Genomic DNA, 56,189 nt, shown 5'->3' with positions numbered 1-56,189 from the left:
TCGATGATGGCTTCGAGCGCGCCGGGGTCCACCAGGCCCTTGCGCGTGAGCAGCGACTCGAGCGCCTGGACCCGCAGTGCCGGCTCCGGCGGTACGTGGCTGTGGTCGTGATCATGGTCGTGGTCGTGGCTCATGGGGCGATCCCGGGTTACCGTCATTACCATGACAATAACGCGCCTGAGCGTGGTGTCCATAACAGTGTTTCAGCGGCGGTAGACAGGCGAGGTGCAGGTGACGGGCTGGCTGCGAGTGACGGTGGTCGGTGTGCTGGCAGTGGCGGTGCCGGTGGGTGCCGTGCTGTGGAGTACCTGGATGCCGGGGAAGAGTGTCACCGAGCCCCTGGCGCCCCCCGATGGCGAGACGTCCGCGCTGGCGACGACGCTGGAAGCGGATGTGCGCTCGCTGGCGGAGGGGGTCGGCGAGCGCAACATGCGCACGGACGGTTCCATGGCGGCGACGGTGGACTGGCTGGAGCAGCGCCTCAGTGCAATGGGTGTGGCCCCGGATCGGCATGTCTACGTGCTGCAGGGCGGACGCTGGATGGGGGAGCGCGCCGTCAATGTGGTCGCCGAGGTGCCGGGCACGCGCTCCGCGGACGAGGTGGTGATCGTCGGTGCCCACTACGACACGGTGCCCGGCTCGCCCGGGGCCAACGACAACGCCTCCGGTGTTGCCGTGCTCCTGGCGCTGGCCGCCTGGGCCCGGGAGAACCCGCAGCCGCGCACGCTGCGCTTCATCGCCTTCGCCAATGAGGAGCAGCCCTTCCATCAGACCAGTGACATGGGCAGCGAGGCCTACGCGCGGGACGCGGCCGAGGCGGGTGAGGCGATTACCGCCATGATGGCGCTGGACGGGCTGGGGTACTACAGCAACGCGTCCGGGAGCCAGCACTATCCCTACGACTGGATCCGGTGGTTCTACCCGGACCATGGCAACTTCATCGGCTTCGTCTCCCGCACGCGCGATGCCAATCTCGTGCGGCGCGCCGTTGGCGCCTTCCGCGGTGAGGCCACCATTCCCTCCGAAGGCGCGGCGCTGCCCGCCGCCGTGCCGGGCATTGGCTGGTCGGATCACCGCCCGTTCTGGGATGCCGGGTATGCCGCGTTTCTGGTCACCGATACACTGCCGTTCCGGGATCCCCAATACCATCGCCCGGGCGATACGCCGGAGCGACTGGATTACGATCGTCTCGCCCGCGTGGCCATTGGCCTGCGCGGCGTCGTCGGGGCGCTCGCGACCCCGGGTGGGGAATAACGCGGGTAAAGCGCATGTTACCCAATGCCACCCCTTCACATGCGCATGAAATTCAGTACAATGCGCGATTCACCGAAGCAGCGGGTTTCCCGCATTCCGGACAGTTCTGAGGGATAGTCAATACATGGTTACCATTCGTCTGGCACGTGGCGGCGCCAAGAAGAGCCCCTTCTACTACGTGGTTGTCACCGACAGCCGTGAGGCGCGGGATGGTCGGTTCATCGAGCGTCTGGGCTTCTACAACCCCGTGGCCCGTGGTCAGGAAGCCGAGAATCCGCTGCGCCTGAACCTGGAGCGCGTGGATCACTGGATCGAGCAGGGTGCACGCCCGTCCGAGCGCGTGAACCAGCTGATCAAGAAGGCCCGCAAGGAGCAGCAGGTCAGCGCCTGAGCGGCTGCCTGGTCAAGGGGTGAGTCGCCGTGGCGGATGACGACGACACCCGGCTGATCGTCCTGGGGCGGGTCTCCGGGATTTTCGGCGTGAGTGGATGGGTGCGGATTTATTCCTATACCGATCCGCGCGAGAACATCCTGCAGTACAGTCATTGGCATCTTCCCTTCGATGGGGAGTGGCGCCGTCTCAAGGTTGAGGACGGGCGCCGCCAGGGCAAAGCGGTGGTGGCACGCCTGGAAGGGTGTGACGACCGGGATCAGGCGCGCGCCCTGATGGGCTGTAACATCGCGCTGCCCCGTGCGGAACTGCCGCCGCTGCAGGAAGGCGAGTATTACTGGTTCGACCTCCAGGGCCTGCGGGTTTACAACCGCGAGGGCGTCGACTTCGGTACCGTGTCGCACATGATGGCGACCGGGGCCAATGACGTGCTGGTTGTCCATGGAGAGCGTGAACGGCTGATCCCCCTGGTTCTGGATCAATTCGTTCACCGGGTCGATCTCGAAGCAGGCGTGATCGAGGTCGACTGGGATTCCGACTTCTGAGCGGCAGTGGCCGGAGGGAACATGCGCGTTGACGTCATCACGCTGTTCCCGCAACTGGTCGAGGCGGTTGCTCAGTACGGAGTCACCGGGCGCACGGCCGATCGTGGCCTGCTGCAGCTGGTGACCTGGGATCCGCGGGACGACGCCGTGGATCGCCACAGAACCGTTGATGACCGATCCTACGGCGGCGGTCCGGGGATGGTCATGAAAGTGGAGCCGCTGCGCACCACCATCCGTCGCGCGCGGCAGGACGGCCAGGCGCCGGCCCGCGTGATCCACCTGAGCCCCCAGGGGCGCCGGCTGGATCAGGCGAAAGTGGCGGAACTGGCATCGCGGGAGCGGATCATTCTGCTCTGCAGCCGTTACGAAGGCGTCGACGAGCGGTTGCTGGAAGCGGAAGTGGACGAGGAGCTCTCCATCGGAGATTTCGTCCTAAGTGGCGGTGAGTTGCCCGCCATGACCGTCATCGATGCGGTGAGCCGGCTGTTGCCCGGTGCACTGGGCCACGAGGACTCCGCGGCGGAGGACTCGTTTGCGGCGGGGGTGCTGGACTATCCGCACTACACCCGACCCGAAGACATTGATGGCCAGGGCGTGCCGCCGGTTCTTCTCGGCGGAGACCATCAGGCCATCGCCCGCTGGAGGCGGAAGCAGGCGCTGGGCCGGACGTGGTTGCGTCGGCCCGACCTGCTGGCGGGGCAGGAACTGGACGCGGACAGCCGCAGGCTGCTGCGGGAATTTATCGATGAATATCGAACCGACGACCGGAACAAGCCGGTCTGACACCGGCAGAGGATAACGGCATGACCAACATCATTGACGAGCTCAACAAGGAACAGATCGAGGCGCTGGGCCGCGATGTGCCTGAGTTTGCCCCGGGTGATACCGTGCTGGTGCAGGTGCGCGTCCGGGAAGGCAACCGCGAGCGGCTGCAGCCCTTCGAAGGCGTGGTCATTGCCAAGCGCAACCGCGGCCTGGATTCTGCGTTCACCGTGCGCAAGACCTCTCACGGCACGGGTGTGGAGCGTGTCTTCCAGACCTACAGCCCGCTGATCGAGAGCATCAAGGTCAAGCGTCGTGGTGATGTGCGCCGCGCCAAGCTGTACTACCTGCGCGAGCTCAGCGGCAAGGCCGCCCGCATCCGCGAGAAGGTCTGAGCGGCACCCGAAACGCCGCTTCGGATCGGAACGCCTCGAAGAACCCGCCGGCTGCATCTGCACCGGCGGGTTTTTGCGTGCCCGGCATTGACCAGAGAGCCGTCACGACCCCGTGCGAAGACGCGCCGTCAGCGCCCGCCGTGCCTGCTGGCCGGGCTCGCTGATCAGTGCCACCCCCACAGCCGCCAGCAGGATCCCGCCCCAGGCGGCAAGGGGCATCACCTCACCCAGTACCAGCCAGGCGATTACGGCCGACACCGGCGGAACCAGGAAGAACAGCGCCGAGACCCGCGATGCCAGACCCAGGCGCACCATTGCCAGGAGCAGCGTGACCGCTATCAGGGAGTTGCCGACCACCAGATAGGTGATCGCAATGAGGAACTCGCCGGTCCAGTCCACGCGCAGCGGCTCCAGCGCCCAGGCGATGGGCATCAGCACCAGAAAGCCGATGCCGCACTGAATGATGTTGGCACTCACCGGATGCTGCGCGACTCCGAAGCGTTTCTCGTACAGAGTCGCGGATGTCATGGCCAGCAGCGAACACACGGCAAACCCGACGCTGATCAGCGAGGTCGTCTCCACCGCCATGCGGGAGGTAATCACGATGCCGGCGCCCAGAAGGCCCAGGATCAGGCCTATCCAGCCCTGCAGGTTGACCCGCTCCCCCACCAGCGGCGCCGCCAGAAAGCCGACCACGATCGGGTGGAGGGAGGCGATCAGCGCCACGGCACCCGCCGACAGGCCGTACTCCAGCGCCATGTAAACGCCGCCGAAGAAGAACACCTGAATGCACAGGCCGACCACCGCCACATGCAGCCATTCAAGCGGTGTCTTCGGCAACGCCGGGCGCAACAGCAAGTACAGCGGCAGCAGCACCGCCACCACCAGCGCGTAGCGTAAGGCCAGCAGCGTCATTGGATCGGTGTGAGGCAGCGCCATGGCGGCGAAGACGAAGCCGCTGGCCCACATCAGCAGGAACACCACCGGGGCGCCTTTCAGCGCCTGCTCGAGAATCGCGCGGTTCATGGGCTGCCTGTCAGTCCCTTGGGTGCGTTGTACTGAATGGCGGGCCGGGCGCCCCTCGAATCGGTTATCATGCCTGTTCCGGAAACACCGTTATAACCCCTGGCCGCATAGATCGGTCCCATAACGACAAACGAGGAGAGACGCCCATGAGACGCACTCTCGGCCTGATTCTGTTCACTCTGGCCTGCATGCCTCTGGCCGCTGCGGCGGAGGACGGCGAGAAGCTCCGCGACTACCTGGAAGGGACCTGCGCCATGGCGGGTGCCGGCAAGGGCGCCCCGGACCATGACGACTGCATGGCCGAGGAGCGCGAATCGTTCGAGGATAACCTGGCGAGCATGCGCGAGCGGTTCGAAGCGGCGTGTGAAGACGCCTCCGGTGACGACCGCGCGGCGTGCATGCGCGAGCAGGGTGAACGGAAGGCGGATGAGTTCCGCGGTCACATCGACGCGGTTGAAGACGACACCCGCGCCCGTGGCGCCGAAGAACTGCACGAGCGCCTGTCGCAACTGTGCACCCAGGTGCTGCGCCAGTCGCCGGGCAGTGCGTCTCACGACTACTGTATTGCGCAGCATGCGATTCAGTACTCCTACTTCGCCGAAGCGGCCGTGGAAGCCCTGGAGCAGAACCCGGACCTGAGCGGCTACTGAGGCGCATGGTCGCCGGCGCCGGGATGGCGTGCACTGTGCTATCCCGGTGTTACCGCCGCATGCTGAACGCCTGTGGCCGGCCGTCGGGGTGCAGGGTCAGCAGCAGCACGAGCCCGTAGCAGACCGCCCCCGCCAGCAGCACTTCGCTGAGACCGACTGTCATGGCGATGACCACTGCGGTCACGGCGCCGAGCACCGAGAAGACCCCGTTGATCGCCCACATCCAGGGTACTGCGTCGCCATGGCGCTGGAGATCCAGGGAGCGCACCACGATGGGGAACGGAAAGCCCAGGGCGAAGGAGAGCGGCGCAATCAACACAGCGCTGGCGACGATCCGGCCGGAGAGGCCCAGGGGCATCAGCCAGTCGAGGAGCGCAGGCAACCACCACGCGAATGCCAGCGTGACAACCACCACGGCCGCTGCTGCCGCCGCTAGGGCGGCACCGAAGCGTGTGGGCGCGACCCGGCTGGATACCAGGCTCCCCAGCCCCATGAATACCAGCAGGGCGAACAGAAGCACCGCCAGCGACAGCACCGGATCGCCGAGGAACAGGGTCAGGCGCTGAACCAGCGACACCTCGACGAGCATGAAACCCAGCCCGATTGCCGCGAACAGCAGCACCTGCCGCGGCAATCGTCGCTTGCCGCCGGTCGGGTGGCGGAACCCGCGGGCAAGGGGTGGGAGCAGCACCAGGGCACCGGCTCCCAGCGCGGCCCAGAACAGCCACTGGATGGCCTCGGGCAGCTCCTGTTCGAAGTGGTAGAAAAAGGGACGATTGTCCGTTACCGCCGAGAGGTTGTGACCCTGTTCCTCGACCCGTGCCACGGCGTCGTCCAGCGACAATCCCCCGTGGGCCATGGCCTGCAACAGCGGGTTCATGGCCCCCTGCTGGCGCACGTGCGGCGCGAAACTGGCGTTCGTGGAGAAACCCACGTTGCCGGCCTGCCGGAGAATGCGCCGGGCCGTGGAGGGCGAAAACGGCTCGTCCGCCACCACGAACACGGGGTAGGGGAACGAGCCGAGAATGTAGATGTGCTCCATCGCCTCGGGCGTGTCCATGTCCCGGCCGGCCATGGCATCGAGGGTGATCCGCAGCAGTCGCAGAATGGCCAGCTCATCGTGGGTTACCACCACGAGCTGGCCGCCTTCGTTGAGGTGATCCAGGTACTCGCCCACCGCCTGTTCCGTCAGCAGGAAGTTCTCCGTCAGGGCGAAGCCCTCCCGGCTGCGGCTGGTGTTGGTGACCGGCAGGCTCATGAAGATGAGGTCGTAGGAATCATCGCTGCGTTTGATGAAGTGTCGGCCTTCGCCGTGGCGGACGTTGATATGGTCGAAATCGGTATAGAGACCGCCGTTGTAGGCCCCCTGGTCGCGGACGATGCCCAGGAGTTCCCGGTTGACCTCCACCGCCGTGATCGACTCGAATCCGGCCCGCGCGGCCAGGAGCACGTCCCGGCCGCCACCGGGGCCGATGATCAGCGCGTTGTCGCGCCGCTGCTCGTCCATGAACAGAAAGGGGAAGCGCCCGGGGAACTCCTGCTCCAGCGTTTCCACGGCATCGCCCGGGTTCGCCAGATCACCCGTAAAACGGTACATGGGCGTGCCTGCCGTGCCGTCGATGTACAGGTCGCGGTGGTGGTCGGTGCGGGCGTAGGTGATGAGGTCCGTGCGACCGAAGGCGCTCCAGCGGGTGTCGGTCACGGCTCCCTCGCGAGGGCCGTGAATGGCGTCGTGGATCTCCTTCTCCGGGTTGTTGCCCACGGGCAGATCCGTGCCGAGCGTGCCGGTTGCCTGCAGCAGCGTGAGCCCCAGGGTCGCGATCAGGGCCAGCCCGGAGGCGGTGAGCGCCAGCGCCCGGCCGCCTTCCGCGGCCCGCGCCAGCAATAGACTGCCGCCCGCCGCCAGGGCTGCCAGCGCGAAACTGCCGCCGATGCCGCCCCAGATATTCAGCGCGATCACCGCCACCACTGCACCGGCGGCGGCACCGACCAGGTCGGCACCGTAGAGCGGTCCGCTCATGGCGGCGTGGCGGCGGTAGAGCTCGGCGAAGAACAGGCCGGCGGCCAGAAACGGCAGGAAAATGACCGCAAAGAAGGCGAGCCCGTATTCGTGCATGCTGGACCGCTGTGCCAGGGCGAGCACCAGGCCGATGGCGATGGCGATCACCACGGCGGACGCGGCGCCGAACAGTGCCAGAAGTGCAGGCGCCGTGCGCGTCCCCACCCAGCGCCGGTGCAGGAGGTGGACCACGACCCCGCCCACCCCGAGCCCCAGGAGCGCCAGTGACACCACGGCGAACACGTAGTGATGGGAGAGGGCGACCGAAAGCACCCGGGTGAGTGTGATCTGCAGGCCGAGAAAGGCCAGCGAGATGAGGAACACCCCCGCGAGCAGGGTGGCAACCCTGCTCGCGGGGCGCTCCGCCACCGACGGCGTCGTCTGCGTCGTCTGCGTCGCCGTCATGGGGTTATCGGGCGACGAACTGCGGCAGCCAGGTAATGATCTCCGGGAAGAACGCCAGGATCACGATGGCCACCAGCTGCAGCAGCAGGAACGGGACGACGCCCCGGTAGATGTCGAACATGTGCACACCCCTGGGTACCGTGCCCTTCAGGTAGAACAGGGCGTACCCCACTGGCGGCGTGAGGAACGACGCCTGCAGGTTGACCGCGATCATCATGATCAGCCACAGCTCGTTGAACCCGAGCAGCGTGCCCAGAGGCAGGAAGATCGGGAACACGATCAGGATGATGCCGATCCAGTCGATGAGGAAGCCGAGGATGAATACCACCAGCATCATCATCGCAAAGGTGCCCCAGCGACCGAGCTGATCGTCCAGAATCAGCACCAGGTCCGTGACCACGTCGCGGCCGCCCACGGCGAAGAACACCTGAGTAAACAGCGTCGCGCCGACAATCACCGCCAGCACCATGCAGCTCGTGCGCGTGGTGCTCCAGGTCGCCTCGCCGACTGCCTTCAGATTGAAACGCCCGTAGAGCGCCATCAGCACCAGCGCGAGGAATGCACCGATGGCGGAGGCCTCGGTGGGGGTGGCGAAACCGAACCAGATGGAGCCCAGCACGCCGAAGATCAGCAGGATCGGCGGCACCATGTTGAGCAGGATCATGCCGGTGATCTGCAGGCCGGAGTAGCGGTCCAGCTCTTCCTTCGGCAGTGCCGGCCCCATGGCCGGCTGGAACCAGCAGCGGATCAGGATGTAGAAGAAATACAGGCCGGCGAGCAGCAGCCCCGGCAGCAGCCCGGCGGCGAACAGCCGCCCCACGGACTCACCGGACTGGTCGGCCATGATCACCAGCATGATGCTCGGCGGAATGATGATGCCAATGGTGCCGCCGGCAGCCACGGTGCCCGTGGCCAGGCGCTTGTCGTAGCCGTACTTGAGCATGGCCGGAATGGCCATCAGCGACATGCTCACCACGGTCGCGCCCATGACGCCGGTGACCGCGGCGAACACGGTGGAGAGCAGCACCACCGTCAACGCGATGGCGCCGTTGAGGCGGCCGAAGGCGTAGAGCAGCGACTGGAACAGCTTGTCGGCGATCCCCGAGCGCTCCAGTATCGATGCCATGAAGATGAACATCGGTATCGCCATCAACAGCGAGTTGGTGGCGGTGCTCCACATGCGGTTGGCGAACATGGGGAAGACGCGTTCGCCCAGTTCCCAGTAGCCGAATATGATCGCCAGCCCGGCCAGGACAAAGGCGATGGGCCCGCCGAGCAGGATGCCGATCAGCACCCCGAGGAACATGAGTAGGACGACGATTTCCGCTTCCATTAGTTCTTGTCCTCAAGCGTCTCGCCGCGGGTGAGGAACAGCACATTCTTGCTGACCAGCCCGAGCAGCTGAATGCCCAGCAGAATGATCCCGATGGGGATGACGGTCTTCGCCGGGTAGACGGGTGAGTTGAATGATGTGGGTGCGCGCTCGCCCGACGCCCACGAGCGGGCCGCGAAGTCGTAGGCCGTGGGAATCATCACGTACACGAATGCACCGACAAACACGATGTAGACGATGGTCTCCAGCGCCACCTGGACACGCTTCGGAAGAAACGCGGTGAATGCGTCCACCACCACGTGCTCCCGGTAGTAGAGCGTGTAGCCGAGGGCGAGAATGAAATGCGCGCAGAACAGGTAGACCAGGATTTCCTGGGTCCAGGCGTGGGGCGTGCCGATGATCCGCCGGGTGACCACCTCGAACAGGGCGATCCCCATCAGCACGAACAGAATCCAGCTGACCAGGTATTTCCCCAGGTAGTAGTTGATCCGGTCAATGAACCTCAAAAAGGCGATCAGGGCGTTCACTGTTGCCTCCGGCAAATAAGCGTCCGTGCGCCGGCCGGGGCCGGCGCACGGACAGTTACGCTAGGAATTGCAGCACGGCCAGATCAGTCGCGCACCGGGTGGTTCTCGTACGTGTCGCCCGGCTGCCAGAAGGCCTGGTCGCTGTTGCGCTCCTTGGCATCGCGAACGACCTCCATGGTCTCCTCGTACACGCCGTGCTCTTCGGCGATCTCCACCAGCCGCTCGTGGGTCTCTTCCAGGGTGTCCCAGGTGAAGCCGTGCATGAACGGCTGCTGATACTCGCGCCAGTCGGCCATGGTCACCAGGTAGTCGTACATGGAGACGGCCAGTTTGGCGTGATCCGGGTTGTCCTGGGCATCCTCGATCAGGCGTTCCTCGGTGAGCTCCAGCACCCGGTCCAGCACCTCGTCCTCGAGCCGGGTGATTTCCATCCCGGACTCCACGAACTTCTCGGTGTACTCACCGGCCGTTTCCTCGAAGTAAGTGTACGACCACATCATGGTCGTCATGGCCGCCTGCTTCATGACGAACTTGGTGAAGTCATCCAGCTGATCGTAGGACGACTGGTTGACCATCACGCCGGAGACCGGGCCCGGCTGGTGCCAGCCTGGTCCGACAACGTAGTCGGTGACTTCCTGCAGGCCCATGTTCCAGTCCACCTCGGGGACGGAGAACTCGGCGCCATCAAGCACGCCACGGTCCAGAGCCGCGTACACCTCACCACCCGGGGTGAACACCGCCGAAGCGCCCATGTCCTCGAGGATGCGCGACTGGTTGCGGCCGCACTGGCGGAGACGCAGGCCCTCGTAGTCCTCCGGGCTCCTGATGGGCACGTTGGTGCGTTGGCCGGCTTCCGGGGTGGCCACGTTGTGCGGGAACCACTTGATGCCGTACTGGCCGTAGATCTCGTTGGAGAGCTCGTAGCCGCCGTGCTGCCAGAACCAGTTCATGTAGTCGTTCGGGCTGAAGATCATCGGCACCGAGGTGACCAGCGAGAACGCCGTGTTGCGGCCTTCCCAGTAGCTCGGCCAGTCGGAGCCCATGTCGATGGAGCCTGCCTGGACGTCGTCGAACATGTCCGTGGACGACGAGAAGGTGCCGCCGTCGTAGTAGGCAATGTCCACGTGTTCGTAGGCGAGGGTGTTGACCAGGTTGACGTAGTACCTGTCCGGGCGCCAGAGCGTGATGGCGCTGGGCCAGGCCGTCTCGAAGATCAGTTCAGTGGGGGAGTCAGGGCGCTCCAGCTCCGCGTGGGCGGTATTGATGGTCGAGGAACCGAAATAGGTCGCCGCAGCGAGCGTGCCGGCCGCCGCAACGGACAGAGCGGTTGCCCCGTGCTTTGCCGAGAGATGACGAATCATCATGATTTCTCCTCCGATTCTTTTGAGTCGAGGCCGCATGCCAGCGCATGCATTAGATTGATTCCAATTAGTATTGCCTCAGAAACTACCGATTCTTCTGGTTATTTCCCTCCCTTGCGCCAACGTGTGTAGTAACAGAGTTACCACCCGGAACCAAGTATTGGGATTCACAATCTCGGTTCCACATGGACGATTTCGACCCGGGTGTACTCCACCGGGCAGGCCGACGGGCGCCGCGGGCGCCCGCCGGAACACGGTTCATTCCATGGTCGGCATGACGAAGGCCGAGTCCGCACGCACGCCCTTGGGCCAGCGCTGGGTGATCGTCTTCATCTTGGTGTAGAAGCGCACGCCGTCCGGTCCGTGCATGTGCAGCGGGCCGAACAGGGAACGCTTCCAGCCGCCGAAGCTGTGGAATGCCATGGGCACAGGGATCGGCACGTTGACGCCGACCATGCCCACCTGGATGTCCGTGCTGAACTGCCGGGCGGCGTCGCCATCACGGGTGAAGATGGCCGTACCGTTGCCGAACTCGTGTTTGTTGATGAGATCCACGGCGGTGTCGTAGTCGGGCACGCGCACCACACACAGCACCGGACCGAAGATCTCTTCCTTGTAGATGCGCATGTCCGGCTTCACGTGGTCGAACAGCGTGCCGCCCGTGAAGTAGCCGTTATTGCCCGGGAACTCACGTTTGCGGCCGTCGACGACTACGCTGGCGCCTTCCTTCTCGCCCAGATCGACGTAGCCGTTGACTTTGTCCATGTGCTCTTTGGTGACCAGTGGGCCCATCTCCAGGCCGGTCTCTTCGAGGCCGTTGCCCACGCGCAGGTTCTCCACGCGCGGCTTCAGGCGCTCCACCAGCGCGTCGGCCACCTCGTCGCCCACCGCCACGGCCACGGAAATGGCCATGCAGCGCTCGCCGGCGGAGCCGTAAGCCGCGCCCAGCAGCGCTTCCACGGCCTGGTCCATGTCGGCATCCGGCATGATGGCCATGTGGTTCTTGGCGCCACCGAGCGCCTGCACGCGCTTGCCGTGGGCACAGCCGGTGGAGTAGATGTACTCGGCGATGGGCGTGGAGCCCACGAAGCTCACCGCGGACACGTCCGGGTCGGTGAGCAGGGTGTCCACCGATTCCTTGTCGCCGTTGATCACGTTCAGTGCGCCGTCGGGCAGGCCGGCTTCCTTGAGCAGCTGCGCCAGGTACATGGGGACCGACGGGTCCTTCTCCGAGGGCTTGAGCACGAAGGTGTTGCCGCACACCAGCGCCATCGGGAACATCCACATGGGCACCATGGCCGGGAAGTTGAACGGCGTGATGCCGGCGCACACACCCACCGGCTGCATCATGCTGTAGCTGTCGACGCTGCCACCCACGTTGAGTGAGTGTTCGCCCTTGAGCAGGTGCGGAGCGCCACAGGCGAACTCGACGATCTCGAGGCCGCGGGTCAGCTCGCCGCGGGCGTCTTCGATCACCTTGCCGTGCTCGGCGGTGATCATCTGCGCGATGGTCTCGAAATGCTCTTCCACCAGCGCCTTGAAGCGGAACATCACCCGGGCGCGGTTGAGCGGCGTGACTGCCGACCATTTCGGCAGCGCGGCCTTGGCGGACTGAATGGCCTCGCGGGTGGTGGCCGCGTCGGCCAGGGCGACCCGGGCGGTGAGTTCGCCGGTCGCGGGGTTGGTGACATCAAGTGAACGATCGGACGGCTTGTCGACGGGCTTGCCGTCGATGTAATGCCCGATCTGCTGCGTGGATTCGGAAGTGCTTCTTACCTGGGACATGATCTCTCCTCCTGGGCCGATGGAGCTTGTTGACGTCGTGGTACGCTTTGCTCCAGGCCGTGACCGGTCGATGGAACGTCTGTATAGGTAACACGTTGCAGGTGCGAATAGGATTGACGAAATCGACGCCGTGCTGGACGATCTTGTCTGATGATTGACGTGATAGATGTCGAATGACCGGTCCGTCTGACTGGCCCCTTCCGCCGGAGGGCGTGCGCTTTCTCGTCCCCCGGTTTCTGCTGCAGCGCCTGCAGCGTCATGCGCTGACACAGGGGCTGTATCCCCGCGCCATGGGCTATTATCCCGACGCCCTCGGGCATCGCGTGGAGCGGCAGAGTCATGCGGATCACCTGCTGCTTTATTGTGCCGGGGGGCGCGGCATGCTGCGGGTCAACCGGCGGCAGTACCCGGTGGCGCGGGGCGATCTGATGATGTTGCCCCGAAACCTGCTGCACGCTTACGCCTCGTCGAGCCGCGAGCCGTGGACGCTGTACTGGGTGCATTTCGATGGCGCCGACGTGGACGGTTTCTGGGAGCACATGAACTTTCTCCCGGATCGGCCCGTGCGCCATATCGGCTCGGCGCCCAAGGTGATCGAGGACTTCGAGACGCTGCTGGAGGTGCGCAACACCGGTTTCCGGGAGGGGTTCTTCATTCATGCCGCCAACCACCTGCGGCAGATGCTCGGCATGTTCGGGCTGCTGATCTCCACCCATCTGCGGCGCAGCTCCGATGACGGATTCGACCTGGAGAGCATCCATGCGGTGATGCACGAGAAACTCCACAGTCACCTGGATCTGGCGACCCTGGCCGAGGTGGCGGGGATGTCCCGCCACGGGTTCTGCCGGCGCTACAAGGCGCAGACCGGGAATTCTCCGTACCAGCATTTTCTCCACCTCAAGATGGAGCGGGCCTGTTACCTGCTGGATATCACCGACAAGACGGTCGGTGATATCGCCGAAAGCCTCGGGTACGACGACGCCTACTATTTCTCGCGGCTGTTCCGCAAGGTCATGGGGCTGTCGCCGTCCCGCTACCGTGAGTCCAGGCACGGGTGAGGCGGCGCTTCAGCCGCGCCCGTCCCACGCCTGTTTATAGACCTCGACGATCTCGTCTGCCGTGGGCACGCGCGGGTTGTTGCCCGGTGAGCCCGACGCCAGCGCCTGCTCCGCCATGGTCGGCAGCACCTCGAAGTAGCGCGCCTCGTCGATGCCGTAGTCCCTGGGCGAGGGCACGTCCAGGTCCGTGTTGAGCTGGCGCAGCTCCTGCAGCAGCTTCTGACAGGCCGCCTCGTCGCTGTCGTCCGTGGTGGCAACGTCCATGAACCGGGCCGCGTTGGCGTAGCGGTCCGGCGCGGCCTCGATGGAGAACGCCGTGACCGCGGGCAGCAGCATGGCATTGGAGAGGCCATGCGGGACGTGAAAGAAGGCGCCAATGGGCCGGCTCATGCCGTGCACCATGCACACCGAGGCGTTGGAGAAGGCCATGCCACCGTGCAGGGCGGCCAGCATCATGGCCTCTCGCGCCTCGCGGTTGTCCGGCTGGTTGCAGGCGGTGCGCAGGTGCTTCGCGACCGCAGTCATGGTCATCTGCGCCATGCCGTCGGCGAACGGGTTGCGCTTGGCGCTGACGTAGGCCTCCAGAGCGTGGGTGAGCGTGTCCACCCCGGTGTCGGCGGTGAGCCGGCGCGGCATGGTCAGGGTGAGCTCGTAGTCCACCAGTGCGGCGATGGGGCAGAACGCGGCGCCCGGGCAGAGCATCTTCTCGTCGGTCTCTTCGTCGGTGATCACGGTAAACCGCGTCGCCTCGGAGCCCGTTCCGGCGGTGGTGGGAATGGCCACCAGGGGCAGCCCCTGGGTGTCGCTCATCACCGGCGCCTTGTAATCGCGCATGCGGCCCCCGTGCAGGGCCAGATGGGCGATGGCCTTGGCGCTGTCCATGGGGCTGCCGCCGCCCAGGGCCACCACGCCGTCGTGATCCCGCTGCTTGAGGGCGTCAACGCCCTGGTTCACGGACGCCACCGTGGGGTCCGGGACGGTGTCTGCGAACACGGCGTACTGGATTCCCGCTTCGTCCAGCACCCGGGTCACCTTCTCCAGGTAGCCGAACTTCACCATGTCCTGGTCGGTTACGATGAACGGGTGGTTGACGCCGAGCTGCTGCAGCACTGCGGCGAGCTCCTGGCTGGCTCCGGCGCCCACGCGCATCTGGCGTGGCAGGACGATGTTTGCGGCCATGGGGTTCTCCTCCCGTATTCGTATGGTGTACCGGGAAGGTTTAGCACGCAGTCAGTGTCCCGAACAGTCAGGAAGTTGTCTGCAAGCTAGACAAAATTGGCAGGTCTGTTGCGCGCGGGAAGCGAGGCCGCCCGTGGGGGCGGCCACTCGGGGGGTGTCAGGCGTTGCCGGCTTGCTCGAGCACGGCCTCGCTCTGTTCCGTGTCGGTGTCCTTGATGCCGATGAGGTAAAGGATGCCGTCGAGGCCGAGAGTGGAGAGGGATTGCCGCGCACTGCGCTTGACCAGCGGTTTGGCGCGGAAGGCGACACCGAGGCCGGCAAGGCGCAGCATGGGCAGATCGTTGGCGCCGTCGCCCACAGCGATGACCTGATCCAGCGTGAGCCCTTCGCGGTCGGCGATGTCCTGCAGTAGCTTGGCCTTGCGCTCACCGTCGACGATCGGCCCTACTACTTCGCCCGTGGCCTTGCCGTTGCGGATGCCCAACTCGTTGGCGTAGACGTAATCAACGCCCAGTTTCTCCTGCAGTTGTCGGCCGAAGTAACTGAACCCGCCGGAGACGATGGCGGTGGTGTAACCGAACGCCTTCAGCGTGCGGATCAGCCGCTCGGCGCCCTCGGTGAGCGTCAGCTCCCGCCCCACCTCCTCAAGCACCGATTCGTCCAGGCCTTCCAGCAGAGCGACCCGCTGGCGCAGGCTTTCGCGGAAGTCGATTTCGCCCTGCATGGCCGCCTCGGTGACCTTGCTCACCTGGTCACCGACGCCGGCTCTCTTGGCCAGTTCGTCGATCACTTCCTGCTGGATCAGGGTGGAGTCCATGTCGAACACCACCAGGCGGCGGTTGCGGCGGTAGACCGTGTCGGCCTGGAAGCTGATGTCCACGTCCATGTCCTGGGAGATGGACAGGAAATGCTGCTTCATGATGTCCAGGTCCAGCGGCTTGCCGCGCACGGTCAGCTCGATGCAGGCGCGGCCCAGGCCGTCGGCCTTGTACAGCGGCTCGCGGCGGGACAGCCGAACGATGTCCTCGATGTTCAGCCCGTTGTCGCTGATAACCTGGCTCACCTGCGCGATCTGCCCTGCGGTGATGCGCCGCCCGAGAAGCGTGAAGACGTAACGCGGCTCGTTCTCGCCCTGTACCCAGTCCTCGTACGCCTCCCGGGTGATGGGCGTGAAGCGCACGTGCATGCCCTGGCGGTGGATGTGGAACAGCACGTCCTTGAGCACGGGCGACAGGGCGTCCTGATCCGGCACCTCCACCAGAATCCCCAGCGAGAGGGTGTCGTGGATCATGGCCTGGCCGATGTCGAGAATGCCGACGTTGTACTCGGCCAGAATCTCCATCAGCGAGTGTGTGAGCCCGGGCTTGTCCTGGCCCGAGACGTTGATCAGCATGATTTCACTCATTCGCGTCCCCTGTGGTTCATGCAGGCAGCTCGAGTGTCATGGCGGCCGCGCACGCCGGCACGACCCGGGCATGGGCGTGGCCCAGCGCGGCACACCGGACAGCTCGGGAATGGACCGCATTGTAGGCCAAAAGGGCGCTATTGGATAATCGCGGCCCCGGGGCAGGTGTGTCAGCTCAGGCTGGCGTCGGCGATATCCAGCATGTCATCGGCGGCGCCCAGCCCTTCGAGCAGGCTCTCCAGGTACCACTCCAGCGCCGCGAGGGCGTCGGCCAGGGCGTTGAGCCGCTCGCTGTTGCCGGCATCGGATTCATCCAGTGCGGTCACCGCGGCGGCGCATCGGCTGACCAGGCTGGCCGGGCGCCGTTGCCCGAGCATCTCGAGCCCGCCGCGGACTTCCTCCAGCGGCTGCCTGGCGCTGGCGAGTTCGTCGCCTTCCTCGATATCGCCGTTGAAGAACTCCAGGCTCGCGCGGACCTGCGCCAGGTTGTTCAGGGATTCCGACAGCGCCTGCCGACTGGCGTCCTCGAGGCGGTCGCTGTGTTCGTCATCCGCCGCCTCGCCGGGCGTGGCGAGCCGGGCCGCGGCGGACTCGCTGGCGCTCAGGGTCTCGGCGCAGTGGCTCAGCGTATCGCGCAGGCGCCGGGCGTCCACGTCGTCGCCCAGGGACTGGAGGCGCGTGTGTTCCCGCTTGACCGCGGCCGCCGCCTCGGAGAGCCCCAGCAGGGTCAGCGTGTGACCCAGGCGGTGCAGGTGGGCGGCCAGCTCCTCGCGCTCCGTCTGCGTCACGCTACTGAGGCGGCTCAGCGTTTCGATGAACGCCTGGATCTGATCCATCTCTTCGCCCAGAGCGCGGGTGACGGCCTGCATCACGTCCACATCCGGTGCCGCAATGGCATCGCCTTCGCGCCGGATCTCCGTGCGCGGCGTGACGGCGCTGTCCAGGTTGAGGTCTTCGGCGATGGCGCGCAGCAGCGCGTTGTCGGAGCTGTCGCTGTTGAAGCTGTTCTGAGCGGTGTAATAAAGGAGTGCCTGGCGCACCATGGGCGGTGGCGCCTGGCCGGTCTGCGGCGGCGTGATGAGCAGCGTCTCGCGAATGTAGAGGTCCAGCCGCGAGATCATCAGGCGTACTGAGCCGTTGGCGCGCACCCCGTTGCGCTCCGCGTTCTCGGCAAGCAGGGCGGCCAGCGTGAGCCAGCGGCCGGCCGGTGTGTTACCGCAGGCCGCTGCAAGGCGCGAGAGCGCGCGGTGTACCTGCTTGTAGTGGACGGCGGCCTCCGGCGACTGGAACAGCCCCAGCAGCCCGGCCTGTAGCATGTGCCGCAGCCGGCGCGTGGTTTCGATGTCGGGCGTACCGGCCTCGCCCAGAGAGTCGGCGAGTGGGGTCAGTTGCAGCGACGCGCGCCCGAGGTCGGTGAAGTCGTATTCGGGAATCAGCACCGCGCGCCGCAGTCCGCGCAACCCGTTGATGGTCGGCAGCAGCGTGTCGGGCACTTCGCGCCCGGTGGCCCGAGCCCGGCCGATGTGACGGGGGAGGAGGAGCAGTGCGTAGAGCAGGGCGTCGATGGCATTCTGGCTGGAGATCGTGGTGTCCGTCTCCAGCGCCTCCATGAGGGCGATGCATTCGTCAACCAGCAGGCGGGCGCCATCGAGCTGCACCATGATGAGTGCCCCGCGCACTTCCTCCAGTGGCGGTTGGCAACGACCCCAGGGAGGCGTCTGCTCGTGGCCCCGTTCATGGGCGTCGACCAGTGCGATCACTGAATCGATTGTCTCCAGGGTAGCGTCCAGAGCGGAGTGCATGGGCCTGGCGAAGGATGCTGCTGCCATAATGACCGTCCGTTTCTTGGTTTTCTGGGCCGTCGCTCCATGGCGTCACTGCCCGCGCGGTGGCAGTATAACCGGGCCGAATGCTTCGTCGCGAGCATCGGGAAAGGAGGATTGTATGGACAAGCTCAACAAGCCCGATTCGGAGTGGCGCGCGCAGCTCACCCCGGAGCAGTATCGCGTGACCCGGGAGAAAGGGACCGAGCCGCCATTTTCCGGCGAGTACAACGCCATCAGCGGCGCCGGCGTATTCAAATGCTTGTGCTGCGGGCAGGCGCTGTTCGACAGCAGTACCAAGTATGATTCCGGCTCCGGCTGGCCGAGCTTCTGGGCGCCCGTGGACGGGGAGAACCTGGAGATCGAGGCGGATCACAGCCTCGGCATGCGGCGCGAGGAAGTGATGTGCAGCCGGTGCGGCGCCCACATGGGGCACGTGTTTCCGGACGGGCCGGAACCCACCGGGCTGCGCTACTGCATCAATTCAGTGGCACTGGATTTCGAGCCGGAGGAAGGGGCCGGGGCGTAACAAGGGGGCGCGTCGCGATGGTGGACCTGAAGGTCCACCCTACGCCGAACCCAGCACCCCCGTGGCACTCGCAGGGGGGCCATAATCGTAGGGTGGACGTTCACGTCCACCGGAGCCCCCATCCACCCACCAGGGCTTTGCCATCCGTAGGGTGGATCTTCAGATCCACCATCACGACTTTTGGCTAACAGTAAGAGGCCGGGGACTTTGCCAGTTGACCCCGCTGGCTATATAGTGATCGGTTCCCGATTATTTCTGGTGCCGAGCACGTCGCGACGGAATATAGAGCCATGATGAGTAGACAGAAAGGCAAGCATCACCCCCTGGCCGGAACCACCATGAGCGGGGCCGAAATGATCGTACAGGTCCTTGCCGACGAGGGCGTGGACACGATCTTCGGCTACAGCGGTGGCGCTATTTTGCCCACCTACGATGCGGTCTTTCGCTACAACGAGAACCACCGCCGCGACGAGTCCGACGACCCCATGAAACTGGTCGTGCCCGCCAACGAGCAGGGTGCCGGATTCATGGCCGCGGGTTATGCCCGCGCCAGCGGCAAGGTGGGCTGTTTCCTGGTCACCTCCGGCCCGGGCGCCACCAACACGGTCACGCCCATCCGTGACTGCATGGCCGACTCCACCCCGGTGGTGTGCATCACCGGCCAGGTGCCCACCGGCGCCATGGGGACGGACGCCTTCCAGGAGGCGCCCATCGTCAACATCATGGGCAACTGCGCCAAGCACGTCTTTCTGGTCACTCGCCCCGAAGAGCTGGAAGCGACCATCCGCACCGCCTTCGAGATCGCCCGCTCCGGCCGGCCCGGTCCGGTGGTGGTGGACGTGCCCAAGAACATGCAGAACTGGGTCGGCGAGTACGTGGGCTCCGGCCTGCTGGAGATGCGCGGCTACCGCCAGCGCATGGACTCCCTGCGTTCCGCCAAGCTCTCCGAGCGCAAATGCCGCCAGTTCTTCGACATGCTGGAGAAGTCCAGCCGGCCGCTGCTGTACGTGGGTGGCGGCGTGATCAACGGCAATGCCGCAGAAGAGCTGCGGGAGTTTGCGCGCACGTTCAACATCCCGGTGGTGAGCACACTCATGGGCCTGGGCGCCATGGACACCACTGACGATCTCTCCCTGCACATGCTCGGCATGCACGGCACGGCCTACGCCAACTACGCCGTGGAAGACTGCGATTTCCTCATCGCCGTAGGCGCCCGCTTCGACGACCGCGTGGCCGGCAAGGTGGACGAGTTCGCCCCTATGGCCGAACACATCGCCCATATCGACATCGATGCCGCCGAAATCGGCAAGGTGAAAGTGGTCGACTGGGCCCACGTGGGCGAAGCGGGCCGCAGCCTGAAGCAGCTTCTGACTCACGGGCGCGAGTCCGGCTTCGAACGGGACTTCGGGCCGTGGTTCAAGCACATTCAGAAGCTCAAGCGCAACCACCCCATGAACTATGATCGCGACAGCGACCTGATCCAGCCGCACTACGTAGTGGAGCTGCTCAACAAGGCCACGGGTGGCAACGCCATCATCTCCACAGGCGTCGGGCAGCACCAGATGTGGGCGGCCCAGTACTGTGACTTCCGGGAGCCCCGGTTGTGGCTCACCTCCGGCAGCATGGGCACCATGGGCTATGGCCTGCCCGCCGCCATCGGCGCCCAGTTCGCCTGCCCGGACAAGATCGTGGTGGACATCGACGGTGATGGCAGCATCCGCATGAACCTGGGCGAGATGGAGACTGTCACCAACTACAACCTGCCGGTGAAAGTGCTGCTACTGAACAACCTCGGCGACGGCATGGTGCGTCAGTGGCAGCGGCTGTACTTCAACGAGAACTTCTCCGGCAGCGACAAGACCCTGCATCGCAAGGACTTCATCAAGGCTGCCGAGTCGGATGGCTACGAGTTCGCCCGCCGCGTCATGAACAAGGGCGATCTGGAAGAGGCGCTGAAGGCGTTCGTGGACTACGACGGCCCCGCGTTCCTGGAAGTGATGATCGACAACAACGCCAGCGTCTACCCGATGGTCGGGCCCGGAATGGGCTACAGCCAGATGGTGACCGGCGAGTGGATTGCCGGCCGGGAGCTCAGTGGCCCGGAGCGCGAGGCAATCGATCCGGAGACGTCGCCGGAACTCTTCTGACGGCGCGCGCTTATTGCACGTACTCGTCGTCGGCGACGATGTTGTCTCCCCCGCGGGCGTCCCTGGTGGCGCCCGCGTTCGTTTCCTTTTCCTGGTCGGCGCGCTCCTGCTGCCGCGCAATCCAGTGATCGATCCGGTCGCAGATGTGTGACCAGAACCGGTCCGGCTCGCGCTCGTAATCCAGCCCCTCCAGTTCCGCCTGCAGGTAGTTCACCCGTAGTTGCAGCACATGCTCCGGCATGCCGCGGTCGTTTTCTTCCAGCTGTGCCCGGGTGCGGGTCAGCTCGTTCTCGAAGAAGCGGCGAATGGCCTCATCAGCGCGTTCCGACGGGCCGGCCGGCGTGACCTCCACCGGTGCCGTTCGCCGGCGGCGCCAGAGCATCCAGGCGAGGGCGGCGATGCCCGCAACGAGAAAGATGATCAGCTGCGCAATCAGCAGAATCCACCAAGTGGAGGGTGTCAGCATGGTCTGTCCTCTGGGCCTTGTGCGCCGTGCAGTTCAGCACGGCGACGGGAGCTCTCCTGAACACACAGTCAGCGTATCGCAGATTGGGCGCGGTGGGTTGAATTCCGCCGCCGGAATTCCCAATTCAGGGATGTTCACCAACAACCAGCGCGGCCGCGGGCTGTCGCCGCCGCCAGAAACACGATGATTCGGGAGCCGTAAAACCATGAGTGTTGCTGCGCAAAAGGAAACGCTTGAATTCCAGACGGAAGTCCGGCAACTGCTGCACCTGATGGTGCATTCGCTCTACAGCAGCCGCGAGATTTTCCTGCGGGAGCTGATCTCCAACGCCTCGGATGCCTGCGACCGGCTGCGCTTCGATGCGCTGAAGGACGAGTCGCTGTACGAAGGCGACGGCGAACTCGGCATTCGCGTCGAGTTCGACAAGGAGGCCCGCACCGTCACCGTCTCCGACAACGGCATCGGCATGAATCGCGATGACGTGATCGAGAACCTCGGCACCATCGCCCGCTCCGGAACCCAGCACTTCATCAACCAGCTCACCGGCGACCAGGCGAAGGACGCCAAGCTGATCGGGCAGTTCGGCGTCGGGTTCTATTCGTCGTTCATCGTTGCTCAGCGGGTGGAGGTGTTCTCCCGGCGCGCCGGCGCACCGGCCAGTGAAGGCGTGCACTGGGAGTCGGACGGCGAGGGTGCCTATACCCTGGAGACCGTCGAGCTGCCGCGGCGCGGTACGCAGGTTGTGCTGCACCTGCGCGACGACATGGATGAATTCCTGGATGGATTTCGCCTGCGCCAGGTCATCCGCACCTATTCCGATCATATCTCACTGCCCATCGTCATGCCGAAGGAGGCCACCGGCGAAGAGGACGAGGCGCCGGGCGACGAGACCGTTAACAAGGCATCCGCCCTGTGGATGCGCTCCAAGACCGAAATCAGCGACGACGAGTACGAAGCGTTCTACAAGCAGGTGGCCCACGACTTCGAGGGCCCGCTCACCTGGATGCACAACAAGGTCGAGGGCAACCTCAGTTACGTGTCGCTGCTGTTCATCCCGAAGCGCGCACCGTTCGACCTGTTCAACCGTGAGCAGCCCAACGGCGTCCACCTCTACGTGCGCCGGGTGTTCATCATGGATGACGCGGAGCACCTGATGCCGCGCTACCTGCGCTTCGTGCGCGGCATCATCGACTCCGACGACCTGCCGTTGAACGTGTCCCGGGAGCTGTTGCAGCACAACCGGCAGATCGAGAAGATCAAGTCCGCGTCGGTGAAGCGCGTGCTGGACCGGCTGGAATCCATGGCGGACAAGGAACCGGAGAACTACGCGTCCTTCTGGAGTACCTTCGGCCGCGTGCTGAAAGAGGGACCGGCGGAGGACTTCGGCAATCGCGAGCGCATCGCGAAACTGCTGCGTTTCTCCTCCACGCACACCGACAGCGAGACGGAAAACGTCTCTCTGGACGACTACATCGCGCGGATGAAGGACAGCCAGGCGTCCATCTACTTCGTCACCGCGGACAGCTTCAGTGCTGCGAAGAACAGCCCGCATCTCGAGATCTTCCGCAAGAAGGGCATCGAGGTGCTGCTGCTGGGCGACCCGGTGGACGAGTGGTGCGTGACCCACCTGGGCGAGTACGACGGCAAGCAGCTGGTGCACGTGGCCAAGGGCGACCTGGATCTGGGTGATCTGGATGATGCCGAGGACAAGGAAGAGCGTGAGAAGACCGAAACCGAGTACAAGCCGCTGGTGGAGCGCCTTGAGGGCGTGCTCGGCGACCGGGTCAAGAATGTCCGAGTCAGTCATCGCCTCACCGACTCCCCCAGCTGTCTGGTGGTGGAAGAGCACGAGTTCGCCGTCAGCATGCAGCGCATGCTCAAGGCCGCCGGGCATACCGTGCCGGCCGGGAAACCGGTGATGGAGATCAACCCCGGGCATGCACTGATCCAGCGGCTGCAGGGGGTGAGTGACGACGCGACGTTCGATGAATGGGCGCACGTCCTGTTCGATCAGGCTATGCTCACGGAAGGCGGACAGCTGGATGATCCGGCCGCATTCGTGCGGCGGATGAACAGGCTGCTTGCCGAGTCGTGATTCAGCGACGCTTGATGCTGCGCCTGCAGCACGCTATAACAGGCCCGCACAGCCCCCTCCAGCGTTGAGGGGGCTGTGTATTGTCGGCGTGATCAAAGCGAGCCCGGATGACGGAACAGACCGAAACCACCGTACAGGCCCTGGAACTCAAAGGGCGCATGATGACCCTGACCGTCCTGCGGCTGCTGACACCGGACGTCAAACATCTCGGGCGGGAACTCGAACAGCGCATGCAGCAGGCTCCGGACTTCTTCCGGCAACTGCCGCTGATTCTGGACGTGGAGGCGGTGGCGGATACCGACCTCCATCTTGACCTGCCCGGCTTCGTGGGGCTGCTGCGCGCCCGTGAGTTCCTGCCCGTGGGCATCCGCGGCGGCGACGACCGCTGGCGGGCGGCCGCCGAGCAGGCCGGGATCGGCGTGTTCACCGGCGGCAGCGAGGCACCGGCGGCGCGCCGCGCCGAGCCGGAGCCCGCCGCCACCTCCGAGCCGAATGCCTCCCCCAGCACCACGGTGCGCCAGCAGGTGCGCTCGGGGCAGCAGGTCTATGCACGCGGGGGCGATCTCATCATACTGTCGTCGGTCAGCCCGGGGGCCGAAGTGCTGGCGGACGGCAACATCCACATCTATGGCGGGCTTTACGGGCGTGCGCTGGCCGGCGTGCGCGGCGACACCGAGGCCCGGATTTTCTGTATGGGATTCAATGCCGAATTGGTGACCGTGGCCGGGACGTACCTGGTCAACGAGCAGTTCGACAAGGCGTATCTGGGGCAGGCGGTGCAGGTGCTGCGCGACGGTGAAGAGCTGCGCATTCAGCCGCTGCCCGGAGTCAATGGCGGCCGCTAGCGCGGCCCGTAACCGGCGTGTTGAGCGCCGGACGACGCAGTCGAGGAGGTGAAGAGTGGCAAAGATCGTCGTGGTGACCTCCGGCAAGGGGGGCGTCGGCAAGACTACGACCAGCGCCGCGCTGGCGACGGGGCTGGCACGTGCCGGTCACCGCACGGCGGTGGTGGATTTCGACGTGGGGCTGCGCAACCTGGACCTGATCATGGGGTGCGAGCGCCGCGTGGTGTATGACTTCGTGAACGTGATCAACGGTGACGCCAATCTCAACCAGGCCCTGATCCGGGACAAGCGGGTGGAAGGGCTCTACGTCCTGGCCGCGTCGCAGACCCGGGACAAGGACGCCCTGACCCAGGAGGGTGTCGAGCGGGTGCTGGATGAACTCAGCAACGATTTCGACTACGTGGTCTGCGACTCACCGGCGGGTATCGAGCGGGGCGCACTCATGGCCATGTACTTCGCCGACGACGCTATCGTCGTCACCAACCCGGAAGTCTCCTCGGTGCGGGACTCCGACCGGGTGCTCGGCATTCTCGCTAGCAAGACCCGGCGGGCGGAGCAGGGGAAAGATCCGGTTCGCGAGCACCTGCTGCTCAGCCGATATGCGCCGGATCGGGTCAACAAGGGCGAGATGCTCAGCCTCGAAGACGTGGGCGAGATCCTCTCCATCGATCTGCTCGGCGTGATTCCGGAGTCCCAGGCGGTGCTCAATGCGTCCAACGCCGGCGTGCCGGTCATCCTGGAGGATGACTCCGACGCAGGGCAGGCGTACGCAGATGCCGTCGACCGGTTCCTGGGCCAGGAACGGCCGCTGCGCTTCGTGGATATGCCCAGGAAGGGCTTCTTCGGGCGACTGTTCGGGAGCTGATCATGAATCTGTTGGGATACTTCCGTTCGCAGCGGAAGAAAAGTGCCAGTGTTGCCAAAGAGCGGCTGCAGATTCTGGTTGCGCGGGAACGCGCCCAGCGTGACGGCCCGGACTATCTGCCCGCCCTTCAGGACGAGTTGCTGGAGGTGATCCGGAAGTACGTCGCCGTGGATCAGGATGCCGTGCACATGCAGGTGGACCGGGAAGGCGACTGCGAGATTCTGGAGTTGAACATCACGCTGCCCGAAGACGACGCCCCCCGCTGACAGCTCCCGGAGGAGCTGCCAACGGGACGCGTGATCAGATGCTGTCCTGGTTGCGCACATCCACCTGCAGCGACAGGCGGTCGCCGGGCTGCAGGTAGGAGCCCGGGTCGATGTTGTTCCAGCTGCGCAGGTCCTGCACCGACACGCTGAACTCGCGTGCAATGGTGTAGAGGCTGTCGCCACTGCGTACGCGGTAGGTCAGCGAGCGCATGACCGGCTCGTTCGAGGGCGGGCCGCCTGCCTGCTGCACGCTGCCGGCGTCATCCACCCACAGCACCAGCTCCTGGCCGGGCTGCAGCGCATCGCCCGGGGCCATGCTGTTCCAGCTGGCCACCTTGTCGACCTGCACGCCGTACTTGCGCGAGATGTCCCAGAACGTGTCGCCGGAGCGCACCGTGTGCGTGACGCGGTCGCCCTGGCGGTTGCGATTCTGATGCCGTGCCAGGCGGTTTGCCGCGCTGTGGGAGTACTCGTCGGCGCTGGCGCTGGCGGTGGGGATCATCAGGTGGCGGCCGGCACGGATGATGTGTCCGTTGATGCTGTTCGCTTCCTGGATCACGTTGACCGTGGTGTTGTACCGCCGGGCGATGGCCTCCAGGCTCTCGCCGGACTGGATCTCGTGGCGGTGCCAGCGCATGCGGTCCTCGGGTGCCAGATCCGCCAGCTTCGCCTGCAGGGGTTCTGCCTTGTTGACCGGCACGGCAAGCCGGTGCGGGCCGTCCGGATCGGTGGCCCAGCGGTCGAACCCGGGGTTCAGCCGGTAGACGTCCTCGACGGTCATGTCCGCCAGGTCGGCCACCAGCGCGAGGTCGATCTGGCCGTCCAGCTCCACGATCTCCAGGTAAGGCTCGTCAGGGATGCTGGCGAGCTCCAGGTCGTAGGCGTTGGGGTCCTTGATCAGCGCACTGATCGCCAGCAGCCGCGGCACGTAATTGCGCGTCTCCTGGGGCAGTGAGATGTTCCAGTAGTCCGAGGGCTGCCCGTTCGCCTCGGCACGGCGGACCGACCGCTGCACGCGGCCTTCGCCGGCGTTGTAGGCTGCAAGGGCCAGTTCCCAGTCGCCATCGAACATGTTGCCCAGGCGCTCCAGGTAGTCCAGCGCCGCCTCGGTGGAGGCGAGCACGTCGCGGCGGCCGTCGTACCACCAGGAGCGGCGCAGGCCGAAATGCTGTGCGGTGCCGGGGATGAACTGCCAGATGCCCGCAGCGCGGCCGTGGGAGTAGGCGAAGGGCTGATAGGCGCTTTCCACCACCGGCAGCAGCGCCAGCTCGGCGGGCATGTCCCGCTCCTCGATGGCGCTCACGATGTAGTGGAGGTAGGGCTCGGCCCGCTCGATTACGCGATCGACATACGCCTGGTTGCGGCTGAAACGGTCGATCTTGGCCACGACGCGCGGGTTGTCCATGTCGGAGTCGATGGCGTAGCCGTCGCGCATCCGCGCCCAGAGGTCGTCGGGGTAGACCGTCCCTGACTCCGCCAGCTCGGTGACCGCCGGTTTCTCCGCGAAGACGAATTCCGGAGAAAGCACCTGGTCGGTCTGCCGCATGGTCTGCGGTAGCGGCTGGCCGGCGGGCACTGTCAGCGCGCTGAGATGAGCGCGATCGCCCGATTGATCCTGTTTCTCCTGCTCGGACGATGACATGTGTGCACAGGCCGACAGGGCCAGGCTCGTCATGACCAGCAATGGTGTTCTTATGGAGATCACCCGTCCATCTCCCGATGGTTCGTGTTCTTGACCGAAAATGCAGGCAGGAACAGCCTGCGCCCCCCTCATACGATCAATCCGGAAGCCGCGCCGGCCGGTGTGTCACCGGCCGGATCGCAATGCCGCCACGCTCAGCTTGCGTCTTTCCAGGCGCGGACTGTCGCGAATACCTCTGCTGGCGAGGTTAACGGCTTGCCGGCCCGCCGTTCTGCGTTCTGTTTCACGTCTTGGACGCCTGATCGCATGAACGGATTCGACCGCAGCTCCTCCTCGATGGTGGTCGGCAGCGTGTATTCACCCTTCGCGCGCAAGGCCTTCACTGCTTCCAGGCGCTCGTTCACCGCCGGATTTTCAGGCTCCACCTGCTGGGCGAAGCTCAGATTGGCTTCCGTGTATTCGTGGCCTGCGTACACGGCCGTCTCCGGCGGCAGCGAGCCGAGTTTCATGAGGGACTTGAGCATCTGCTCCGGTGTGCCTTCGAAAAGGCGCCCGCAGCCGCCGGCAAAGAGCGTGTCGCCGGCAAAGAGCAGGCCGCCGCCGTGGTAACTGATGTGTCCGGCGGTGTGGCCTGGGGTCTCCAGCACGGAGAGCTCCAGGCCGAGGTTGTCCAGCGTGACCAGATCACCCTCGCGCAGCGCGTGAGTGCAGTGCAGGATAGCTTCACTGGCCGGCCCGTAGACCGGCACCTGGGCGGTCTGCAGGATCGCGTCCACACCGCCCTGGTGATCCGGGTGGTGGTGCGTGATGAGGATCGCGTCCAGCGTGAGCCCGCGCTCCTTGATGGCGGCGAGCACCGGTGCAGCCTCGCCCGGGTCCACCACGGCGCAGTGGCCGTTGTCGCCGGTGATCAGCCAGATGTAGTTGTCGCTCAGCGCGGGAATGGGGTCTACCGAAATCATGGGCATCATGCTAACCACTCAGTTGTACGGTTCAACAGGGAATACCGTGTCAGGCTCGTCACGGTGAAGTGGCATCCTGATAGAATCAAGCATGAATAGCACGGTGTTGCCAGTGCCGGGACGCAGCACGTCGCCGTGCCGCGCCAAACACGGGGCATGATGATGAACGCCGAGACGTTGCAGGCCTGGTATCAGTCGCCACTGGGAGAACTGGTGGCCGAGGCGGAGCGCGAGGCAGCCGGCCGGCTGCTGAACGGCTGCTGCCCGGGCTTTCTGGTGCAGGTGGGGGCCATGGGCAACGGCGAATCGCTGCCGGTGGCCAACGCCGTGCGCCAGTGGGTGGTGGATCACGACGATCGGGTGCGGCCGGGGGTGGTCGCCTGGCATGACGACCTGCCGTTTCGCAGCGGCAGCGTCGATACCGTGGTAGTGGTCCACCAGCTCGAGTTCGAGCCCGACCCGCACCGGCTGTTGCGTGAAGTGGAGCGGATCCTGTCGCCGGAAGGGCACGTGTTGATCCTGGCGTTCAACCCGCTCAGTCTCTGGGGGCTCGGGCGGGTGGCCGGGCCGTTGCGCGGCGGTCAACCGCCCTGGTGCGGCCACTATTACACCGGCAAACGGCTGCGGGACTGGTGCCGTGTGCTGGGGCTGGAGCACCGGCAGCACGAGCGGCTGTTCTTCCGGCCGCCAGTGCAGCGCATCGGCATCCAGCAGCGTCTGCAGCGGCTCGAGCGGCTCGGCCGGCGGTTCTGGCCCATCTTCGGTGGCGTCCATGCCGAACTCAGCCGCAAGCGTGTCGCGCGGCCCGTCAACATGGGGGCGGCCGTGCGTCGTCAATCCGCTCCGGTGATGGGCTCGCCCGCGGCAGCCCAGGCACGCCGGGGCCACGTTCAGGCAAAAGTGATCAGAGCTGATGAAAAAAGTCGAAATCTACAGCGACGGCGCATGTCGAGGTAATCCCGGCCCGGGGGGCTGGGGCGCGCTGATGCGCTGGAATGGCAGCGAGAAAAAGCTGTGCGGCGGCGAGCCGGAGACCACCAACAACCGCATGGAGCTCCTGGCCGCCATCAATGCGTTGAAGGCCCTGAAGCGCCCCTGCCATGTGGTCATTACCACCGACTCCCAGTACGTGCGCAACGGCATCACCCAGTGGCTACCCAACTGGAAGAAGCGTGGCTGGAAAACGGCCGACCGCAAGCCGGTGAAAAACGCCGATCTGTGGCAGGCCCTGGATGCCGAGACGCAGCGGCACACCGTGGAATGGGAATGGGTGCGGGGGCACAACGGCCACGCCGAGAACGAGATCGCCGACCAGCTCGCCAACCAGGGGCTGGACGACATGCTGGCGAAGGGCTGACACCACCGAGGAGCGCAACGTGCGACAGATCGTGCTGGATACCGAAACCACGGGCCTGGAAACGGCCCAGGGCCATCGCATCATCGAGATCGGCGCCGTGGAGATGGACGGCCGCCGCAAGACCGGGCGCACGTACCACGTCTACCTCAACCCCGACCGGGAGGTGGACGAAGGGGCCGTCGAGATCCATGGCATCACCAACGAGTTTCTCGAGGACAAACCCCGCTTCGCCGACGTGGCCGACGAGTTCCTGGCCTTCATCAAGGAGGCCGACCTGGTCATCCACAACGCGCCCTTCGACGTGGGCTTCATTGACCACGAGTTCCGGCTGCTGGAGCGTGACATCCCTACGGTGGCCGAAGTGTGCACCGTGACCGACACATTGGTCATGGCGCGCTCCATGCACCCGGGGCAGCGCAACACCCTGGACGCCCTGTGCAAACGCTACGAGGTGGACAACTCTCAGCGCGACCTCCACGGCGCGCTACTGGACGCCGAGATCCTCAGCGACCTCTACCTCGCCATGACCGGTGGCCAGGTCACCCTGTCGCTGGATGCGGATGAGGCAGGTGAGGGCGGTGTCGGCGGGCGCCACGCGCCGCGCCCGGTAAGCGCTGACCGCCCCGCGCTGCGCGTGGTCCGCGCCAGCGACGACGAACTCGCCGCCCACGAAGCGTGGCTGGAGAAGCTGGACGATGCCTCGGGCGGGCAGAGCGTGTGGCGCCAGCTGGAGGGGCAGCACTGATGCAGCAGGCCATCAGCCTCGACCTGGACGAGACCCTCTGGCGCATCGACGGCGTGCTGGAGCACGCCGAAGCGCAGACCGTCGCCTTTCTGAAAGCCCATTACCCGGCCATCGCCGAGCACTACCCGCCCGAGCGCATGCGCGCCCTGCGGGATCAGGTGGTGGCCGAGCAGCCCGACCTGGTGCACAACGTCACCGCCATGCGCATCCGCACCTTCGAGCGCGCGGCGGAGCTGGTGGGTGCGCCCCGGCGCGCCGCCGAAGAGGCGTTCGGGGTGTTCATCGACGCCCGCCACAAGGTCGAGCTCTACCCCGATGCGCTGCCGCTGCTGGAGCAGCTCCACCGGCGCCATCCGCTGGTGGCGCTCACCAACGGCAACGCCGACGTCCACCGCCTTGCCATGGGGCACTACTTCGTGGCCGCATTCTCCGCCGTGCAGGTGGGGGCGGCCAAGCCGAGCCGGCCCATGTTCGAGGCCGCCGCCCGCGGCGCCGGCGTGCCCATGGAGCGCATCATCCATGTGGGCGACGACCCGGTCACCGACGTCACCGGCGCCGCCCGCCACGGCCTGCGCGCCGTCTGGCTCAACCGCTCCGGCGCCCCCTGGCCCGAAGACGTGCCCCGGGTCGACTTCGAGGAAATCCGCACCCTCGACCAACTCCCCGACCTCATCGACAAGTCGTAGGGTGCACATTCACGTCCACCACCCAACCGTAGGGTGGACGTGTACGTCCACCATCCACGCCCCCCACCCCACAACCCCGGAGAGCACTATGCCAACCTCGCAAACCCCCGGTTTCGGCATCATCGTCATCGGCGACGAAATCCTCTCCGGCAAACGCACCGACGGCCACATGCCCAAGGTCATCGAACTCCTCGCCGAGCGCGGCCTGGATCTCGCCTGGGCCCGCTTCCTGGGCGACGACCCCGAGCGCCTTACCGACACCCTGCGTCTGTCCATGGCCAGCGACGACATCGTGTTCAGCTTCGGCGGTATCGGCGGCACACCGGACGACCGCACCCGCCAGTGCGCCGCTGCCGCCGCTGGCCTCGAAATCGAGCCCCACCCGGAAGGCGCGCGCCTGCTGCGCGAGCAGTTCGGTGACGACATCAAACCCGGCCGCCAGCGCATGATCGAGTTCCCCAAGGGCGCGGGCATCATCCCCAACCCGGTGAACCGCGTGCCCGGCTTCAGCCTGGGCCACCACTACTTCGTGCCCGGCTTCCCCAACATGGCCTGGCCCATGATCGAATGGGTGCTGGACACCCACTACGCACACCTGCACGCCAGCGGCAGCCGCAAGGAGCGGGCCCTGACCGTGCGCGGCATGCGTGAGAGCCACGCCATCCCGCTGCTCGACGAACTCACCGACAAACACCCGGACGTGCGTATCTCCTGCCTGCCGCACTGGATTCCACCGCAGCACGAACTGGAGCTGGGCGCCCGCGGCCCCAACGCCGCCGTGGACGCCGTTATTCAGGCCATGGAGGCCCACCTCACCGCCATGGGCGCGGACTGGGAAGAGGCCGACCTGGACCGCAGACGCGAAGACTGAGCAGCACACCAACAACCGCCGTTGTGACCGGCCACCCACATCGGCTATACTCCCGCGCTCCAACCAGATAGCCGGTGTAGCTCAGTCGGTAGAGCAACTGATTCGTAATCAGTAGGTCGGCGGTTCGATTCCGTCCACCGGCACCATTAAAATCAAAGACTTAAACGATTTTTCCGGTTCCTTCCCCGTACGCTTTTTGTTTTTTGGGTGCACGTCTGGGTGCACACTGGCGGCTGGGTGCATAGATCCCTGAGTTCATGACAGTGATGCGCGCCGGGGCGTCCTGGAACCCCGCATCGCCCCAGCGCTGATGCCTCAGTGTTCCCACCTTCACCAGATAAGCACACTGGCAGTAATCGGTGCCGTGTTCCTCCTGTTTGAGCCGTCTCGTCTGATTTTTCGGATAGGTTTGTCATCAACCCCGCATACAGCCCTGTAGTCGGTTGCCTTCATTTCCTAATGACACCCTGTAAGGGATTCCCGGTAGCATCTCCGTTGCAAGATTCTGCCTCAAAAATCTTGGTTTCCCTTGCTTCAGGCTCGTGAAGCCTTTACGCAAATCCGGCCATAAAAAACGGCGAACCCCCTGGGGGGTCGCCGTGTGAGATTTCCCGTCGGTTGAGCGACTTAGGGAATCCAGCCGTCAACCGAGCTGTCTCGCTCGAAGCGTATCACCGCCTCGTTTTCCTTAGCTCGCGAGTACGCCTGATAGGCGTCGCTAACGAGTGCAGGTGGAGCATTGGCCGTCAACAAGCCCAGCCAGTACCCGCGGGCCTCAAGCATGACGGTCTGAATCAGATCAAGGTCCAGACTGTCACGCGCTTGCGATGCATGCGTAGCCATGATCTTTACGTTCAGGCTATGCATGGTCTCAATTGCAGTTTCCATCTTTGCTACTCCCATTGGCTGTGGTTTCAAGCCCTAAGGGATCCGCGATAACAGTAGTCGGTGACCACCACGGCCAAGGCTGCTCGCGGCCGCTTCGGCTGCGTTGTGCGAGGTGTGGACGGCCGCCAGATGTTTAGCGGGTGGAGTGTTTGGGCAGGCGGTTCATTAACAGAAAAGCGGGCCAGGGGCCCGCTTTGAGTACTGCTGATTACGATTAACCCGGGGCTAGACCGAATAGCTTGAGCACATGACGGAACTTTGCGAATTGGCAGAGTTCCTCTACCCGGTCCTGGCTAATGCCTCTCCCCAAACTCGCATGCAGGGGCATCTCATCACCCGAGAGGTGTTGTAACCTCGACGTGATCGCGACACCCTCAGAGCCGGACGTCACCTCGGTGTCGAAGGCCAAGCCAGAGTCGCGAAGCAAGTCACTGAGTGCTTCCAGGAAATCGTCCATTTCTCCGAAGGCAAGCCCCTCTTCGACGTGTCTGGCCAGGGCTGTGCCTGCCATGCGTTGCTTGACCTCTTCCAGCGCTTCACTTGCGTGACGGCTATTCATGGATAGTCCTCCTACGTTTTTTGGGCACCCCAGTGGGCCCATTCACATAGAAAGGGATCCGCGATAACAGCTTTTTCGGGTAGCCTGTTCGGCGTGCCTGATCCTGGAAATTGGCGCATCCCCGCGATGCATGGACAGCCATAAGAGAAAGCCCCGCCGAAACGGCGGGGCTGTGAGTTTATAGAAGACTGTAGACAGCCCCCTCCTGTAATCCCGGTGCCAACCGGGAGTGGTTAAGGCGTCTGTGCGGGTGCCACCCCGCGACGCCTTTACCGCCAAAAGCTGCTGCTCTGGACCCTTCCTGGGTCCAGCTCTGCTGGCGCCTTTCGGGGATGCAACGAACCGTCAGCGAACACGAGACGCTGTCCAGCTCCCTACAACTCGGTGACGACTTCGGCCATATCGTCAGCCACCTCGAACCCTACTCAGCACCGCTCCCAGGCATAGACGTTCAGCTGGGTGCCACCCCAGCCCGTCCTTAGCCCTTCCCGCGTTAGCAACTCGCTACTGCGCATGTCACCGCCGCTGGTCTCACTCCACTGGATATCTGGCGCTGTGCGCCTTGCCGACCGTCCTGGTCGGTTTTCCCACGCCCGAGATTCCAAAGCGGCTGTGGTACTCCCAGTGCAGATCATCGCCCATGGCCAGAGCCTTACGCTCACGGCTGTGACATGCTCCGCAAAGCATCCTCTTCGGACGCCGGTGTACACGCTTAAGCTATGCATCGACCTCAGCCGGTTGCCCGTCTGAGTGCCATCCCATCCAGACTTCTCCTCTGGGACTCACGGCCGTTTCCGACCGTGCGTGAAGCCCACGTGTGCGGCACGGGTAATACACTCTCGTGCACCCCCCGGGGCGGCCTAATACCGCCTTTCGCCGAGTTGCAGGGTTGGCTCGGTCGCCCGAGCGCCCGTTTCCGCGTCGCCCAACCCGCTCTCACGGGCCCCGATCCACCGGATCGGGTCGAAGGAGGGAGTTTCACCCTCCAGCCCCCGTTGCCACGCAGCGAGCCCCATTACGGGCACTGCGCGGCGGCAGGTGCGCAAACAAGTTGGCGACTTGATTGCGGCAGCAGCTCCGGGGATCGCCCCCGGATCGAGTCCGGGGTGGCAAACCCGGGGCGGCTACCAGGTAAGGGATCCTCGGTAACAGCTTTTCGCTGGGACGGGTCTGTCGCCCGCGCACACGCCCCCTGGAGCGGGCTCGCGAGAGCGCTATCGGAATCTCTTATATGCGGCTCGCTCGCATCCTGCTCGCGAGAGTCCTCTTATTTGTCGTCATCGTCTGCCCTCGGTGGTGTTACCGGGGATCCCTTGTTGGGTAAGCCCACGACAAGGGAGACCCTTATGTCAGTTCGCTCCGCAAGAACCCGTCCGATCCCCGACCAGCCACTGCGTTACAAGACCAGCTTTATGCAGCGCACACTGGACCTGGTCGCACGAGGCTACGTGCAGTGGGTCGGCGGCACCGTCAAAGTCGGGCGCCTTACACGACTACGCGCAAAATTCGCCGCCAATTACGGGACGGCGGCAGACGAGGCCGAGCGGCGTCGAATGAGCCGCCACGGTGTGCCTCGGGCGTGGCTCGTCATCCACGCACCAAGAGGTGCCGACCGCGCACACTGGCTCCTGCTGGCACAGTCCGAACATCCGGCGACCTTTCTGGAGCACACCGCTGATGCACGATCGCGTGACGGCCGCATCCAGATTCCCGTGCAAGTGACGGAATGGGCCGACTATGAATTGGTTCGAATCGACGGCACCTGGACCTGGCGAATGACGAAGGAGCGCCGTCAGGCTTGGCGAGACCGAATCCACGCGGCGGTGAGGCAGCCTGATCCTGAACAGCGCCGCAGGGATATCCGGCAGGTCGCGTGGTCTTTGGCTCGTGTTCCCGGCTTCCGTGGCATTCGGGCTGATGCCAAGGCCCTGGTCCGGCTCACGAGAGAGGACTGGCGACGTGTGCACAGCGGGCCCATGCCCGCGAAACTCCGAAACCCCGGGTGGGTGCGGCGTATTCTTCACCAATAGCTGTGCTGCATCGGGACGCTGAAGGACATTATGGAACACCCCTGGAACACCCCTGGAGCACCCCGCTTGCCGTGGAACACCCCATGGAAACAGGGGTGTTCCAGTGTTCCGTTTCATTGCAATTTCGGCTCGGAGTCACCTCAGGTGTGGCGGTGGTGTAGGTCTCGTCACGAAGCAATGGCCTGGACCAGCGAGGCATCGTCGTTCTTCGGTGTATTGACCCGCGTGCTGACGGGGTAGGCTTCAAGCTCACCGATGTCGATGGCACGCGTTGCGGCCTTGATGTCGTCGCGATTTGTAAGTGAGGGATCCAGCCAGTCATCCCAGCACGAGGCCGCCAAGACCAAGGGCATACGATCGTGAAGCGAGGCCAGGTGGCCCTTGGCTGCGTGCGTGATGATGGCGAAGGAGGCCGGCCTGGACTCGGTGGCTGGCTCATAGATGCCTGCGTAACACAGGAGATCGTCGTCGGCGGGGTGGATGAAGTAGGGCACTTTGCCGCTATCGGTTCTCTGCCACTCAAACCAGCCACTCGCCGGAATCAGGCAGCGGCGGTTGGCGAACGCTGATCGAAAATACGGGCTGCGTGCGACGGTCTCTGCCCGGGCATTGATCGGAGCCGGTTTGCCCTCGTCAGCCCATGTTGGCCGGTAACCCCACAGCAGCGGCGTGAGCGCTCGCTTTCCGTCGGCTGCGATTGCGGCGGGCTGTGGTGTTCCGGGAGGAATATTGTAGCGCGGCCCCTGGTCATCGACTTCGTCGATGTCGATGCGCAGTTGCCGAGTGACCCGCGAGTGGGGCGCGTAATTCGAGTAGCGGCCACACATGCCGACCTCGTTGGACAGCCGACGTCACGGAGACACCTACGGGCGGTGACAGCCACAGTCTCGGCCGCAGTGGGGGCACACCCCCTGATCGCGGCTCTGCGCCAGCTTCCTCTCCCGGAACTGCTTGTCCGCGATCTTCTCGCACACAATCAGCGCGACGAGGATAAAAAAGACGAGCAACACTGGCGTCATGTCCATGATGGCCCCCTTGGCTTGTTCAGCTGCTTCGTGGAGTAATGACGCAGCCCAATAGCTCTAGTTTACCGTTGCCCGGCAACAGGATCCACGGTGCTGGGATTCGGTTTCACGCGTACCCGCCATCACTGAGGTGGGCGAGATAATGCTCAACATGATCGGACTCACCGCGGGCCACCAGAGTTGCGGCGGTGAGGCCGCCCAGGGCGCCAATCGGCGTATTCCAGTACCAGTGCCAAGCACCCTCCCACGAGCCGGCCCACGGATGGATGGTGGTCAGGATGCGCGTGAGGCTCACCAGCCGCTGCTGGGTGAGCTAGTCGTTCTCATCCGAAGGGCGCGTCAACTGCCCTTCGTCTGTGCCGATGGCCGCAGCAAGCTGGCTTACCGTGGCGCATAGGCCGTTCGACAACGTGTCGACGTCCCGGGTGGCCGCAGCCTCTGATAAGTGGTCGAGCTCGCTGTTCATCGTTTGAGCTTAACCCACGGCTGCTGCCTCGTCATTGCGTCGCTCAATGGATGCCAATGCCCGCTATCGGCTGGGTAATCGCATAGCACGAGGCTCAGGAAAGGGGGCTGCTGACACCTGCGAACGCCTGACCGACGACATGGGTATAGATCTGAGTCGTTTTGACGTCCTTGTGCCCGAGCAACTCCTGCGTCGTTCGAATATCCGTGCCTCGCTTGTGGACTTCCGTCGCGCAGCTATGCCAGAACCTATGGCACCCGGCTGGTTTCGAGCATTCAGAGAGTTTTACGGCCTTTTGTACGGCGCTGATGTGAACGTGATGGCGAACTACGCTTGGCACAGTCCCTCCGGCGGCAAAAGCCACTGCCAATGTACCGAACTACGTCCCACAGGCGACGTGGGTGCTGCTGCGTCTTCATTGCTTCGGTGGCCTCCATGCCTACTGATTACCGCATGGAAACGCGCCGTCAAGTGATTGGTGGCGCCGCAAGGCTCTCCCGCGGTAACCTCTCTAAACAAGAAGCAAAATTGTTCGGGGCAAGATTCAGTGAGGCTGGATATGTAGCCGTCACAGTGATCGAATCATCATGAAGGCGATCCATTCACTGTTATGCAAGGAAATTCTTGAGGTGGGAAATTCGCTCTGAGTATGCGGGAAAGTAGATGGTAATCCTGAACGATATTTTGAACTGGACTCGATCGCGCCCTTCATGGCAGCGGGATGCATGTCGGCGCCTACTTCAACAAGAGAATGGCTTAGGTGAGGCAGATTACTCCGAACTGTACGAGCTGCTGAAAAAAGACAATGGCATACAGACCGATCGCAACGTCGCCTCAGTACCATTAGCCAATGAGCATCTTCCCGCCGAACCGACGCCCGGCGAGACGGTTACTCTCGTCTCGCTGCGTGATCTTAGTCACGTGAATCAGATCTCCAGTGACCACAAACTCGTTTTCTCAAGCGACGGGATAACCGTAATCTACGGGGGGAACGGGACTGGTAAGTCCGGTTATGCCCGGGTCATGAAGCGAGCCTGCCGGGCCAGAGATCAATCCGAGCCAATTCATCCAGACGCAAACGATCCCCCGGCGGCACGGAGAGAGCCGTCAGCGACATTCGACGTTGAAGTCTCTGGCAGGACCGAAGAGATCGCGTGGTCGCGGGGAGCGACACCACCAGACCGGCTCTCCCGGATTTCCGTATTCGATTCGAAGTGTGCTCGCGCATATATCACGGCAGAACAGGATGTAGCGTACCTCCCTTATGGTCTAGATATTCTCGAAAATCTTGCAAATGAAGTTGTACCGAGAATCGAAGAAAGGCTCGAAGCGGAAATCGCCGAAATTGATGTGGACAGAACCCCATTTAACCATCTCCTTGGCGAGACACAAGTTGGAGAGGTGGTTGGGAAGCTGTCCCCCGAATCGGACGCGGATGCGATAACGTCCCTCGGAACCTTGACAGAAAACGAAGCCAGACGGATCGTCGAGCTCGAAGCAGCCCTCAAGCAAGCTGACCCATTGGCCAAAGCGGAAGAGTTGCGGCGTTCGGCAATTCGCTTGAGTACCTATTCCGACAAACTGTCCAGTCCTATTGTTTGGGTTAACGATCAGGCCGTCGAAAAGCTCCAAAGACTCGATATTGAAAGAGTCGCTGCAGAGGACGTCGAGAAGAAGGCAGCAGACGCGCTACGCGCCGGTGAAGAGTTGCTTCCAGGAACGGGAGATCAGACTTGGAAGCATTTGTTTGAATCGGCGAAACGCTACTTTACCGAAGTTGCCTATCCGGGCGAGGAGTTCCCGGCGTCCGCCGAAGGAAAGGTGTGTCCTTTGTGCCAGGAAGAGTTGCCGGATTCCGCCAATCAGCGCTTGAAGAGATTTCACGAGTACATAGAGAACGACGTTGCAAGGACCGCCGATGCAGCCCGCAAAAAGGTCGAAGAGGCAAGACGGAAGATCGAGACGGCTAGTTTGTCAGTTTCGCCCGACGAAGCGCTCACGGATGAACTAAGGGAGCTGGATGACACAGTCCTGAAAAAGGTCGCCGAATTTCAAGCTGAGCTTGAGTCACGTAGAACCTCGATGCTCGAATCCTTGAAAGCGTCAGACTGGACTCATATTTCTGACCTCAGTGAATCGCCGCGGGTATACGTTCGGCAACTTGCCGCCCATCAGCTCAAGGCGTGTCGGCATTTAAGGAGAGCAGCGGACGAAGACAAGCGTCGAAACCTTGAGAAGGAGTTGGCCGAGTTGTCGGCGAGGCAACGCCTCGCGACGAGCTTGAAGGCGGTGACCAAATTGCTGGAGCGGATAAAAAGGAAAGCGGCCCTCGAGAGATGCCGAAAAGACCTAAAAACCCGCCCGATCTCCAACAAATCGAAAGAGTTGGCGTCAGTGGCAGTAACCGATGAACTTCGGAACGCGCTTGATAAGGAATTCGGAACTCTAGGAATTGGGCACATCAAGACGAAACTCAAGGAACGGAGCGCTCGGGGAAAGATGCTCCATCAACTGCTCCTTGACCTTCCCACGACAAACAAAATCGACGAAATCCTGAGTGAAGGGGAGCAGCGGGCGATTGCCCTAGGTTCGTTTTTCGCGGAGCTGGCATTGGCGAACCATTCCTGCGGGATAGTTTTTGATGACCCAGTCTCGTCATTGGATCATAAGAGACGGGGAAAAGTTGCAAAACGAATGGTGAGGGAGGCGAGGTCCCGGCAGGTTATCGTGTTCACGCATGATGTAGTGTTCTTGGAGCAGCTTCGAACAGAGTGCGAACGTGCGTCGATCGAGCCGGCGATAACTAGTTTAGATCGTTCGGGCACGAGAGCAGGCATTGTCAGTCCGGGATTACCCTGGGCGCATCAAACCGTCGGGGAGCGCATTGATGCACTAGAAAAGGCGCAAAAACACTTTGAGAAGCTGCCATGGCCCGTTGAGCCGCCTGCGGAATTGGCAGGGGAAATCACCCGGCAGTATAGTCTTCTGCGAGCCACCATCGAGCGCGTCGTCCAAGATCAATTGCTCAACGGAACGGTTCAGCGGTATAGGGATTATATCGACGTAAGGCGCTTATCGAAGGTGGTGGGCCTTCGACAAGCCGAGGTGGACGAATTATTCCGACTCAACCAGCGATGCCACGATATCGTGGAAGCCCATGATCCTGCTTCCGCTAAGGATGAGCCGCCGCCGACGCCTGACGAGCTCAAGCAAGATATTGCCGATCTTCGAGCCCTAGTGGAGGCGGTTAGAGCCCGAAGGAAGGCTGCGCAAGGGACCGCCTAGGAAAAGTATGCATAACAGAGCCATCAACTCGGATGGGCAAAAGCCGAGCTTCGCTTCGCTTTTGCCCACCGGTTATGGCGGCCGTTAAGTGTTGTAAGAAAGCAAGGTAGCCGCTATGCCCAGAAACATCGTGTCAAAAGACGAACTGAGAGACCTGGTCCAGCAACGGATAAACAACAGCGACGAATTGGACGGCGATTGCAGAGAGGTAATAGTCAACTCTATATGCTGGCATGAGCCGGACGAATCCGGAAGCAATTGGGATATTCACTCTTTGCGCAATGCTGCTGGCTGTGAAGACGTTGCTAGGGTAATCGCTTCCGAATTTAAGGAGCAATACAACATTGAAGACGAATGAACCGCGCAACACCTAACCATGCCCTCGACCGGACGCCGGAAAGAGAAGTGCTGATGCGCGGCGAGCTCATTGGCGGCGCCGGTCAGGGCAATCGTTGGGAACAGACCACGTGCGAACCCACGGAGGGCGAATGTCACAAAGTCTTTTAACAGCTGTCTTGCGTAACCCTATTGATCGAAAGACGGTTGCTCGTATTCTTCAAGAGGGTAGCTATCAAGTGGATACGGTAAACTCGTCGGGAATGAATCCATTGAAGGCTGCGGTCATGAACGGGGACGCTGGCACTATCACATCACTTGCCGGCGCTGGTTTCCAGGTTACTGAAGACGTGATCGCCTTCGCGGAGAAGTCCTATCCGCATAAACCGGATGTTATCTGTGCATTGCATCGCAGCCGGAGTTGTCAAGTAGTGCTACATGCCACGAGCGGCCAGTTGGAGGAATCTGAACCTCCGGTACCCGGTTTGTAAAGAATGAGTGCGCTAAGGCGACCCTATCTATCGCGATAGCAGATGGCAAGAGCCAAACCAGGCGCTTTACCCGTCGGCTCAGCTTCAGCGTTAGGCATCATGGGAGAACTACGTGGCGAATGAAATGCTTGAGGCACTAACAAGAGGAATTGGTGCTGAGGTTGGAAAACCCATAAGGGTGTCGTTTTTTGAAAAGGAAAGGTTCATAAAGCAAAACGAGGCATTCCAGAAATGTGCTGCTTGGCGCAAACAGTTAATACTTGATGTGGCCGCTCTATCGATATTTCATCAGCTAATAATTCTTCCCTACCATGGTGCCGCGAACTTCTATGCTGATTCGAAGAGATCTGGCGTTAGCCGTATACGTATGGGGTCGCAGCACTTAGATCGTGAATTTGTGTCTGTAGCTTCAAGAATTACACGCCAATTCTTCGCTATAACAAAGGAATTCCAAATTGACGTTAACCACTTACATATCTCCAATATCGCAGAATTTGTGGACTTTTGGATAGAGCGTTCTAAAGAATATGGCTAAGTCACCCTACAAGGACAGAACGTTACTGCTTAAGGAAATTTCGTCGTTTACTACTCGAAATGGTGGTTTCTTTAAGCAAAACGCGAAGAGAATGAGTGACCTTTTTGAAATGTCGGTATACAACGATGCTGTAAAGTTTTATCGGCGCAAGAAGTATACTATCCATGCGAAAAACGTAATGAGAGACGGCACTTTTAAGTACAAGCTTTCAACTTCTGGGCTAAATGAAAATTTCTCCTATTTTCTTGCTGAGAAATTTAAAAATGGAGAGGCTGTTGATAGTGTGGATATTCACCACAATATTAAAATTCAGTCTAGCCATGACCCGCACATATATTTTTCCGCCGACGTATCCGTCACGATAAAAGATGGTGCTGTAACCGAAAAGCAGAAAAATAAAAAGGCACACAGCTTCATTCCAAGTGGGAACTTGATTACTTTTTTTGAAGTAAAAAACATGAACCCATTTCCAGAAGTGCTTTTTAGCTTCTCCGGGATTATCTATGAAATAAAACCTGAATTTCTTCTTGATCCAAGTGCTCTAGATATCGATTGTGGAAAGAAGCACCTAACCCCATGCTTGGTTTTTTCTGGGGCTGGTGGAAAGCATGTGGAGTCTGTTTGCGAAAAGCTAGGAGAAAGATACGGCTGTAATATAATTCGTGGTTTATTTGCTAACAAAGGGAAGATCTACGCATATGACAAACTCCGAACATATGATGCCTAACAATGTGGTCAACGGGACGCCAACTACGCTGCGCTCCGTTGCCGCCAGTTACCAATGGCATCAATTGCCAAAATGGAGTTTTTCTTGAAATTCGAAATTGGTGATGATGTAGATAAAAAGCTAGTAAGTGTCTTGTTTCATGAGTTTCTTATGTGCGAGGAGGCATTCGAAAAGTTTGTCTTATTTGCTGGGAATAACATCATGGGAAGCTCTGAATCAAATATAAAATTGAAAAGTTACAATTCTTACTCTGAGTTCTTGTCACGGTTGTACGAGTTTTATGTTGGTTGTTTTAAGAGAGAGTATAGAAATACCGAAAATATAGATCATGAAGCACTTGACTCGCTATTCACTTCAGAAGCTGAGAAGCTGATAAGAAAACGGCGAATCGAAATTGAGAAAGGGTATGCCCCTGATTGGGAAAACTATATATCATACTACCAAGAGAGCGTGCCAAGCCAGTTCGGCAAGGATTTTCGTGATGTTAGAAACAACACATTACACACTGATTACCGAAGGGCCGGCGGTCACAGGATAGGATTAATGGAGTTCTATAAGAAATATCATAAATTTGTCCACTTGCTTTATTATTCAGCTTTGCTTGCTTGGTCTGAAAAAACACATAAAGAGCAAAAAATCCAGCATGTCGAAGAGTTTGACTTTTTGGGCAATGGCAATTAACCAAGCGGTGCACGGGACGGTCTATGCTATGCACCTTTGTTTTGGTCGCTTCGCTCCCATTTTCGCACAAAGTTGCATAGGATTGTCCGCCGGAGAGCGCGGCGTTAGCGGTACATAGGGAGGATTGATGCCCAGCGTACAGATGAAAATAAGCTACCATTATGGAGACGCAGGAGAAGGGCGGCTTGATTTGTATGATGCAAGTGTGTCTCTCCAAGGACTTGCTCGTGCGTTGGCAATAACAACACATGCGTTAGCGAACGAGGGGGAAATCAGGAAGCAGGGCGACCGAGCGAGGGGGGTTGATATATACGTTAGTCCTTCCCGCCGAGGAAGCTTTGTCGAGGTTGTGACAATTGTTTTCAGCAACCAGGTTGCGCAGACAATCGGTGCTAGCGTTTTAGCGGCTGCCACCTGGGATCTCCTGAAGTGGTCTTGGTCAAAGACAGTTGATAAAGAATATCGGCCCTCGACGCCTACGGTTCGACGGCTTGAGGAGAGAAAAGAGCCTTTCATAGGAGAGATCGAGGACGCCTTGGAGGTCCCTCTGGAGCGATTCCACAGACCAATAAAGAAAAATGAGGATGTCCAGATATCGGTAAAGCGCCCGCGTGGTGAAGAGGTTTTAAGGCTCGATCAAGACACTCTTGCATCAGTATCGCTGCAATACGATGACAATATATCCCGTGATATTAAGGCCAACGTGACAAGGTACAATATATTATCTGGTTTTGGACGGTTTTACGTTGACGGCCGGGGGGCGACGGTTTCTTTCAAATTGGCGGATGATGTCCCTGCGTTGCAGAAAGAGCTGCTTACATGGTCCATGGACCAAGCCAACAGGGGAAACGAAGGGAAGATTCGATTCGATGCAACTACCGTGATGTCAGCCAAGGGTGACATAAAGCGGTATATCGTCCATGAAATCAGACGAGAAGGACAGCGCTAACAACAGCGTCAACGCGGACCGGCGTACGCTGGGCGTTAGATCTTTGGAGTGAATCCCGCAAATGGTTACAGTTGAGATCGAAGGTTTCTTGTTGCAGCGGAAGCTCGATTTGGCCTTGCGGAAGATTGTAGGGGAATCGTGGTCTGGTGCGGAAGTGAAGGTGGGAGGGACGCGCTACCGTTGGGACATGACGTACACTAGATTCGGCCAGACCGTTGCCGTTGAGTTCGACGGGGATGAGCACTACCGCGATACGCGGAAGATTCGTGTGGATCGGATAAAGGATGAGATAGCTCATGAGAATGGTTATTCGGTTGTCCGCTTTCCCTACTGGATTCAGCTGACCACTGAGACGCTTTGGCACTATTTCGGCCTTCAAGCGAATGTGATCCAAAGTTTTCCTCACGGATTTATCGACAGCCGGGCGAAGTTGCCTGCCTCATTCTGCGAGCTAGGTATAGAGCGTTTTAAAGATGAAATGGCGTGGCTATCCGATGATGTTCGGAACAGGGTCCTCGACTCCTTGGCGGATTGGTGCGCAAAGTATGAAAAGCATTATGTTGTTCCGTCGGAGTTGTCGGATTGGATCTGACACGGCGCTCAAGCCGACTGGCCTACGCTGCGCTCCGGCCATCGGTTTAGCTCAGCGTTAGGGTGCGGGAGAACGACATGCATGTACACTGGACGGGAGATCGATGTGTGATATGTCTCGGCTCCGCGCAGTTGACCAAAGAGCACATCATTCCTGCTTCCCTCGGTGGTCGGCTCACGTGCGACTTCCTTTGCAAGTCCTGTAACTCAGATGTGGGCGCATACGTAGAGGCGAAAGCGAAGCACGACCCTTCGGTACGACTCGCCGTTGCCCAGTTGCAGGCTCAGATCCCGCAGCTCGCCGCGCAACTTATGGAAGGACAGGAGTTCATATCTCACGGCCCAGGCGGCAAGAGCAGCGGGAGGGTGAAGAGTGGGGAGTTCCGAGCTCGGCCGCGGAAAGAACCGGATGGCTCCCTAATTCAACCCACCAGTGAAGGGCGAAAGTCAATCGAGAAGCTATTCGGCAAGTCTGGTATGAACCAATCCCCCATCGAGGATGCCCTTCGGAGATTCGACGAGGCGCCGGATAATCAGAAGGTAGATCTGGGTTCGAATCTAGAGGCGGTGAAGTGGTCAGTAGATCGAATACAGCCCGACCTCAGTCAGAGCGTCCTTCTGAGCCCTTTGGTGCCGCTGAAAATTGCCTATGAGTTCTTGGCCTGTCACCTGGGGCACGCCATATACGACGAGGCGAGGCATATGGCGGAACTTCGAAAGGTGCTTCTGGAGCGAATGGAGGAACATCCTTGCTACTCGGTAGAACGACTGAGTGCCAAGGAGTACAAGCCCTTTCACGGGATCATGTTTGAAGGAAACGCGCCCCATGCACAGGTCCAAGTTAGGCTTTTTGGGTGGCTAGCGTTCCGAGTTCACTGCAAACACTTGGCCGTAAACGGTAACCGTTTTATCTACACGCATTTCCTAGATTCGGGTACAGAGGATGTGCAGACCGTAGCCTTACCCGTCAGATAGACAGTGAGTTCTTGGAGTGCTTGGCCTTTTGACCGGTCAGTTATCCGGGGGGAGGTTAGCCGGGGCTTCCAGCCGCCGCTACCGTAGCAATGAAGGCGGAGAGAGATAGGAGGGCGTCGCGCTGCCGGGGCGTGAAAGTCGGCTGCAGTGGAGAAGGGATGACGAGTTGGAGGTTGTTATGCGCCATTTCGTCCGTCTGTGCCTCGCTGATGCCGGTCTGCATCGTCGCCAGGTGTTTCTTGCGGATACGGGCCCCTTCGGCGAGAACCTGACGCCACCTGTCCTTGCAAGTGGTTTTCGCGCCAAGCAGGAACAGGCTGTCGTCCGGAAACGCCGTGTCATGGTATTCACGGAAACCCGGAAAGAGAAAGTCGGGTTTCGACTGGTTCTCCGTAACTCTTCGGTTACCACCAGTTTCGAAACGTAGACCGTTTTGTCGGAAAAGCTCCGCAAGATGATTCTCGAAGGCGTGCCCCACTCGGGACTTTCTCCGGTTCTGGACGCTGAGTGAAAAAGCGATGAACTCGTCCACGTCGTCCCCGTCAGGTCCGAATCCAAGTCGCAGCCTTTCAGCAACAACATGGCGTTCATAGGCGCGGAAAAGGGCCTCTTCCCTTTCCATCCAGGCGATCAGAGTCGCGTCAGGATCACCGAGCGGATCAGCGGCTTGCCGTTCCTGGGCCAGCAGTGAAAACTCGGCTGTGCGTGGAAATCTGTCCGGAAAACGGTCGCAGACGATCTGAAGGTCGTCCTCGGCATCCTCAGGTTCGATGGCGGTGACCCCGATCTCCTCAAGCAGGTACTTGAGGGGCAGGCTGAGGGTCTGGGCTGGCATCTGCGCCCGGTCGAAACGGAGCTGCATTGCTGCGGGCAGGCCGAACAGATACTGCAGCTGCGCGGCCGCGGACGAGTCCTGGGGCGTGAAAAGGATCACGAGTTCACCGGTTCGCTTCCGGGCGATCACCATCAGATCGCCCTCGCGGATACTGGCCGTTACAGTGTTGTCACGATAGTAGAGGCGGTACTCGGGGCCACGATGGGGCTGACGTGACCGTGAGTCGTACCAAGAAACCGTGTCCTCTACCAGCTCAGTAGGGTCGTCATCGTCGTCGGGGATATATGCCATTAGGCAGGAGAAACGGTACACCTCGTTCTTTCCCGGCTCCCCGAGGACCTCCCTGAACCCGACGCGGGTCAGTCCGCCGATCTCGTGCTGATTGGATACTTGCGGCTCAGCATCTACGGCAGAAAGATACCTTCCTGCCGCTATATCGAAGATTTCGGAGATGGATTCGATCATCCGTCGTCCCCCTGGTGCGGGGTGCTGGGTCGGGCTTTCGGCGCTAGGCCCGGCATTCCCTTGATCTCGTACATGTCCCCCCCAGAAAGAAGCCAGTTGGCGGCGGTCTCGATGACCGCTTCGGGCCTGCTACGGGTTTTTCCGCGCAGCGCACACTCCCAGATTACTAGCACCCTCCAGCCACGCCGGCGCAAATCGCTGACGTTTCTCCGATCACGGCGGCGATTCGTGTCCATCTTCTCTCGCCAGACATCGGGACGCGTCTTCGGTGGTTTGAACAGGTGGCAGTCGTGCCCATGCCAGAAGCACCCATTAATAAAAATGACTGCACCGAACTTCGGAAACACCAGATCCGGCGAACCCGGTAGGCCTGCTTTCCTCCCGCGCTTCCCGCCATGCAGCCGATAACGGAACCCGAGGGCAAACAGACTCTTGCGGACCCAGACTTCGGGTTTGGTGTTCTTTGAGCGAATCCGGCTCATGACCCGGCTTCGCGTCCGCGCATCGAAGATGTCCATCGGCTCGATAAGTTACGCTTAGTGGCCTACCACGTCCGGCCAACGCTGCCGGCAATCCGTGACGACATGGCCCGTGATTAGCGCGCCCATAGACGCAACACCATACCGAGTCGGTCATGCGGTCTCGGGGAACTCCATCGGCAGTGCGCGCTGGGGCCCGCTCCCCTGTTGATCACTGCGGATCTCGGCGATGATGTGAGGCGCCATTGCCCGGGCGATTTCGCGGATGACGGGAACGACTACGGAGTTACCGAACTGGCGGTATGCCTGCGTGTCGCTTACGGGAATACGGAAGCTGTCGTCGAATCCCATAAGGCGGGCGCACTCTCTGGGCGTGAGCCGCCTGGGTCGCTCACCGTCGCCACGATCAACCAGGATTTCCGAGCCGTCCTTGTGATACCGGGCGGAAAGGGTGCGCGCCGTATCAGTGGGCCCTACCTTGCTATAGCCGAACCCGTTACCTGCCCGTTCGTGCTTTGCACGGTAGTCCTGAAGGTACTGCCACAGCTTCTGACTGAGGACATATTTTCCCGCCACCTTTGCAAGCTCGCCATGTGTGTAAGGAGGCTCTTCGGTCTCGCTGCCGTCTTCCTGGTGCAGCACACTGCCCATGGTGCGTGCGCTGGGGCTCGGGAAGTCAATCTGACTCCAGCTGAAGGGGGCGTTCTTGCGGAACCCCACCATGTAGATACGCTCACGGTGCTGCGGTACGAAGCCCTTACCGTCGATTACACGATCGAAAACGTGGTATCCGAGCTCGTCCAGCACACGGCGGATGACGTCATACGTCCGGCCACCGTCATGACTGCGCAGGTTCTTTACGTTCTCAAGGAGGAAAGCCCTCGGCTGCTTGATCTCTATGATCCGGGCCACGTCAAAGAAAAGCGTTCCCTGTGCCTCACACATGAAACCGTGCACACGCCCGAGACTGTTCTTCTTGGAAACGCCGGCGAGGGAAAACGGCTGACAGGGGAAGCCGGCGAGGAGGACGTCATGGTCCGGGATCTCCCGCTCGATGTTCAGGGCGTTCGCGTCTTCCGCATCCGACGCCGCGGTGATCTGCCGAAGATCCGACTGGATGACCTCGTCCTCGTTGCCGTAATTTGCGCGATAGGTCTGGAGTGCAAAGCGGTCCCATTCGCTGGAGAATACGCAATGGCCCCCGGCGTCCTCAAACCCCCTGCGAATGCCCCCGATGCCGGCAAAGAGGTCTATGAAAGTGAAGTCCGACTCGCCGCAGGGGAGGTTCATGGTCCGCTCTCGCAGCACCTGCATGATTGCCAGCTCCCGATCGTGGGGTAGTGGACCGCCACGCTCCTGCCAACGCCTGACGGAGCGTTCCGAACGGCCGAGTTCGCGGGCAAGCTCAGCGCGTGACATCACTGAGAGCGCGGCGTCAAGGGCATTCTGAGTAGTGCTGTTGGAGATCATTGTGTTCTCTGGCTAGGTTGTTCTCCGGTCATTGTGTCCGGTTTTGTTCCCGCCGTCCAGAAGGGCGGTACTGTTCAAGTGTTCGCATGTATTGCGGACTGCGGCTTGGACCCGTGCTGTATGCGCCGGGCCGCTCAAGATAGCAGCACGGAATAGCGGTAACGGGTCGAAGGTCGTGGGCCGTCTCTCGGGGCCCGGTCGGGCTTCTCGCTATGCACAGGCAGGCGCAGCGCGTCCTTGCGCTGGCCGTGAATGGATGTACCCGGGAAGGTGGTGGGTTTGTGGGTTATTCGGGTTTTCTCGAGTCCTACACTCTGAACTGTCAATGACACTTTTTCCCTTGTCGTTGCGAGAAACCCAAATAACCCATCAAACCCACCGTTAATCGAAGGATTCGATGCGCCACTGCCGAGTGCCGGCACGAGAGCCCGCGTCCTGAATCCTCATCCCGACCAGCACACGTCCCGCGTTTCTCTCAATCCAGCGACCAAGCCGCCGCCGGCATATCCGTTCTGGTTGTCCGGCAATTTCCTGTAGCGCATCTTCTAGCGCTGCGCGCTCAGGTGCAGGCTGGCCCACGGGATCTGCCGTCGCGTCCCCCACTAACTCCGCGACACGAACAGCGCGACTTCCGAATCTGGAATGCCATGCGGTCAGCAGTGCCCGGAGTTTTTGTGTCTCGGGGTCGGCCTCATAGTTCCGGCTTATAGCGTCGGCGGGATCAGCAAGGGTAAATGGGGTGAGTTCCTCGTCGCGCAGCCACACCACGCACTGACGGATGAGGGCGTCCCATTCCTCATAGCTGCCCATTTGGCCCTCTCCCCTATGGGGCGAACCCGCAGCAATGAAGCCGCGCAGTATAGTCAGGGCGGCGGCCCTGTAGCCGAGCCAGCGTCCTGCGACTAGGGAAACGGGATCAAACGGAAATGGCTGCCGCTCCGGTGACTCAACGCCCTGGTCTATCGTAGATACCAGCAACCGGCGGGACAGATCGCCCACAAGGCGCAGATTGTTGCCGGTGGCGGTGATGAGAACGCGAGTCGGGGCGCTGATTTCCTCGGACACGCCTAGGCGCCGATCCTTGTACCGGCTGGAGGTGAGAATCGCGCAGAGTGTGTCGGAGTCCATCGGCTCGCTGACATTGTCGAGAAGAATTCCGGGCGGCCCCTCCATGAGTGAGGCCATCAGGCGTTTCCGCTGCTCTTCCGCATTGGTGCTCCAGGGCGACTCTATCGGCTCCACACCGCCAAGCCATGCAACGGTTTTTGCCGCCTTGCCCTTGCCGCTCCCGGCTTTGTAGGCGTTCCATCCAAAGCCCGGAGCCGTCTCAAGCATTGGGCGCTGTACCGCCGTCAGCGCCGCCGCTAGCTGAATTGCCCTGGACAGCTCATCTACAAACCGAAATTCCGCGAACGGCTCCCACAGCGTCTGCACGGCGCGGCGTACCTGGGCGGCGGTTGGCTCTACTGGCACCGGCGGCCAGCCGTCCGGGTGATCGGCAAGCAACAGCAGCCCGGTATCGGAATCGAACCCTGGCTGGTCTAACAGGCTGCCGTCAGGGCGTAGGATTGGGCCACGAACGATGCCGGTTAGTTCTGGCACCGTCCAGTCGCCTCGGTTGTGCAACACGCGGCTATCTAGTTCTTTCGGGGCGTCTATGGGCACATGGGAGGCGCTACGGGCATCCCATTTTTCCCAACGGATGATGCTCTCTAGGTGCGTGCGAAGCCATGGGCCGGCAACACGGAGGATAGTGCCACGGTCAATGATCCGCACCAGCTGGCCGCCGCGTTGGTAAACCTCGCCCGCGAGGCGCATGAGTCTGTCCGATTCACGGGCAAGGTCCGGCATCTGCCCGCCGGCAACTGTGAGTCTGGCGCTTGCGCGCACCAGCCGGAACGATTGTCCACCGTGGGCGTGGCTGTAGAGGTACGGCTTGCGCCCGCTGAGCAGGTTGGCCACGCAGATGCGCTGATCGCCGTTGCTGTAATCCGGTTCCAGCGGATCGGCGAACCGTTTACCGTGCCACCGTTCGGGTTTGTCCAGCAGGTCGCCCACCGTGACGCGATCGCCGCTCTCGTGAATTAGCTCGAACTCGCCGAATAGCTGCCCGTTGCTAACGGCCTGATGCAACCGCTCGCGTGCCTCGGTGTTGTGAGAGTCGATGCCCTTTGCCTTTAGGCGCTCGTTGATCCAAGCCTCGCGGGCGGTCTGCTGGGCTGCTGCAACGGCTTCGCGTGCTCCCGCCTGGATCTCTTCGAGGCGTTCACGCTCGGTCGCCGTAAGGTCCGGAAGTGCTGTTGCTGTGTCCAGCGGTGAGGCGTCGGGATTAAGTACCACCGGTTCCGGTCGGCGCTGCTCCAGTGGCGGCACGCAACTCGCCCCGGCGGCAAAATCCAGGCGCTCCGGCTGCCATACGCAGGCATCCACACGGGAGCGCGGAAGTAACGCACCGGATTTGCTCACCGTGAAGTACCCGAACCCGGCAAGCCATAGCCGATCAAACAGGACTTGCCCTGCGCGGGGGATGTCGCGGGCGTCCGCGACTAGCACATAATCCCGCAGCCCCCCGGCGCCCTTCAGGCCCTCTCCAGTGTCGCCGTTGTAGATATGGGCGCTGCCGCTGGAACCCATCAAGGCGGGCGCCTGCTCCAATGCGGGGCACGCCTCGCACAATTCCGTGTGCAAGTCGGCCACATTCAACGGCTCGGTGCCCTCGGGAGGGTCATAGTCAAGCAACAGCCAACCGGGGCCACTGGGCCAGTGGAAGCAATCCCGTGTGCGGTTTATGTCGCCGTCCCGTGTCGCGTTGCGTGATGCAATTGTCGCCGTTTCAGCGCTTGCGGCCCCAAAGCATAGCGCTTGGTTCGGCCTCAGAGATTGCAGAACTTCGGCCAGTGCTCTAGGACCGCTCACGCTCAAGCGTTCGTAATGACCGCGCACGAGCGAACCGGCGGGGTACTTGATTAGCTCCCCATTCTGCAATACAAACTGCTTGGATAGCCTATCCGGGTTCGTCGCAGTGATCCGCGAAACGATGCTGCAACTGTCAGTCTGGGCGTAGATGCTCATGCGGACACCTCCCGCCGGTAGCCCACCGGATCAGCCAGCCATGCGTATACGTCGCTGGCGTACCACGAGGTCATACGCTGGGTAACGCGGACGCGTGCAGGGAATCGGCCTTCCTGTTCGCGACGCCACAGCGTCGTTTCGGATAGGCCGGTGATGGCGATAACTTCGCCCTTTCTCAGGAGGCGGCCCTCCGTGATGGTGGGGTCGTACTTCGTTGCGGGGTTTCTGTATGTCAAGGTGATAACCTCTTGAGAGGCTCCACCAGGGGCAGGGAGGGGTTGACCATTGCCATAAGTGGGCATAGTCTTCCCAAGGGATCACCGTTCGAGCGGTGGTCCCCTCCACCCTGCTAGGTGGAGCGATTTAGGGAAAAAGTATCTGCCCGGTTCCTGTTCGCGCAGGGACCGGGTTTTTTGTTGCCGGTCGGCCGGGCAGAACTACGCCGAAGCGCAATTTCTATACTGGTAGGTTCTGTTCGGGTCCGCAACCCTTAATTTGATTTTTTTCAACAACATGTATGAATGTGAACTATCAAGTGCTCTACATGTTGCGGTTTAGTCGGTCTTCTTTCCTGACGTCGGCGTTCCATCCTGCCACCGCATAGCGGCCCTGCATTCTGCCTCTGGCACCGGCTTCCCATCGATGGCAGCGCGCAAGGCAATATCCCACGCGGTCATGGCGCGCTGTTTCTCGCTCCAGTAGTCGAAGCGGTCATAGTGTTTTGCACTCACACCGGCGAAGTCGTGGTTATGCAGGTGGTTCGTTGTCGCCTTGGGTATGCCGATCTCGTGCATCCGGGTTTTGCAGGTGCGCCGGAAGTCCGCCGCCGTGAACTTGTCCATCGGCTTCCCGAGTCGGGCCTGCCACTCCAACAGGGCGGCGATGATGGCGCCGGGGCGCTCCACGCGCATAGGCAGGTGGGGCTTGCGGACCTGCGGGAATAGATAGTCTGCTCGCCCCCTCATGGTGTGCAGCTCCCGCAACAGGGCGTCCGCCGTCTTGTTGATCGGCAACAGGTGGTCCCGGGTGCGGTTCTTGTGCCGCTCGGCTCGGATGAGCCAGCGACCCGCGTCCAGGTCGAACTCGCTCCAGGTGGCCTCCCGCAGCTCGGTAATGTGCTGTCCGCCTAGCGCCAGCAATAGGCGGATAAGTAGGGTGTCCATCGGGTTGGCGGTGGACTCGCCCATCTCGTGCCATACGCGGCCAATCTCAGGGAACGACAATTCGCGATCCTTGGCGTTGACCTCTACGGCTAGGGGCACAGCTTCCACGGGGTTGGCTGTTGTCCGGAACTCTACCTTGCTAGACAGGTTGCGCGGGTCATGGTCGGACTGCATCGCCAGCTTGAACGCTAGATGCAGGGTCGCCCGGAGAGTCCGGGCGGAGTGCTCGGAGCCACGTGAAAGCGGGCGGTGCAGCACCCGGCGGATGTCCTGCGGCGTCACGTCCGCCGCCTTCTTCTCGCGGGGGATCTCCGGGAACACATCCCGATGCCAAGCCCGGCGCGCATCGTGGATATAGCGGCGGGTGCGCCCTTTCCTGCGGAAGCGCCACAACAGCAGCGCCAGCACGCCGGCGACGGTCCCGCGCTGTGCCGCTTGCTTCTGTTCACGGGTGGCGCGCTCGCGCTCCGTGCGGGCGTGTTGCTGCGGGTCTTTCCCTTTGTCGAGTAGGGCGCGTGCGGCGTCGGCACCCTTTCGAGCGTCCGCCAGCCCGTAGGCATCGGAGTACGTGCCCAGCGTCATAAAGCGGCGCTTGCCGCTGATGTCCTGTCCCTTCTCGTCCACCGTGCCGGCTGGCGCATAGTAGAACTGAAAGAAGGTCACGCGACCGGCGGCCGATACCTTCGCCCCGAAGCCCGACCCGTCGCCGTCCCATAGTCGCGTTGCGGACTTCTGCCGCTTGCCGGCCACGTTGTCCAGTTTCTTTGCTGTCAGACCCTTGCGTGCCATGCCGTCGCCCTCGTGTCATTGGGTGCACAACTGGGTGCACATTCGCGTCGGCAAGACGTGCATCCAAGTGAATAGAAATGACACGAGTGTACATGTAACTATATGACGAATATAGGGTGTGCTAGGTTGAGGCGAGCTGACTTGAGTGGTTCTGAATCGTTGTCTATGATGATTCGTAATCAGTAGGTCGGCGGTTCGATTCCGTCCACCGGCACCATAAAACAGCGCTTTGCGCTGCCCCCATGAGATATCCAGACTCCCCGTAGTGCCCACAGAAGTGGCCATGGGCCCATGCCTTTGCCTTCACGGGCGCTGATCCAGTCGGGTAAGCCAGGCGTAGGGTGGACCTTGAGGTCCACCTCACCCAACTGCCCGGATGCCCAAGTTGGATGAAATCAACACATGAGCAGATCTCTCGACCGTAATCCACACATTGCACCGTACTCCGCTCGGGCTGAGCAGTTCTTCCGTCAGTACGAGTCGCTCCGTTTCGCCGATGCGCACGAGCAATGGCTCCATTGCGTCCCAGAACGGTCTGGCCGGGCGCTGGACGTGGGGGCTGGGAGTGGGCGCGATGCCCGCGCTCTCGCAGAGATGGGATGGCGTGTGACGGCGGTGGAGCCAGCGACGGGCCTCCGTGAGCTCGGTGAGTTGGCGACTCAGGCTGTGGATGGAGTGCTGTGGCTCGATAGCGCGCTTCCCGAGTTAGAGGGCGTGACATCCGCCGGTGAAAGGTTTGATCTGATTCTGCTTTCGGCCGTGTGGATGCATGTGACGCCGGATCACCGTTCGCACGCAATGCAGAGGCTTGCCGAACTGCTTGCACCATCGGGTCTGTTGGTTATCACGCTGCGGCATGGCCCCGCCGCTGACGACCGTCAGTTCTACGCCTGTGACAGACAGGCGCTTAAGGAGCAGGCACTTGAGTGCGGGCTGACCGTCCATTTCGAAAATAGTGGTCATGACCAGCTGGGGCGCGACGGTGTGACGTGGGAGACAGTCGTCTTAACCCGGTCCTGAGCCTACCTCTCCAGCCTGAACGTGACACTCATCGGTGCCGTACCTGCGTGTGATACGTAATCCACTGGGCCAAGATATTGGAATGGCGCGGCCTTGCCGTTCGGTCCAAGCTTGTTCTCACGAACGAACAGGTGAATGGCAATGCCTCGGCTGTCGTGCTCAATGATCTCCCGGCCGCGTTTGCTCTCCGGTGTTGTGCTGTTTTGCGTCTGCCAGTGGAAGGTGTGGTCGTCGATGAAGTAGTCCTGGTAGCGGTGGTCCTCGCCCTTACCCTGCTTGTTCAGTGTGACCAGGAGCACATGGACGTTTTGATCTCGTAGAACAACGTGGCCGCTTTGCCAGCTGCCGGGGTTGTACGCTTCGCCGAATAGGCTTGGGATGTCTTCGCGCATGAATCTCTGACCGAGAGCCAGCTCCAGGGGATCCAGCACTGCCTGAAGGCGGGCACGCGTCCGCATTGACTCGTCGGCGACCAGATCGCTGTACTCGGGGTTGGTGGCTTTGAGGATATAACTGCCGTCGGCCCCCTTGGTAACGACGCGAAGCAGGTACTGACTGTCGCCAGCATCGTCCTGCCGTTCGATGACCATGGTGTCGCCGGTGATCGACCCGGCCTTGGTTGGAGTGACGTGCTCCAGCAGAAGGTAGTCGCCGTCATGGATGGGGTTTCTGCCGCCGTTCATGGATTCGCCTGAAGCCTGGGCAATGAAATGGCGGCTTGGGTCAATCCGTCCATGGCCGGGACCGATCGTCCGGTACTCCTCCGCATCGGCTTGGCCGCTCTTGAAGTGGCCGCAGGCCACGCGGATGTTGGGGAAGTAGGGTAGCTCCGGCCGCGAGGAGGCGCCCGGGAACGGCACGACATCCCCCGATGTTTCCGTTCCCTGCGCTCCCCGTCTCTCCCGATAGCGCGCAAGACGGTAGTCGACGAGCTCCTGCAGCATGCTCGCAAATTGGTCAGAATGCTCGGATGTTATGGGCTTCGCCGGTACGAAGTGACCATTGCTCACCGTAAACCAGGGCCGTTTCTGTTTTCCCTGGTTGCCACCGGTCCAGGCGTTGATCGGGTGCTTTTCCCAGTACCCGCGCCACGCTGCCGGGTCGATCGTATCCAGGTTATCGAACTTGCCTTCCAGATCGGACGCCAAATCGGGTCGGCGGCGCAGAACCTCCAGGGAAGCCGCCGCCAGGGCGTCCGTGGTGGGAGGTTGCCGGAATCCGTCCATCTCCAGCAGCGCCTCCAGCAACACCATCTTGAACGACTTGTTCATGGCGGTGGTTTCGACCTCGCGGAAGAAATCGCCATAGGCTTGAAAGCAAGGTTGTTCGTTTGGCTCCAGATCACCCTGATCGTCCACGAATGCCCACCAACTCCCGTATTGTCGACGGAGTTGGTCGATCGACGCGCCGAATCGATAGAACTCCAGCAGCGTGGGGCGCCTGCCCATGCTGGCCTTGAGGCCATCGTACTCGTCGGCGATGCCGGTGGGGTTCAGCGACTTGAGAAACTCAATGAGCTGCAGGTCGTAGTTCACGTAGCAGCCCGGCGGGAGTTCGATTTCCTGCTTTTCAGCGCGGTCAGCGAACGCGGCGATAGCGCTGCGCGTGCCGGCGACCTCGAACAGCGCCTGGGGTTTGTTGAGGAATCCTTTGTGGTTACCGATGAAGTCGAGGATGGTCAGACGTTCCTTGTTCGGAGCTGGACGAAGCCCACGGCCGATCTGCTGCAGAAACAGGATTTTCGATTCTGTCGGGCGCAACATCATCACAGTGTCGATGTCCGGAACGTCCACGCCCTCATTGAACAGGTCCACCGAAAAGATCACCTGCATGGAGCCATCACGCAGCTGCTCCAGTGCATCGTGACGGTTGATCGCAGAACGTGAGTGCACGGCAACCGCTGGTATGCCTGCCCCAGCGAACT

At 62.0% G+C, this 56,189-nt stretch carries 54 protein-coding genes and 1 tRNA gene (2 of these 55 only partly in view); 29 read left to right on the top strand and 26 right to left on the bottom strand.

From position 1 onward, the window contains the following. A protein-coding gene (gene nthA / locus ACNSTU_RS07460; RefSeq protein ID WP_290630763.1) for a nitrile hydratase subunit alpha crosses the window boundary here: on the bottom strand, positions 1-134 show its start. It extends 502 nt beyond the left edge of the window; only the first 134 of its 636 coding nucleotides appear in the window; the start codon lies at positions 132-134; its stop codon lies off the left edge, out of view. Positions 135-231: 97 nt separating this feature from the next. Here nthA and ACNSTU_RS07455 point away from each other — a divergent pair, with 97 nt between their 5' ends. The 5 genes from ACNSTU_RS07455 to rplS all read left to right on the top strand — a co-directional run bounded on the left by ACNSTU_RS07455 (position 232) and on the right by rplS (position 3,347). After that, a complete protein-coding gene (locus ACNSTU_RS07455; RefSeq protein WP_418212223.1) occupies positions 232-1,254 on the top strand; it encodes a M20/M25/M40 family metallo-hydrolase in 1,023 nt (340 codons plus the stop codon). Between the two features lie 124 nt (positions 1,255-1,378). After that, complete coding sequence (rpsP, locus tag ACNSTU_RS07450) at positions 1,379-1,645, top strand: 30S ribosomal protein S16 (protein ID WP_091646316.1); 267 nt, start codon at positions 1,379-1,381, stop codon at positions 1,643-1,645. Positions 1,646-1,674: 29 nt separating this feature from the next. Next, positions 1,675-2,190 (top strand): ribosome maturation factor RimM, encoded by a 516-nt coding sequence (gene rimM / locus ACNSTU_RS07445; protein WP_290637063.1) that lies wholly within the window; start codon positions 1,675-1,677, stop codon positions 2,188-2,190. A 21-nt stretch (positions 2,191-2,211) separates the two neighbouring features. Continuing rightward, complete coding sequence (trmD, locus tag ACNSTU_RS07440; RefSeq protein ID WP_290637062.1) at positions 2,212-2,973, top strand: tRNA (guanosine(37)-N1)-methyltransferase TrmD; 762 nt, start codon at positions 2,212-2,214, stop codon at positions 2,971-2,973. A gap of 20 nt (positions 2,974-2,993) precedes the next feature. Further along, a complete protein-coding gene (gene rplS, locus ACNSTU_RS07435; RefSeq protein WP_091646321.1) occupies positions 2,994-3,347 on the top strand; it encodes a 50S ribosomal protein L19 in 354 nt (117 codons plus the stop codon). A 102-nt stretch (positions 3,348-3,449) separates the two neighbouring features. On the opposite strand, the gene ACNSTU_RS07430 is transcribed toward rplS, so the two are convergent. Next, entirely contained in the window at positions 3,450-4,373 is a 924-nt protein-coding gene (locus ACNSTU_RS07430) for a DMT family transporter (RefSeq protein WP_290630774.1), read from the bottom strand. 146 nt (positions 4,374-4,519) lie between these two features. Here ACNSTU_RS07430 and ACNSTU_RS07425 point away from each other — a divergent pair, with 146 nt between their 5' ends. After that, positions 4,520-5,023, top strand: a complete 504-nt coding sequence (locus ACNSTU_RS07425; RefSeq protein WP_290630776.1) for a hypothetical protein — start codon at positions 4,520-4,522, stop codon at positions 5,021-5,023. A 49-nt stretch (positions 5,024-5,072) separates the two neighbouring features. Here ACNSTU_RS07425 and ACNSTU_RS07420 read toward each other — a convergent pair whose 3' ends face one another. From ACNSTU_RS07420 to ACNSTU_RS07400, 5 genes are all read right to left on the bottom strand, one after another. Further along, a complete protein-coding gene (locus tag ACNSTU_RS07420) occupies positions 5,073-7,487 on the bottom strand; it encodes a hypothetical protein (RefSeq protein ID WP_418212222.1) in 2,415 nt (804 codons plus the stop codon). 4 nt (positions 7,488-7,491) lie between these two features. Continuing rightward, positions 7,492-8,820: a TRAP transporter large permease gene (locus tag ACNSTU_RS07415; RefSeq protein WP_290630780.1), complete on the bottom strand. Its 1,329-nt coding sequence runs from the start codon at positions 8,818-8,820 to the stop codon at positions 7,492-7,494. Then, a complete protein-coding gene (locus ACNSTU_RS07410; protein ID WP_290630782.1) occupies positions 8,820-9,347 on the bottom strand; it encodes a TRAP transporter small permease subunit in 528 nt (175 codons plus the stop codon). The genes ACNSTU_RS07415 and ACNSTU_RS07410 overlap by 1 nt, the downstream gene beginning before the upstream one ends. Positions 9,348-9,430: 83 nt before the next feature. Then, the gene (gene dctP, locus ACNSTU_RS07405; RefSeq protein WP_290630784.1) at positions 9,431-10,711 is read right to left on the bottom strand and encodes a TRAP transporter substrate-binding protein DctP; all 1,281 of its coding nucleotides are present in this window, start codon (positions 10,709-10,711) and stop codon (positions 9,431-9,433) included. Between the two features lie 255 nt (positions 10,712-10,966). Beyond that, positions 10,967-12,493 carry a CoA-acylating methylmalonate-semialdehyde dehydrogenase gene (locus ACNSTU_RS07400; RefSeq protein ID WP_290636775.1) on the bottom strand — a complete coding sequence of 509 codons (1,527 nt, stop codon included), beginning with the start codon at positions 12,491-12,493 and terminating at the stop codon, positions 10,967-10,969. Positions 12,494-12,666: 173 nt separating this feature from the next. Here ACNSTU_RS07400 and ACNSTU_RS07395 point away from each other — a divergent pair, with 173 nt between their 5' ends. Further along, the gene (locus ACNSTU_RS07395) at positions 12,667-13,551 is read left to right on the top strand and encodes an AraC family transcriptional regulator (RefSeq protein ID WP_290630788.1); all 885 of its coding nucleotides are present in this window, start codon (positions 12,667-12,669) and stop codon (positions 13,549-13,551) included. 9 nt (positions 13,552-13,560) lie between these two features. Here the strand turns inward: ACNSTU_RS07395 and ACNSTU_RS07390 are convergent, their stop codons facing one another. From ACNSTU_RS07390 to ACNSTU_RS07380, 3 genes are all read right to left on the bottom strand, one after another. Beyond that, entirely contained in the window at positions 13,561-14,730 is a 1,170-nt protein-coding gene (locus tag ACNSTU_RS07390; RefSeq protein ID WP_290630790.1) for an iron-containing alcohol dehydrogenase, read from the bottom strand. Between the two features lie 157 nt (positions 14,731-14,887). Continuing rightward, the gene (gene serB / locus ACNSTU_RS07385; protein ID WP_290630792.1) at positions 14,888-16,135 is read right to left on the bottom strand and encodes a phosphoserine phosphatase SerB; all 1,248 of its coding nucleotides are present in this window, start codon (positions 16,133-16,135) and stop codon (positions 14,888-14,890) included. Between the two features lie 170 nt (positions 16,136-16,305). Next, the gene (locus ACNSTU_RS07380; RefSeq protein WP_290630794.1) at positions 16,306-17,964 is read right to left on the bottom strand and encodes a hypothetical protein; all 1,659 of its coding nucleotides are present in this window, start codon (positions 17,962-17,964) and stop codon (positions 16,306-16,308) included. Positions 17,965-18,079: 115 nt separating this feature from the next. Here ACNSTU_RS07380 and msrB point away from each other — a divergent pair, with 115 nt between their 5' ends. Beyond that, complete coding sequence (msrB, locus tag ACNSTU_RS07375) at positions 18,080-18,487, top strand: peptide-methionine (R)-S-oxide reductase MsrB (protein WP_290630796.1); 408 nt, start codon at positions 18,080-18,082, stop codon at positions 18,485-18,487. A 290-nt stretch (positions 18,488-18,777) separates the two neighbouring features. Beyond that, entirely contained in the window at positions 18,778-20,634 is a 1,857-nt protein-coding gene (gene ilvB / locus ACNSTU_RS07370) for a biosynthetic-type acetolactate synthase large subunit (RefSeq protein ID WP_418212221.1), read from the top strand. A gap of 10 nt (positions 20,635-20,644) precedes the next feature. Here ilvB and ACNSTU_RS07365 read toward each other — a convergent pair whose 3' ends face one another. Further along, positions 20,645-21,100 (bottom strand): hypothetical protein, encoded by a 456-nt coding sequence (locus tag ACNSTU_RS07365; RefSeq protein ID WP_290630800.1) that lies wholly within the window; start codon positions 21,098-21,100, stop codon positions 20,645-20,647. A gap of 205 nt (positions 21,101-21,305) precedes the next feature. Here ACNSTU_RS07365 and htpG point away from each other — a divergent pair, with 205 nt between their 5' ends. The 4 genes from htpG to minE all read left to right on the top strand — a co-directional run bounded on the left by htpG (position 21,306) and on the right by minE (position 25,171). Beyond that, positions 21,306-23,195 carry a molecular chaperone HtpG gene (htpG, locus tag ACNSTU_RS07360; RefSeq protein ID WP_290630802.1) on the top strand — a complete coding sequence of 630 codons (1,890 nt, stop codon included), beginning with the start codon at positions 21,306-21,308 and terminating at the stop codon, positions 23,193-23,195. Positions 23,196-23,302: 107 nt separating this feature from the next. Next, on the top strand, positions 23,303-24,040 hold the full coding sequence (gene minC, locus ACNSTU_RS07355) for a septum site-determining protein MinC (RefSeq protein ID WP_290630804.1): 738 nt from the start codon (positions 23,303-23,305) through the stop codon (positions 24,038-24,040). 55 nt (positions 24,041-24,095) lie between these two features. Further along, complete coding sequence (minD, locus tag ACNSTU_RS07350; RefSeq protein ID WP_290630806.1) at positions 24,096-24,905, top strand: septum site-determining protein MinD; 810 nt, start codon at positions 24,096-24,098, stop codon at positions 24,903-24,905. A gap of 2 nt (positions 24,906-24,907) precedes the next feature. Next, positions 24,908-25,171 carry a cell division topological specificity factor MinE gene (gene minE, locus ACNSTU_RS07345; protein ID WP_290630808.1) on the top strand — a complete coding sequence of 88 codons (264 nt, stop codon included), beginning with the start codon at positions 24,908-24,910 and terminating at the stop codon, positions 25,169-25,171. Between the two features lie 34 nt (positions 25,172-25,205). Here minE and ACNSTU_RS07340 read toward each other — a convergent pair whose 3' ends face one another. Further along, complete coding sequence (locus ACNSTU_RS07340; protein WP_290630810.1) at positions 25,206-26,876, bottom strand: LysM peptidoglycan-binding domain-containing protein; 1,671 nt, start codon at positions 26,874-26,876, stop codon at positions 25,206-25,208. A gap of 131 nt (positions 26,877-27,007) precedes the next feature. Beyond that, on the bottom strand, positions 27,008-27,784 hold the full coding sequence (gene gloB / locus ACNSTU_RS07335) for a hydroxyacylglutathione hydrolase (protein ID WP_366213295.1): 777 nt from the start codon (positions 27,782-27,784) through the stop codon (positions 27,008-27,010). 126 nt (positions 27,785-27,910) lie between these two features. On the opposite strand from gloB, the gene ACNSTU_RS07330 reads away from it, so the two are divergent. From ACNSTU_RS07330 to ACNSTU_RS07305, 6 genes are all read left to right on the top strand, one after another. Continuing rightward, on the top strand, positions 27,911-28,732 hold the full coding sequence (locus ACNSTU_RS07330) for a class I SAM-dependent methyltransferase (RefSeq protein ID WP_290630812.1): 822 nt from the start codon (positions 27,911-27,913) through the stop codon (positions 28,730-28,732). Continuing rightward, positions 28,689-29,132 (top strand): ribonuclease HI, encoded by a 444-nt coding sequence (gene rnhA, locus ACNSTU_RS07325; protein ID WP_290630814.1) that lies wholly within the window; start codon positions 28,689-28,691, stop codon positions 29,130-29,132. Before ACNSTU_RS07330 ends, rnhA begins: the two co-directional genes overlap by 44 nt. 19 nt (positions 29,133-29,151) lie before the next feature. Next, positions 29,152-29,877, top strand: a complete 726-nt coding sequence (dnaQ, locus tag ACNSTU_RS07320) for a DNA polymerase III subunit epsilon (RefSeq protein ID WP_290630816.1) — start codon at positions 29,152-29,154, stop codon at positions 29,875-29,877. Further along, a complete protein-coding gene (locus tag ACNSTU_RS07315; RefSeq protein ID WP_290630818.1) occupies positions 29,877-30,563 on the top strand; it encodes an HAD family hydrolase in 687 nt (228 codons plus the stop codon). Before dnaQ ends, ACNSTU_RS07315 begins: the two co-directional genes overlap by 1 nt. A gap of 88 nt (positions 30,564-30,651) precedes the next feature. Next, positions 30,652-31,434 carry a competence/damage-inducible protein A gene (locus ACNSTU_RS07310; protein ID WP_290630820.1) on the top strand — a complete coding sequence of 261 codons (783 nt, stop codon included), beginning with the start codon at positions 30,652-30,654 and terminating at the stop codon, positions 31,432-31,434. A gap of 70 nt (positions 31,435-31,504) precedes the next feature. After that, positions 31,505-31,580: transfer RNA gene (locus ACNSTU_RS07305), tRNA-Thr, on the top strand. A 481-nt stretch (positions 31,581-32,061) separates the two neighbouring features. On the opposite strand, the gene ACNSTU_RS07300 is transcribed toward ACNSTU_RS07305, so the two are convergent. Further along, the gene (locus tag ACNSTU_RS07300; protein WP_418212220.1) at positions 32,062-32,322 is read right to left on the bottom strand and encodes a hypothetical protein; all 261 of its coding nucleotides are present in this window, start codon (positions 32,320-32,322) and stop codon (positions 32,062-32,064) included. A 214-nt stretch (positions 32,323-32,536) separates the two neighbouring features. Continuing rightward, on the bottom strand, positions 32,537-32,881 hold the full coding sequence (locus ACNSTU_RS07295; RefSeq protein ID WP_418212219.1) for a hypothetical protein: 345 nt from the start codon (positions 32,879-32,881) through the stop codon (positions 32,537-32,539). Between the two features lie 1,346 nt (positions 32,882-34,227). Here ACNSTU_RS07295 and ACNSTU_RS07290 point away from each other — a divergent pair. Beyond that, entirely contained in the window at positions 34,228-34,911 is a 684-nt protein-coding gene (locus ACNSTU_RS07290; RefSeq protein ID WP_418212218.1) for a hypothetical protein, read from the top strand. 167 nt (positions 34,912-35,078) lie between these two features. Here the strand turns inward: ACNSTU_RS07290 and ACNSTU_RS07285 are convergent, their stop codons facing one another. The 4 genes from ACNSTU_RS07285 to ACNSTU_RS07270 form a co-directional block, all read right to left on the bottom strand. Further along, a complete protein-coding gene (locus ACNSTU_RS07285; RefSeq protein ID WP_418212217.1) occupies positions 35,079-35,738 on the bottom strand; it encodes an SOS response-associated peptidase in 660 nt (219 codons plus the stop codon). Between the two features lie 36 nt (positions 35,739-35,774). Further along, positions 35,775-35,936, bottom strand: a complete 162-nt coding sequence (locus tag ACNSTU_RS07280; protein WP_418212216.1) for a hypothetical protein — start codon at positions 35,934-35,936, stop codon at positions 35,775-35,777. A gap of 106 nt (positions 35,937-36,042) precedes the next feature. After that, positions 36,043-36,231, bottom strand: coding sequence for a hypothetical protein (locus ACNSTU_RS07275; protein ID WP_418212215.1), 189 nt, complete (start codon positions 36,229-36,231; stop codon positions 36,043-36,045). A gap of 265 nt (positions 36,232-36,496) precedes the next feature. Then, positions 36,497-36,742 carry a tyrosine-type recombinase/integrase gene (locus tag ACNSTU_RS07270; RefSeq protein ID WP_418212214.1) on the bottom strand — a complete coding sequence of 82 codons (246 nt, stop codon included), beginning with the start codon at positions 36,740-36,742 and terminating at the stop codon, positions 36,497-36,499. A gap of 323 nt (positions 36,743-37,065) precedes the next feature. Between ACNSTU_RS07270 and ACNSTU_RS07265 the strand changes: the two genes are divergently transcribed. The 8 genes from ACNSTU_RS07265 (at position 37,066) to ACNSTU_RS07230 (ending at position 44,972) form a co-directional block, all read left to right on the top strand. Further along, the gene (locus ACNSTU_RS07265) at positions 37,066-39,687 is read left to right on the top strand and encodes an AAA family ATPase (protein ID WP_418212213.1); all 2,622 of its coding nucleotides are present in this window, start codon (positions 37,066-37,068) and stop codon (positions 39,685-39,687) included. Between the two features lie 488 nt (positions 39,688-40,175). After that, a complete protein-coding gene (locus ACNSTU_RS07260) occupies positions 40,176-40,514 on the top strand; it encodes a hypothetical protein (RefSeq protein WP_418212212.1) in 339 nt (112 codons plus the stop codon). Between the two features lie 112 nt (positions 40,515-40,626). Further along, entirely contained in the window at positions 40,627-41,049 is a 423-nt protein-coding gene (locus tag ACNSTU_RS07255) for a hypothetical protein (RefSeq protein ID WP_418212211.1), read from the top strand. A gap of 91 nt (positions 41,050-41,140) precedes the next feature. Then, a complete protein-coding gene (locus ACNSTU_RS07250; protein WP_418212210.1) occupies positions 41,141-41,776 on the top strand; it encodes a hypothetical protein in 636 nt (211 codons plus the stop codon). 84 nt (positions 41,777-41,860) lie between these two features. Continuing rightward, positions 41,861-42,457 carry a hypothetical protein gene (locus tag ACNSTU_RS07245; protein WP_418212209.1) on the top strand — a complete coding sequence of 199 codons (597 nt, stop codon included), beginning with the start codon at positions 41,861-41,863 and terminating at the stop codon, positions 42,455-42,457. A gap of 127 nt (positions 42,458-42,584) precedes the next feature. After that, positions 42,585-43,406, top strand: coding sequence for a hypothetical protein (locus ACNSTU_RS07240; RefSeq protein WP_418212208.1), 822 nt, complete (start codon positions 42,585-42,587; stop codon positions 43,404-43,406). 61 nt (positions 43,407-43,467) lie between these two features. Further along, complete coding sequence (locus tag ACNSTU_RS07235; protein WP_418212207.1) at positions 43,468-43,998, top strand: hypothetical protein; 531 nt, start codon at positions 43,468-43,470, stop codon at positions 43,996-43,998. A gap of 77 nt (positions 43,999-44,075) precedes the next feature. Further along, on the top strand, positions 44,076-44,972 hold the full coding sequence (locus ACNSTU_RS07230; protein WP_418212206.1) for an HNH endonuclease: 897 nt from the start codon (positions 44,076-44,078) through the stop codon (positions 44,970-44,972). A gap of 55 nt (positions 44,973-45,027) precedes the next feature. Here the strand turns inward: ACNSTU_RS07230 and ACNSTU_RS07225 are convergent, their stop codons facing one another. The 6 genes from ACNSTU_RS07225 to ACNSTU_RS07200 all read right to left on the bottom strand — a co-directional run bounded on the left by ACNSTU_RS07225 (position 45,028) and on the right by ACNSTU_RS07200 (position 53,245). Continuing rightward, complete coding sequence (locus ACNSTU_RS07225; RefSeq protein ID WP_418212205.1) at positions 45,028-46,272, bottom strand: type II restriction endonuclease; 1,245 nt, start codon at positions 46,270-46,272, stop codon at positions 45,028-45,030. Further along, positions 46,269-46,790, bottom strand: coding sequence for a very short patch repair endonuclease (locus ACNSTU_RS07220; protein ID WP_418212204.1), 522 nt, complete (start codon positions 46,788-46,790; stop codon positions 46,269-46,271). The genes ACNSTU_RS07225 and ACNSTU_RS07220 overlap by 4 nt, the downstream gene beginning before the upstream one ends. 114 nt (positions 46,791-46,904) lie before the next feature. Then, positions 46,905-48,065: a DNA (cytosine-5-)-methyltransferase gene (gene dcm, locus ACNSTU_RS07215; protein WP_418212203.1), complete on the bottom strand. Its 1,161-nt coding sequence runs from the start codon at positions 48,063-48,065 to the stop codon at positions 46,905-46,907. Between the two features lie 537 nt (positions 48,066-48,602). Continuing rightward, complete coding sequence (locus ACNSTU_RS07210) at positions 48,603-51,293, bottom strand: hypothetical protein (RefSeq protein WP_418212202.1); 2,691 nt, start codon at positions 51,291-51,293, stop codon at positions 48,603-48,605. After that, on the bottom strand, positions 51,290-51,595 hold the full coding sequence (locus tag ACNSTU_RS07205; protein ID WP_418212201.1) for a helix-turn-helix transcriptional regulator: 306 nt from the start codon (positions 51,593-51,595) through the stop codon (positions 51,290-51,292). The genes ACNSTU_RS07210 and ACNSTU_RS07205 overlap by 4 nt, the downstream gene beginning before the upstream one ends. A gap of 252 nt (positions 51,596-51,847) precedes the next feature. Beyond that, positions 51,848-53,245: a tyrosine-type recombinase/integrase gene (locus ACNSTU_RS07200; RefSeq protein ID WP_418212200.1), complete on the bottom strand. Its 1,398-nt coding sequence runs from the start codon at positions 53,243-53,245 to the stop codon at positions 51,848-51,850. Between the two features lie 402 nt (positions 53,246-53,647). Between ACNSTU_RS07200 and ACNSTU_RS07195 the strand changes: the two genes are divergently transcribed. Next, on the top strand, positions 53,648-54,265 hold the full coding sequence (locus tag ACNSTU_RS07195; RefSeq protein WP_290634428.1) for a class I SAM-dependent methyltransferase: 618 nt from the start codon (positions 53,648-53,650) through the stop codon (positions 54,263-54,265). 2 nt (positions 54,266-54,267) lie between these two features. Here ACNSTU_RS07195 and ACNSTU_RS07190 read toward each other — a convergent pair whose 3' ends face one another. After that, a protein-coding gene (locus tag ACNSTU_RS07190) for a DUF3427 domain-containing protein (protein WP_290634426.1) crosses the window boundary here: on the bottom strand, positions 54,268-56,189 show its 3' portion. Its footprint extends 1,363 nt past the window's final position; the window shows 1,922 of its 3,285 coding nt (coding positions 1,364-3,285); its start codon lies off the right edge, out of view — the gene reads right to left on this strand; it ends in the stop codon at positions 54,268-54,270.

Source organism: Aquisalimonas sp. APHAB1-3, assembly GCF_048323695.1.
Taxonomy (GTDB): Bacteria; Pseudomonadota; Gammaproteobacteria; order Nitrococcales; family Aquisalimonadaceae; genus Aquisalimonas.
The sequence above is the reverse complement of the archived record's forward strand: the minus strand, read 5'-3'. Positions and strand labels throughout refer to the sequence as shown.

What these genes read in the sequence shown, in the direction of transcription:
- rpsP (WP_091646316.1), top strand. Translation starts at nt 1,379, where the DNA reads ATGGTTACCATTCGTCTGGCACGTGGCGGCGCCAAGAAGAGCCCCTTC.
- trmD (WP_290637062.1), top strand. Translation starts at nt 2,212, where the DNA reads ATGCGCGTTGACGTCATCACGCTGTTCCCGCAACTGGTCGAGGCGGTT.
- rplS (WP_091646321.1), top strand. Translation starts at nt 2,994, where the DNA reads ATGACCAACATCATTGACGAGCTCAACAAGGAACAGATCGAGGCGCTG.
- ACNSTU_RS07430 (WP_290630774.1), bottom strand. Translation starts at nt 4,373, where the DNA reads ATGAACCGCGCGATTCTCGAGCAGGCGCTGAAAGGCGCCCCGGTGGTG.
- ACNSTU_RS07425 (WP_290630776.1), top strand. Translation starts at nt 4,520, where the DNA reads ATGAGACGCACTCTCGGCCTGATTCTGTTCACTCTGGCCTGCATGCCT.
- ACNSTU_RS07420 (WP_418212222.1), bottom strand. Translation starts at nt 7,487, where the DNA reads ATGACGGCGACGCAGACGACGCAGACGACGCCGTCGGTGGCGGAGCGC.
- ACNSTU_RS07415 (WP_290630780.1), bottom strand. Translation starts at nt 8,820, where the DNA reads ATGGAAGCGGAAATCGTCGTCCTACTCATGTTCCTCGGGGTGCTGATC.
- dctP (WP_290630784.1), bottom strand. Translation starts at nt 10,711, where the DNA reads ATGATGATTCGTCATCTCTCGGCAAAGCACGGGGCAACCGCTCTGTCC.
- ACNSTU_RS07400 (WP_290636775.1), bottom strand. Translation starts at nt 12,493, where the DNA reads ATGTCCCAGGTAAGAAGCACTTCCGAATCCACGCAGCAGATCGGGCAT.
- ACNSTU_RS07395 (WP_290630788.1), top strand. Translation starts at nt 12,667, where the DNA reads ATGACCGGTCCGTCTGACTGGCCCCTTCCGCCGGAGGGCGTGCGCTTT.
- ACNSTU_RS07390 (WP_290630790.1), bottom strand. Translation starts at nt 14,730, where the DNA reads ATGGCCGCAAACATCGTCCTGCCACGCCAGATGCGCGTGGGCGCCGGA.
- serB (WP_290630792.1), bottom strand. Translation starts at nt 16,135, where the DNA reads ATGAGTGAAATCATGCTGATCAACGTCTCGGGCCAGGACAAGCCCGGG.
- ACNSTU_RS07380 (WP_290630794.1), bottom strand. Translation starts at nt 17,964, where the DNA reads ATGGCAGCAGCATCCTTCGCCAGGCCCATGCACTCCGCTCTGGACGCT.
- msrB (WP_290630796.1), top strand. Translation starts at nt 18,080, where the DNA reads ATGGACAAGCTCAACAAGCCCGATTCGGAGTGGCGCGCGCAGCTCACC.
- ilvB (WP_418212221.1), top strand. Translation starts at nt 18,778, where the DNA reads ATGATGAGTAGACAGAAAGGCAAGCATCACCCCCTGGCCGGAACCACC.
- ACNSTU_RS07365 (WP_290630800.1), bottom strand. Translation starts at nt 21,100, where the DNA reads ATGCTGACACCCTCCACTTGGTGGATTCTGCTGATTGCGCAGCTGATC.
- htpG (WP_290630802.1), top strand. Translation starts at nt 21,306, where the DNA reads ATGAGTGTTGCTGCGCAAAAGGAAACGCTTGAATTCCAGACGGAAGTC.
- minC (WP_290630804.1), top strand. Translation starts at nt 23,303, where the DNA reads ATGACGGAACAGACCGAAACCACCGTACAGGCCCTGGAACTCAAAGGG.
- minE (WP_290630808.1), top strand. Translation starts at nt 24,908, where the DNA reads ATGAATCTGTTGGGATACTTCCGTTCGCAGCGGAAGAAAAGTGCCAGT.
- gloB (WP_366213295.1), bottom strand. Translation starts at nt 27,784, where the DNA reads ATGATGCCCATGATTTCGGTAGACCCCATTCCCGCGCTGAGCGACAAC.
- rnhA (WP_290630814.1), top strand. Translation starts at nt 28,689, where the DNA reads ATGAAAAAAGTCGAAATCTACAGCGACGGCGCATGTCGAGGTAATCCC.
- ACNSTU_RS07315 (WP_290630818.1), top strand. Translation starts at nt 29,877, where the DNA reads ATGCAGCAGGCCATCAGCCTCGACCTGGACGAGACCCTCTGGCGCATC.
- ACNSTU_RS07310 (WP_290630820.1), top strand. Translation starts at nt 30,652, where the DNA reads ATGCCAACCTCGCAAACCCCCGGTTTCGGCATCATCGTCATCGGCGAC.
- ACNSTU_RS07300 (WP_418212220.1), bottom strand. Translation starts at nt 32,322, where the DNA reads ATGGAAACTGCAATTGAGACCATGCATAGCCTGAACGTAAAGATCATG.
- ACNSTU_RS07295 (WP_418212219.1), bottom strand. Translation starts at nt 32,881, where the DNA reads ATGAATAGCCGTCACGCAAGTGAAGCGCTGGAAGAGGTCAAGCAACGC.
- ACNSTU_RS07290 (WP_418212218.1), top strand. Translation starts at nt 34,228, where the DNA reads ATGTCAGTTCGCTCCGCAAGAACCCGTCCGATCCCCGACCAGCCACTG.
- ACNSTU_RS07285 (WP_418212217.1), bottom strand. Translation starts at nt 35,738, where the DNA reads ATGTGTGGCCGCTACTCGAATTACGCGCCCCACTCGCGGGTCACTCGG.
- ACNSTU_RS07280 (WP_418212216.1), bottom strand. Translation starts at nt 35,936, where the DNA reads ATGGACATGACGCCAGTGTTGCTCGTCTTTTTTATCCTCGTCGCGCTG.
- ACNSTU_RS07265 (WP_418212213.1), top strand. Translation starts at nt 37,066, where the DNA reads ATGGTAATCCTGAACGATATTTTGAACTGGACTCGATCGCGCCCTTCA.
- ACNSTU_RS07260 (WP_418212212.1), top strand. Translation starts at nt 40,176, where the DNA reads ATGTCACAAAGTCTTTTAACAGCTGTCTTGCGTAACCCTATTGATCGA.
- ACNSTU_RS07250 (WP_418212210.1), top strand. Translation starts at nt 41,141, where the DNA reads ATGAGTGACCTTTTTGAAATGTCGGTATACAACGATGCTGTAAAGTTT.
- ACNSTU_RS07240 (WP_418212208.1), top strand. Translation starts at nt 42,585, where the DNA reads ATGCCCAGCGTACAGATGAAAATAAGCTACCATTATGGAGACGCAGGA.
- ACNSTU_RS07235 (WP_418212207.1), top strand. Translation starts at nt 43,468, where the DNA reads ATGGTTACAGTTGAGATCGAAGGTTTCTTGTTGCAGCGGAAGCTCGAT.
- ACNSTU_RS07230 (WP_418212206.1), top strand. Translation starts at nt 44,076, where the DNA reads ATGCATGTACACTGGACGGGAGATCGATGTGTGATATGTCTCGGCTCC.
- ACNSTU_RS07225 (WP_418212205.1), bottom strand. Translation starts at nt 46,272, where the DNA reads ATGATCGAATCCATCTCCGAAATCTTCGATATAGCGGCAGGAAGGTAT.
- ACNSTU_RS07220 (WP_418212204.1), bottom strand. Translation starts at nt 46,790, where the DNA reads ATGGACATCTTCGATGCGCGGACGCGAAGCCGGGTCATGAGCCGGATT.
- dcm (WP_418212203.1), bottom strand. Translation starts at nt 48,065, where the DNA reads ATGCAGGTGCTGCGAGAGCGGACCATGAACCTCCCCTGCGGCGAGTCG.
- ACNSTU_RS07210 (WP_418212202.1), bottom strand. Translation starts at nt 51,293, where the DNA reads ATGAGCATCTACGCCCAGACTGACAGTTGCAGCATCGTTTCGCGGATC.
- ACNSTU_RS07205 (WP_418212201.1), bottom strand. Translation starts at nt 51,595, where the DNA reads ATGCCCACTTATGGCAATGGTCAACCCCTCCCTGCCCCTGGTGGAGCC.
- ACNSTU_RS07200 (WP_418212200.1), bottom strand. Translation starts at nt 53,245, where the DNA reads ATGGCACGCAAGGGTCTGACAGCAAAGAAACTGGACAACGTGGCCGGC.
- ACNSTU_RS07195 (WP_290634428.1), top strand. Translation starts at nt 53,648, where the DNA reads ATGAGCAGATCTCTCGACCGTAATCCACACATTGCACCGTACTCCGCT.